54 protein-coding genes and 1 pseudogene (2 of these 55 cut by a window edge) are annotated in these 56480 nt (G+C 74.4%); 36 read left to right on the forward strand and 19 right to left on the reverse strand.

Features of this window, described 5'->3' with window-relative positions:
- The 4 genes from ABZ452_RS13330 to ABZ452_RS13345 all read left to right on the forward strand — a co-directional run.
- On the forward strand, positions 1-174 hold the 3' end of the coding sequence (locus ABZ452_RS13330) for a class I SAM-dependent methyltransferase (RefSeq protein ID WP_357942164.1). The gene continues 468 nt to the left of window position 1, outside the view; the window shows 174 of its 642 coding nt (coding positions 469-642); its start codon lies off the left edge, out of view; it ends in the stop codon at positions 172-174.
- Complete coding sequence (locus ABZ452_RS13335; RefSeq protein WP_357942167.1) at positions 171-1148, forward strand: asparaginase; 978 nt, start codon at positions 171-173, stop codon at positions 1146-1148. The genes ABZ452_RS13330 and ABZ452_RS13335 overlap by 4 nt, the downstream gene beginning before the upstream one ends.
- A gap of 36 nt (positions 1149-1184) precedes the next feature.
- A complete protein-coding gene (locus tag ABZ452_RS13340; protein WP_357942169.1) occupies positions 1185-1427 on the forward strand; it encodes a DUF5522 domain-containing protein in 243 nt (80 codons plus the stop codon).
- Between the two features lie 87 nt (positions 1428-1514).
- Positions 1515-2063 (forward strand): hypothetical protein, encoded by a 549-nt coding sequence (locus tag ABZ452_RS13345; protein WP_357942171.1) that lies wholly within the window; start codon positions 1515-1517, stop codon positions 2061-2063.
- 22 nt (positions 2064-2085) lie between these two features.
- Here ABZ452_RS13345 and ABZ452_RS13350 read toward each other — a convergent pair whose 3' ends face one another.
- Positions 2086-2772, reverse strand: a complete 687-nt coding sequence (locus ABZ452_RS13350; RefSeq protein ID WP_357942173.1) for a metal-dependent transcriptional regulator — start codon at positions 2770-2772, stop codon at positions 2086-2088.
- 98 nt (positions 2773-2870) lie between these two features.
- Here ABZ452_RS13350 and ABZ452_RS13355 point away from each other — a divergent pair, with 98 nt between their 5' ends.
- The 3 genes from ABZ452_RS13355 (at position 2871) to ABZ452_RS13365 (ending at position 7539) form a co-directional block, all read left to right on the forward strand.
- Positions 2871-3713, forward strand: a complete 843-nt coding sequence (locus ABZ452_RS13355; protein ID WP_357942175.1) for a sulfurtransferase — start codon at positions 2871-2873, stop codon at positions 3711-3713.
- 63 nt (positions 3714-3776) lie between these two features.
- Positions 3777-4958 (forward strand): acetoin utilization protein AcuC, encoded by a 1182-nt coding sequence (locus tag ABZ452_RS13360; protein WP_357942177.1) that lies wholly within the window; start codon positions 3777-3779, stop codon positions 4956-4958.
- Between the two features lie 25 nt (positions 4959-4983).
- A complete protein-coding gene (locus ABZ452_RS13365; RefSeq protein ID WP_357942179.1) occupies positions 4984-7539 on the forward strand; it encodes a GNAT family N-acetyltransferase in 2556 nt (851 codons plus the stop codon).
- A 141-nt stretch (positions 7540-7680) separates the two neighbouring features.
- Here the strand turns inward: ABZ452_RS13365 and sigB are convergent, their stop codons facing one another.
- Positions 7681-8667 (reverse strand): RNA polymerase sigma factor SigB, encoded by a 987-nt coding sequence (sigB, locus tag ABZ452_RS13370; RefSeq protein WP_357942181.1) that lies wholly within the window; start codon positions 8665-8667, stop codon positions 7681-7683.
- 226 nt (positions 8668-8893) lie between these two features.
- Between sigB and ABZ452_RS13375 the strand changes: the two genes are divergently transcribed.
- A complete protein-coding gene (locus ABZ452_RS13375) occupies positions 8894-9682 on the forward strand; it encodes a sporulation protein (RefSeq protein ID WP_357942183.1) in 789 nt (262 codons plus the stop codon).
- Positions 9683-9696: 14 nt separating this feature from the next.
- On the opposite strand, the gene dtd is transcribed toward ABZ452_RS13375, so the two are convergent.
- Together dtd and ABZ452_RS13385 are read right to left on the reverse strand one after the other, a co-directional pair.
- Complete coding sequence (gene dtd / locus ABZ452_RS13380; RefSeq protein ID WP_357942185.1) at positions 9697-10119, reverse strand: D-aminoacyl-tRNA deacylase; 423 nt, start codon at positions 10117-10119, stop codon at positions 9697-9699.
- Complete coding sequence (locus tag ABZ452_RS13385; protein WP_357942187.1) at positions 10119-11603, reverse strand: methyltransferase; 1485 nt, start codon at positions 11601-11603, stop codon at positions 10119-10121. The genes dtd and ABZ452_RS13385 overlap by 1 nt, the downstream gene beginning before the upstream one ends.
- Before the next feature lie 217 nt (positions 11604-11820).
- Between ABZ452_RS13385 and ABZ452_RS13390 the strand changes: the two are divergent.
- From ABZ452_RS13390 to ABZ452_RS13400, 3 genes and pseudogenes are all read left to right on the forward strand, one after another.
- Positions 11821-13002 (forward strand): annotated as a pseudogene (locus tag ABZ452_RS13390) (S8 family peptidase); the annotation flags it as partial.
- Between the two features lie 114 nt (positions 13003-13116).
- A complete protein-coding gene (locus ABZ452_RS13395) occupies positions 13117-13701 on the forward strand; it encodes an HhH-GPD-type base excision DNA repair protein (RefSeq protein WP_357942189.1) in 585 nt (194 codons plus the stop codon).
- Positions 13702-13771: 70 nt separating this feature from the next.
- On the forward strand, positions 13772-15004 hold the full coding sequence (locus ABZ452_RS13400) for a low temperature requirement protein A (protein WP_357942191.1): 1233 nt from the start codon (positions 13772-13774) through the stop codon (positions 15002-15004).
- Positions 15005-15007: 3 nt separating this feature from the next.
- Here ABZ452_RS13400 and ABZ452_RS13405 read toward each other — a convergent pair whose 3' ends face one another.
- A complete protein-coding gene (locus tag ABZ452_RS13405; protein WP_357942193.1) occupies positions 15008-15319 on the reverse strand; it encodes a hypothetical protein in 312 nt (103 codons plus the stop codon).
- Positions 15309-15620 carry a hypothetical protein gene (locus tag ABZ452_RS13410; protein WP_212837393.1) on the reverse strand — a complete coding sequence of 104 codons (312 nt, stop codon included), beginning with the start codon at positions 15618-15620 and terminating at the stop codon, positions 15309-15311. The genes ABZ452_RS13405 and ABZ452_RS13410 overlap by 11 nt, the downstream gene beginning before the upstream one ends.
- A gap of 107 nt (positions 15621-15727) precedes the next feature.
- Between ABZ452_RS13410 and ABZ452_RS13415 the strand changes: the two genes are divergently transcribed.
- The gene (locus tag ABZ452_RS13415; protein ID WP_357942195.1) at positions 15728-16084 is read left to right on the forward strand and encodes a DUF3099 domain-containing protein; all 357 of its coding nucleotides are present in this window, start codon (positions 15728-15730) and stop codon (positions 16082-16084) included.
- 36 nt (positions 16085-16120) lie between these two features.
- On the opposite strand, the gene ABZ452_RS13420 is transcribed toward ABZ452_RS13415, so the two are convergent.
- Both ABZ452_RS13420 and ABZ452_RS13425 read right to left on the reverse strand, forming a co-directional pair.
- Positions 16121-17017 (reverse strand): PfkB family carbohydrate kinase, encoded by an 897-nt coding sequence (locus ABZ452_RS13420; protein ID WP_357942197.1) that lies wholly within the window; start codon positions 17015-17017, stop codon positions 16121-16123.
- Entirely contained in the window at positions 17014-17949 is a 936-nt protein-coding gene (locus ABZ452_RS13425) for a pseudouridine-5'-phosphate glycosidase (protein ID WP_357942199.1), read from the reverse strand. Before ABZ452_RS13425 ends, ABZ452_RS13420 begins: the two co-directional genes overlap by 4 nt.
- A gap of 88 nt (positions 17950-18037) precedes the next feature.
- Between ABZ452_RS13425 and ABZ452_RS13430 the strand changes: the two genes are divergently transcribed.
- The 3 genes from ABZ452_RS13430 to ABZ452_RS13440 all read left to right on the forward strand — a co-directional run bounded on the left by ABZ452_RS13430 (position 18038) and on the right by ABZ452_RS13440 (position 20861).
- Entirely contained in the window at positions 18038-18256 is a 219-nt protein-coding gene (locus ABZ452_RS13430; RefSeq protein WP_091579574.1) for a DUF3039 domain-containing protein, read from the forward strand.
- A gap of 40 nt (positions 18257-18296) precedes the next feature.
- Positions 18297-18947 carry a TRIC cation channel family protein gene (locus ABZ452_RS13435; RefSeq protein ID WP_357942201.1) on the forward strand — a complete coding sequence of 217 codons (651 nt, stop codon included), beginning with the start codon at positions 18297-18299 and terminating at the stop codon, positions 18945-18947.
- A gap of 180 nt (positions 18948-19127) precedes the next feature.
- Complete coding sequence (locus tag ABZ452_RS13440) at positions 19128-20861, forward strand: DEAD/DEAH box helicase (RefSeq protein WP_357942204.1); 1734 nt, start codon at positions 19128-19130, stop codon at positions 20859-20861.
- Between the two features lie 201 nt (positions 20862-21062).
- Here ABZ452_RS13440 and ABZ452_RS13445 read toward each other — a convergent pair whose 3' ends face one another.
- A complete protein-coding gene (locus tag ABZ452_RS13445; protein ID WP_013284786.1) occupies positions 21063-21296 on the reverse strand; it encodes a hypothetical protein in 234 nt (77 codons plus the stop codon).
- A 245-nt stretch (positions 21297-21541) separates the two neighbouring features.
- Positions 21542-23152, reverse strand: a complete 1611-nt coding sequence (locus ABZ452_RS13450) for an RNA polymerase sigma factor (RefSeq protein ID WP_357942206.1) — start codon at positions 23150-23152, stop codon at positions 21542-21544.
- A 286-nt stretch (positions 23153-23438) separates the two neighbouring features.
- Between ABZ452_RS13450 and ABZ452_RS13455 the strand changes: the two genes are divergently transcribed.
- A complete protein-coding gene (locus ABZ452_RS13455; RefSeq protein ID WP_357942208.1) occupies positions 23439-24260 on the forward strand; it encodes an inositol monophosphatase family protein in 822 nt (273 codons plus the stop codon).
- Positions 24261-24324: 64 nt separating this feature from the next.
- Here the strand turns inward: ABZ452_RS13455 and ABZ452_RS13460 are convergent, their stop codons facing one another.
- The gene (locus ABZ452_RS13460) at positions 24325-24837 is read right to left on the reverse strand and encodes a LytR C-terminal domain-containing protein (protein WP_357942810.1); all 513 of its coding nucleotides are present in this window, start codon (positions 24835-24837) and stop codon (positions 24325-24327) included.
- A 436-nt stretch (positions 24838-25273) separates the two neighbouring features.
- On the opposite strand from ABZ452_RS13460, the gene ABZ452_RS13465 reads away from it, so the two are divergent.
- Together ABZ452_RS13465 and ABZ452_RS13470 are read left to right on the forward strand one after the other, a co-directional pair.
- On the forward strand, positions 25274-25570 hold the full coding sequence (locus tag ABZ452_RS13465; protein WP_091269374.1) for a DUF4193 domain-containing protein: 297 nt from the start codon (positions 25274-25276) through the stop codon (positions 25568-25570).
- Positions 25571-25702: 132 nt separating this feature from the next.
- Positions 25703-26548, forward strand: a complete 846-nt coding sequence (locus tag ABZ452_RS13470; protein WP_357942210.1) for a hypothetical protein — start codon at positions 25703-25705, stop codon at positions 26546-26548.
- 21 nt (positions 26549-26569) lie between these two features.
- On the opposite strand, the gene ABZ452_RS13475 is transcribed toward ABZ452_RS13470, so the two are convergent.
- On the reverse strand, positions 26570-27061 hold the full coding sequence (locus ABZ452_RS13475) for a DUF3093 domain-containing protein (protein ID WP_357942212.1): 492 nt from the start codon (positions 27059-27061) through the stop codon (positions 26570-26572).
- 86 nt (positions 27062-27147) lie between these two features.
- On the opposite strand from ABZ452_RS13475, the gene dut reads away from it, so the two are divergent.
- The 4 genes from dut to ABZ452_RS13495 all read left to right on the forward strand — a co-directional run bounded on the left by dut (position 27148) and on the right by ABZ452_RS13495 (position 29664).
- Positions 27148-27645: a dUTP diphosphatase gene (gene dut, locus ABZ452_RS13480; RefSeq protein WP_254331564.1), complete on the forward strand. Its 498-nt coding sequence runs from the start codon at positions 27148-27150 to the stop codon at positions 27643-27645.
- 25 nt (positions 27646-27670) lie between these two features.
- Positions 27671-28324, forward strand: coding sequence for a DUF3710 domain-containing protein (locus ABZ452_RS13485; RefSeq protein WP_357942214.1), 654 nt, complete (start codon positions 27671-27673; stop codon positions 28322-28324).
- A 288-nt stretch (positions 28325-28612) separates the two neighbouring features.
- A complete protein-coding gene (locus ABZ452_RS13490; RefSeq protein ID WP_313722389.1) occupies positions 28613-28993 on the forward strand; it encodes an OB-fold nucleic acid binding domain-containing protein in 381 nt (126 codons plus the stop codon).
- Between the two features lie 56 nt (positions 28994-29049).
- A complete protein-coding gene (locus ABZ452_RS13495) occupies positions 29050-29664 on the forward strand; it encodes a DUF3159 domain-containing protein (protein WP_357942812.1) in 615 nt (204 codons plus the stop codon).
- Positions 29665-29683: 19 nt separating this feature from the next.
- Here ABZ452_RS13495 and ABZ452_RS13500 read toward each other — a convergent pair whose 3' ends face one another.
- A complete protein-coding gene (locus tag ABZ452_RS13500; protein WP_357942814.1) occupies positions 29684-30373 on the reverse strand; it encodes a TrkA family potassium uptake protein in 690 nt (229 codons plus the stop codon).
- A gap of 2 nt (positions 30374-30375) precedes the next feature.
- Positions 30376-31041, reverse strand: a complete 666-nt coding sequence (locus tag ABZ452_RS13505) for a TrkA family potassium uptake protein (RefSeq protein WP_357942217.1) — start codon at positions 31039-31041, stop codon at positions 30376-30378.
- Positions 31042-31197: 156 nt separating this feature from the next.
- Here ABZ452_RS13505 and ABZ452_RS13510 point away from each other — a divergent pair, with 156 nt between their 5' ends.
- The 6 genes from ABZ452_RS13510 to ABZ452_RS13535 all read left to right on the forward strand — a co-directional run bounded on the left by ABZ452_RS13510 (position 31198) and on the right by ABZ452_RS13535 (position 38918).
- Complete coding sequence (locus ABZ452_RS13510; RefSeq protein ID WP_357942219.1) at positions 31198-33261, forward strand: APC family permease; 2064 nt, start codon at positions 31198-31200, stop codon at positions 33259-33261.
- Positions 33258-34496, forward strand: coding sequence for a TRAM domain-containing protein (locus tag ABZ452_RS13515; protein WP_357942221.1), 1239 nt, complete (start codon positions 33258-33260; stop codon positions 34494-34496). The genes ABZ452_RS13510 and ABZ452_RS13515 overlap by 4 nt, the downstream gene beginning before the upstream one ends.
- Before the next feature lie 13 nt (positions 34497-34509).
- Positions 34510-35769: an anhydro-N-acetylmuramic acid kinase gene (locus ABZ452_RS13520; protein WP_357942223.1), complete on the forward strand. Its 1260-nt coding sequence runs from the start codon at positions 34510-34512 to the stop codon at positions 35767-35769.
- Between the two features lie 70 nt (positions 35770-35839).
- Entirely contained in the window at positions 35840-37786 is a 1947-nt protein-coding gene (dxs, locus tag ABZ452_RS13525) for a 1-deoxy-D-xylulose-5-phosphate synthase (RefSeq protein WP_357942225.1), read from the forward strand.
- Between the two features lie 109 nt (positions 37787-37895).
- Positions 37896-38495: a GNAT family N-acetyltransferase gene (locus ABZ452_RS13530; protein WP_357942227.1), complete on the forward strand. Its 600-nt coding sequence runs from the start codon at positions 37896-37898 to the stop codon at positions 38493-38495.
- 69 nt (positions 38496-38564) lie between these two features.
- Entirely contained in the window at positions 38565-38918 is a 354-nt protein-coding gene (locus ABZ452_RS13535; protein ID WP_357942229.1) for a hypothetical protein, read from the forward strand.
- A 44-nt stretch (positions 38919-38962) separates the two neighbouring features.
- Here the strand turns inward: ABZ452_RS13535 and ABZ452_RS13540 are convergent, their stop codons facing one another.
- Both ABZ452_RS13540 and ABZ452_RS13545 read right to left on the reverse strand, forming a co-directional pair.
- Positions 38963-39490, reverse strand: coding sequence for a hypothetical protein (locus ABZ452_RS13540; RefSeq protein ID WP_357942231.1), 528 nt, complete (start codon positions 39488-39490; stop codon positions 38963-38965).
- Between the two features lie 165 nt (positions 39491-39655).
- Positions 39656-40840: a hypothetical protein gene (locus ABZ452_RS13545; RefSeq protein WP_357942233.1), complete on the reverse strand. Its 1185-nt coding sequence runs from the start codon at positions 40838-40840 to the stop codon at positions 39656-39658.
- 237 nt (positions 40841-41077) lie between these two features.
- Here ABZ452_RS13545 and ABZ452_RS13550 point away from each other — a divergent pair, with 237 nt between their 5' ends.
- Together ABZ452_RS13550 and ABZ452_RS13555 are read left to right on the forward strand one after the other, a co-directional pair.
- On the forward strand, positions 41078-42886 hold the full coding sequence (locus ABZ452_RS13550) for a hypothetical protein (RefSeq protein WP_357942235.1): 1809 nt from the start codon (positions 41078-41080) through the stop codon (positions 42884-42886).
- Positions 42844-44631: a hypothetical protein gene (locus ABZ452_RS13555; protein ID WP_357942237.1), complete on the forward strand. Its 1788-nt coding sequence runs from the start codon at positions 42844-42846 to the stop codon at positions 44629-44631. Before ABZ452_RS13550 ends, ABZ452_RS13555 begins: the two co-directional genes overlap by 43 nt.
- 6 nt (positions 44632-44637) lie before the next feature.
- On the opposite strand, the gene ABZ452_RS13560 is transcribed toward ABZ452_RS13555, so the two are convergent.
- The gene (locus ABZ452_RS13560) at positions 44638-46428 is read right to left on the reverse strand and encodes a hypothetical protein (protein ID WP_357942816.1); all 1791 of its coding nucleotides are present in this window, start codon (positions 46426-46428) and stop codon (positions 44638-44640) included.
- 141 nt (positions 46429-46569) lie between these two features.
- Between ABZ452_RS13560 and ABZ452_RS13565 the strand changes: the two genes are divergently transcribed.
- Together ABZ452_RS13565 and ABZ452_RS13570 are read left to right on the forward strand one after the other, a co-directional pair.
- Positions 46570-47853: a PQQ-binding-like beta-propeller repeat protein gene (locus ABZ452_RS13565; protein WP_357942239.1), complete on the forward strand. Its 1284-nt coding sequence runs from the start codon at positions 46570-46572 to the stop codon at positions 47851-47853.
- Complete coding sequence (locus ABZ452_RS13570; RefSeq protein ID WP_357942241.1) at positions 47838-49133, forward strand: PQQ-binding-like beta-propeller repeat protein; 1296 nt, start codon at positions 47838-47840, stop codon at positions 49131-49133. Before ABZ452_RS13565 ends, ABZ452_RS13570 begins: the two co-directional genes overlap by 16 nt.
- Before the next feature lie 24 nt (positions 49134-49157).
- Here ABZ452_RS13570 and ABZ452_RS13575 read toward each other — a convergent pair whose 3' ends face one another.
- Positions 49158-50405, reverse strand: coding sequence for a C39 family peptidase (locus ABZ452_RS13575; RefSeq protein WP_357942243.1), 1248 nt, complete (start codon positions 50403-50405; stop codon positions 49158-49160).
- Between the two features lie 159 nt (positions 50406-50564).
- Between ABZ452_RS13575 and ABZ452_RS13580 the strand changes: the two genes are divergently transcribed.
- From ABZ452_RS13580 to ABZ452_RS13595, 4 genes are all read left to right on the forward strand, one after another.
- Positions 50565-51233: a response regulator transcription factor gene (locus tag ABZ452_RS13580; RefSeq protein ID WP_357942245.1), complete on the forward strand. Its 669-nt coding sequence runs from the start codon at positions 50565-50567 to the stop codon at positions 51231-51233.
- Entirely contained in the window at positions 51230-52390 is a 1161-nt protein-coding gene (locus ABZ452_RS13585) for a HAMP domain-containing sensor histidine kinase (RefSeq protein ID WP_357942247.1), read from the forward strand. Before ABZ452_RS13580 ends, ABZ452_RS13585 begins: the two co-directional genes overlap by 4 nt.
- Positions 52391-52648: 258 nt before the next feature.
- Entirely contained in the window at positions 52649-55189 is a 2541-nt protein-coding gene (locus ABZ452_RS13590) for a malectin domain-containing carbohydrate-binding protein (RefSeq protein WP_357942249.1), read from the forward strand.
- 205 nt (positions 55190-55394) lie between these two features.
- Positions 55395-55781, forward strand: coding sequence for a VOC family protein (locus ABZ452_RS13595; RefSeq protein WP_357942251.1), 387 nt, complete (start codon positions 55395-55397; stop codon positions 55779-55781).
- Between the two features lie 64 nt (positions 55782-55845).
- Here the strand turns inward: ABZ452_RS13595 and ABZ452_RS13600 are convergent, their stop codons facing one another.
- Positions 55846-56480: the 3' portion of a hypothetical protein gene (locus ABZ452_RS13600; protein WP_357942253.1), read on the reverse strand. It continues 223 nt past the right edge of the window; the window shows 635 of its 858 coding nt (coding positions 224-858); its start codon lies off the right edge, out of view; the stop codon is at positions 55846-55848.

Below are 56480 nucleotides of genomic sequence, written 5' to 3' on the forward strand. Positions count from 1 at the left end.
GAGCAGGCGTACGGCCACACGGTCTCCTACGACGTGTACTGGCTGCCGGCGGACCGGCTCGCCGAGCAGCTCACGGCCGCCGGGTTCACCGTGCACGCCACGCTGCTCCGCGAGGCGGAGGAACTCGACCGGGGGCCGCAGGCGTTCCTGCTCGCCCGGAGGGCCGACGGGTGACCGTCGCGCTCTTCACCCTCGGCGGCACGATCGCCATGGCCGGCACACGAGCGCAGGGAGTGGTCAGCCGGCTCACCGGCGCCGACCTCACGGCCGCCGTGCCCGGGCTCGCCGACATCCCGCTCGACGTGCGGGACGTCGAGGCGGTGCCCAGCGCCGCGCTGGCGTACGGGCAGATCCTGGACCTGGTGGACGCGGCCGGCGCGGCCGTCGCCGACGGCGCGACCGGCGTGGTGGTGACCCAGGGCACCGACACCCTGGAGGAGACCGCGTTCCTGGCCGACCTGGTCTGGCCGCACCCGGAGCCGCTGGTGTTCACCGGCGCGATGCGCAACCCCACCCTGGCCGGCCCGGACGGCCCGGCCAACCTGCTCGCCGCCGCCCGGGTAGCCGCCGCGCCGGCCGCACGGGACCTCGGGGTGCTGGTGGCGTTCAACGACGAGATCCACGCCGCCCGCTTCGCCCGCAAGACCCACAGCACCAGCACGGCCACCTTCGCCTCGCCGAACGCCGGGCCGCTCGGGCACGTCATCGAGGGCGAGGTACGCCTGCTCACCCGCCCGCCCCGGCACGCCCCGCTGCCGGCGGTGGACCGCGACCGGCTGGCCGCCACCCGGGTGGCGCTGCACACCGTCACCCTCGACGACGACCCGGCGCTGCTCGACGCGCTCGCCCCGGGCCTGGACGGGCTGGTGGTGGCCGGCTTCGGGGTGGGGCATGTGCCGCCGGACCTCGCCCCGGTGCTGGGCGAGCTGGCGGCGCGCATGCCGGTGGTGCTCGCCTCCCGGACCGGGGCCGGTTCGGTGCTGCGGAGCACCTACGGCGCGGTCGGCTCGGAGACCGACCTGCGACGGCGGGGGCTGGTCTGCGGCGGGCTGCTCGACCCGTACAAGGCCAAGGTGCTGCTGCGGCTGCTGCTGGCCGGCGGCGCGGACCGGGCGGCGGTCGCCGAGGCGTTCACCCGGCACGGCTGAGCCGGCGCCCCGGGGCGGGCTCCGTAGACTCGCGCGGTGACCGGAGAGCGACGACCGCTGGCGGACCGGCCGTTGACCGAGCCGCACCCGTCGCGGCTGTCGACCGACCACCCGGACCGGGAGCGGATCCTGGCCGCGCACACCGCCGCCCTGGCCGCCGGGGAGGCCGGCTACCTGGATCCGGCGACCGGACTGTTCGTGCTCAGCGCCGGTTTCCTTGCTCGCCGTGGCACGTGCTGCGGGCGAGGATGCCGGCACTGTCCGTATGTGGACGATTGAGGACTTCCGTCCCCGGCGGGCAGCCCGTACGGTGTCCGACGGACATCCCGGCGGGCGGCCCCCGCCGACGACTGCGGAGGTCTCCACGTGCGCGCCCGGATCTGGCTGGCCGCTTCGGCCGTACTGCTGACGGTCGGTTGCGCGAAGGAGGCCACGCCGGTGGCGGTGCCGGCGGCGGAGCCGAAGGCGGTCGAGGAGTCCGCCGCCTCGTCGGGCGGGGCGTGCCGGCTGCTCGACTTCGCGGTGATCGCCAAGCACACGGGCGGCACGTTCGACGTGGCCGCCGCCATGGACAAGGGCGACACGCACACGTGCGTGGTCCGGGCCGAGCAGGCCGTGCTGCCCGAGCTGACCCTCACGGTGACCGACACGTCGATCGACACGTCGACCTTCACCCTCGACGTGCTGCCCCGGGGCGCCAAGAAGGTCACCAAGCTCGGAAAGGTCGCCTACCGGCACACGCTGCCGAAGACCGCGAAGAACGGCCCGGTGGCGGAGGTGGGCTGGCTCGCGGGCGAGGGGCGGCTGGCCACGCTGCGGTGGACCAGCCCGCGCGGCACCGCCACGGCCGAGGCCGACAAGGTGACCGGCAGGCTGGTCGCCCTCGCCAAGGTGATCGACACCCGGCAGCTCTGACCGCCGGGCGGGACCGGGCGGGTCAGCGGGCCGCGACGAACACCCGTGAGGCCACCTCGCGGGGCAGCCGGACCCGGTCGCCGGAGCGGTCGATGGAGACGCCGTCGCGTTCCTGGGCCACGGTCACGGTCGCGCCCGGGTCGACGCCCGCCGCGTGCAGTTGCCGGAGGACGTCGGCGTCGGTCTGCACGCTCTCGCAGATCCGCCGCACCACGACCGGCCCGGACAGGCCCGGGAAGGCCAGGTTGCGCTCGCCCTCCGCGGTCTCGGCCTCGGGCAGGCCCGGGTCGCCCAGCTCCTCCAGGCCCGGGATCGGGTTGCCGTAGGGGGAGCGGCTCGGCCGGTTGAGCAGGTCGTAGACCCGCTTCTCCACCGCGTCGCTCATCACGTGCTCCCACCGGCAGGCCTCCTCGTGGGCCTCCTCGTAGGGCATCCCGATCACGTTCACGAGCAGCAGCTCGGCGAGCCGGTGCTTGCGCATGACCGAAACGGCCGAGGTGCGGCCCAGCGCCGTGAGCATCAGGTGGCGGTCGCCCTCGACGGTGAGCAGGCCGTCGCGCTCCATCCGGGCCACGGTCTGGCTGACGGTGGGACCGCTCTGCTTCAACCGCTCCGCGATGCGGGCACGCAGCGGCGGCACCCCCTCCTCTTCCAGCTCGAGGATGGTGCGCAGGTACATCTCGGTCGTATCGACCAGGTCATGCTTCACGTCAGCGGCCTCCCGGCGTTCGATGCTACCCCGGACCCCCGACGATCCACGGACGCCGAACCGGGAGGTCGCTGCCCGGATGGTGTTGACTGGACCGCATGTCCGGAACCGAAGACCTCCTCGTCGAGCCCGAGCGGCTCGCCGCCGAGCTCGATCGCGCCGATCCGCCCACCCTCCTGGACGTCCGCTGGCGGCTCGCCGGGCCGCCCGCCCGGGAGGACTACCAGGCCGGTCACCTGCCCGGCGCGGTCTTCGTCGACCTGGACACCGACCTCTGCGGCCGGCCGGGCGCCGCCGGCCGGCACCCGCTGCCCGACCCCGCCGCGCTCCAGGCCGCGCTGCGCGCCGCGGGCGTCCGAGCGGGCCGTTCCGTCGTGGTGTACGACGGCGGCGACGGCATGTCGGCCGCCCGCGCCTGGTGGACCCTGCGCTGGGCCGGCCACCGCGCGGTCCGGGTGCTGCACGGCGGCTTCCCGGCCTGGATCGCGGCCGGTGGACCGGTCTCGACCGAGGCCCCGGCGCCCGCGCCCGGGGACGTCACGGTCACCCCCGGCGAGCTGCCGGTGCTGGACGCGGGGGAGGCCGCCCGGCTGGCCGCCGCCGACGCCGGGGTGCTGCTCGACGTGCGGGCCGCCCCGCGCTACCGGGGCGAGACCGAGCCCGTCGACCCGGTCGCCGGGCACATCCCGGGCGCGGTCAACCTGCCCGCCCCGGAGTACGTCACCGAGGGGCGCTTCCCCGCCGCCGACGCGCTGCGCGAGCGGTTCGCGGCCGCCGGGGTGGCCGAGGGCACGCCGGTCGGCGCGTACTGCGGCTCGGGGGTGACCGCCGCCCAGGCGGTCCTGGCGCTGCACCTGGCCGGTCGCCCGGACGCCGCCCTGTACGTCGGCTCGTGGAGCAACTGGGTGGCCGACCCGGACCGTCCGGTCGCCACCGGGTAGACACCCGGCCGCTGCGCCGTGCGTGCGATGGGCCGGCCCCGGCCCGCGTGCGACGATGGCCCCATGGCCGACGACACGGTGGTGGTGTGGGACGAGGCCCTGCTCGGGTACGACATGGGTGACCATCCCCTCGACCCGGTGCGGGTCGAGCTGACCATGGCGCTCGCCCGCGAGCTGGGGGTGCTGGACCGGCCCGGGGTCCGGCTCGTGAAGCCGGAGCCGGCCGACGACGCGCTGCTGACCCGGGTGCACGACCCGCGCTACCTGGAGGCCGTGCGGGCCGCGCCCCGCGACCCGCTCTTCGCCGGCTTCGGCCTCGGCACCTCGGACAACCCCGTCTTCGACGGCATGCACGAGTCGAGCGCCCTGATCGCCGGGGCGAGCGTGGCCGCCGCCGAGGCGGTCTGGCGGGGCGAGGCCCGGCGGGCGGTCAACGTGGCCGGCGGGCTGCACCACGCCATGCCGGCCCGGGCCTCCGGGTTCTGCGTCTACAACGACCCGGCGGTGGCCATCGCCCGCCTGCTCGACCTGGGCGCGGAGCGCATCGCGTACGTGGACGTGGACGTGCACCACGGCGACGGGGTGCAGGAGATCTTCTACCGGGACCCGCGGGTGCTCACGGTCAGCCTGCACGAGACGCCGCTCGCCCTCTTCCCCGGCACCGGGTTCCCCGACGAGACGGGCGGCCCGGGCGCGGAGGGGTCGGCGGTCAACGTGCCGCTGCCGCCGGGGGTCGGCGACCCGGGCTGGCAGCGGGCGTTCCACGCGATCGTGCCGTCGGTGCTGCGGCGGTTCCGGCCGCAGGTGCTCGTCAGCCAGTGCGGGGCGGACGGGCACCGGCTGGATCCCCTCGCCGACCTGCACCTGTCCGTCGACGGGCAGCGGGCCACCTACCGGGCGCTGCGCGCGCTCGCCGACGAGCTCTGCGACGGCCGCTGGGTGGCCACCGGCGGCGGCGGGTACGCGCTGGTCGAGGTCGTGCCGCGGGCCTGGACGCACCTGCTCGCGGTGGCCACCGGTGAGCCGCTGGACCCGGCCACCCTCACCCCGCCGGGCTGGCGGGAGCTGGCGGCGCGACGGCGGCCCGGGCACGAGATCCCGCTGCGGATGACCGACGACGTCGACCCGTCGTACGAGCCGTGGCAGCCGAGCGGCGAGCCGACCGCCGTGGACCGGGCCATCGCGGCGACCCGCAAGGCGGTCTTCCCGCTGCACGGGCTCGACCCGCACGACCCGCGCGACTGATCCGGCGGTGGGGGAGGACCGACCGGTGACCACCGTCGAGCAACCGGTGGACGTGCTGCTCAGCGACGGCACGACCGTCCAGCTGCGGCAGATCCGCCCGGACGACGCCGCGGCCATCGTGGCCATGCACTCGCGCTTCTCCGAGCGCACCCGCTACCTGCGCTACTTCTCGCCGTACCCGCGCATCCCCGAGCGGGACCTGCAGCGGTTCGTGAACGTCGACCACCGCGACCGGGAGGCGTTCGTGGTGCTGGCCGGCGATCTGATCGTCGCCGTCGGCCGGTACGAGCGGCTCGGTCCCGGCTCGCCGGAGGCCGAGGTGGCGTTCGTGGTGGAGGACGCGTACCAGGGCCGGGGCATCGGCTCGGTGCTGCTGGAGCACCTGGCCGACGCGGCCCGGCGCTACGGCATCGTGCACTTCGTTGCCGAGGTGCTGCCGGCCAACGGGACGATGCTGCGGGTGTTCTCCGACTTCGGTTACCAGGTCCAGCGCCAGTTCGCCGACGGCGTGGTGCACCTGAACTTCCCGATCGCCCCCACCGAGGCGACCGTGGAGGTGCAGCGCGGCCGGGAGCACCGCACGGAGTCCCGCTCGATCGCCCGGCTGCTCGCCCCGCGCGGCATCGCCGTCTACGGCGCCAGCACCACCGGTCAGGGCGTCGGCGCGGCCCTGCTCGGGCACCTGCGCGACGGCGGGTTCACCGGCGCGATCGTCCCCGTGCACCCGACCGCGGCGACCGTGGCGGGGCTGCCCGCGTACCCGTCGGCGGTCGACGCCGGCGAGGACGTCGACCTGGCCGTGGTGGCCGTCGCGCCCGAGGCGATGACCGGGGTGGTCGCCGACGCCGCGCGGGCCGGCGCGCACGGGCTGGTGGTGATCTCCGCCGGGTTCGCCGAGTCCGGCCCGGCGGGGGCGGCCGCCCAGCGCGCCCTGGTCCGCGCCGCCCACCTGGCCGGCATGCGGGTGGTCGGCCCGAACTGCCTGGGCGTCGCCAACACCGACCCCGCGGTACGCCTCAACGCCACCCTCGCCCCGGTGCTGCCCGCCCCCGGCCGGGTCGGCGTGTTCAGCCAGTCCGGCGCGTTCGGGGTGGCCCTGCTTGCCGAGGCGTCCCGGCGGGGGCTCGGCCTGTCCAGCTTCGTCTCCGCCGGCAACCGGGCCGACGTCTCCGGCAACGACCTGCTCCAGTACTGGCAGGACGATCCGGGCACCGACGTCATCACGCTCTACCTGGAGACGTTCGGCAACCCGCGCAAGTTCGCCCGGCTGGCCCGGCGGATCGGCCGGAGCAAGCCGGTCGTGGCGCTCGCCTCGCTGGCCCGCCCGCCGGGGGTCGGCGACGCGCCGGCCCTGGACGCCGCCGCGGTGAGCGCCCTGTTCGCCCAGTCCGGTGTGATCCGGGTGGACACCGTCGCCGAGCTGCTCGACGTCGGCGTGCTCCTGGCCCACCAGCCGCTGCCGGCCGGCCGGCGGGTCGCCGTGGTCGGCAACGCCTCGGCGCTGACCGGGCTGGCCGCCACGGCCTGCGCGGCCCAGGGCCTCACCGTGGCCGACGGCTACCCGCACGACGTGGGCCCCCGGGCCACCGCCGCGCGGTACGCCGCCGCGCTCGCGGCGTCCGCCGCCGATGAGCGGGTGGACGCCGTGGTGGCGGTGTTCGCCCCGCCGCTGCCCGGCCAGCTCACCGACCCGGAGGCCGACTTCACCGCCGCCCTGCCCGACGCGCGGGCCACCGGCAAGCCGGTGGTGGCCACCTTCCTCGCCGGCCGGGTGCCCGCCGGGGTGCCCGCGTACCCGAGCGTGGAGGAGGCCGTCCGGGCCCTGGCCCGGGTCACCACGTACGCCGACTGGCTGCGCCGCCCGCCCGGCACGCTGCCCGAGCTGGACCGGCTGGACCGGGTGGCCGGTCAGGCCGCGCTGCGCCCGGACGGCGCCGATCCGGCGGCGCTGCTGCGGGCTTACGGGATCGACGTGGTGGAGTCGGCGCCGGCGCACTCGGCCGAGGAGGCGGTGGCGGCGGCGGAGCGGCTCGGGTGGCCCGTCGCACTGAAGGCGGCCGCCTCCGGACTGCGGCACCGCCTCGACCTGGGCGCGGTCCGGCTCGACCTGGCCGACGCCGCCGCGCTGCGCCGCGCGTACGCCGAGATGGCCCCGGTCTTCGGCGCGGACGTGCTGGTCCAGCCGATGGTCCCGCCCGGGGTGGCCTGCGTGGTGGAGCTGGTGGAGGACCCGGCGTTCGGGCCGGTGGTCGGCTTCGGCCTGGGCGGCGTGGCCACCGAACTGCTCGGCGACCGGGCGTGGCGGGCGGTGCCGCTGACCGACCGGGACGCCGCCGAGCTGGTCGACGAGCCCCGGGCCGCGCCGCTGCTGCGCGGCCACCGGGGCGCCGCGCCGGTGGACCGGGCCGCCCTGGTCGACCTGCTGCTGCGGGTCGGTCGGCTCGCCGACGAGCAGCCCCGCGTCCGGTCGCTCACCCTCAACCCGGTGCTGGCCCGGCCGGACGGCCTCGCGGTGCTGCACGCCACCGTCCGCACCGGCGCCGAGGCGCCCCGCCCGGACACCGGCCCGCGCCGGCTGTGAGGCTCAGCCCCGGCTGGAGATCTGCTGCACTTCCCAGGCGTTGCCGACCGGGTTCATCGTCCCAGGGTGACCGCCCGGGGGCCGCCGCTTCACGCGCGACAGGCCCCGGCGAACCGCCGGGGCCTGTCGGGTCGGTCCGGATCAGCAGGCGTACGCCTCCAGCCGGTTGGCCCGCTCCGGGTCACGCAGCTTCAGCAGCGTCACCTTCTCGATCTGCCGGATCCGCTCCCGGGACAGCCCGAACTCGCGGCCCACCTCGTCGAGGGTGCGCTGCCGGCCGTCGTCCAGGCCGAACCGCAGCCGGATGACCGCCTGCTCCCGCTGGGAGAGGGTGGCCAGCACGATGCGCACCTCGTTGCGGAGTTCGCCGTCGCCGGCGGCGTCACCCGGGTCGGCGTTGGGGTCCACGGCGGCCACGAAGTCGCCCAGCGCGCTCTCGCCGTCCTCGCCGACCGTCTGGTCCAGACTCACCGGCTCCCGGTCGTACGAGATCAGCTCGATCACCTGGTACTCCGGGACCTCCAGCGCGGTGGCCACCTCGGCGACGGTGGGTTCCCGGCCCAGCGTGACCGCCAGCTCGCGGCGGACCCGGACCATCCGGTTGACCTGCTCGACCATGTGCACCGGGATGCGGATGGTGCGGGCCTGGTCGGCCATGGCGCGGGTGATGGCCTGGCGGATCCACCAGGTGGCGTAGGTGGAGAACTTGTAGCCCTTGGTGTAGTCGAACTTCTCGACCGCGCGGATCAGGCCGAGGTTGCCCTCCTGGATGAGGTCGAGGAAGGCCATGCCGCGACCGGTGTAGCGCTTGGCGATGCTCACCACCAGCCGCAGGTTCGCCTCCAGCAGGTGGTCCTTGGCGGCGCGGCCCTCGGCCGCGATCAGCTCCAGGTCGGCGCGCAGTTCGCCCGAGACGGGGGTGCAGGTGGAGAGCTTCTCCTCGGCGAAGAGGCCGGCCTCGATCCGCTTGCTCAGCTCCACCTCCTGCGCCGCGGTGAGCAGCTTGGTGCGGCCGATGCCGTTCAGGTACGCCCGGACCAGATCCGTGGAGACGCCGCGCTCGTCGGTGGCGTCCAGGTCCGTCAGGGTGACGTCCATGTCCTGGTGCTCGATCATCTGCTGGGCCATCTCGATTTCTCCCCGTGTCCGTCGTGCCGTACCGGTTCCGTGCCGTCCGTTGCCGCAGTGGTGCCGGTGAGGAACAGCTTGGCGGGCGGGGCGTGAAACGGGAGTGAGGCGATCGGGGACCCGACAGCAATCCGGGCGGAACAGCGGCTGTGCCTTGCCGGGCCCGGTTACCGTGCCAGCGGCCGGCCAGCGAGGCGCGGCGACGCACAGGCGATCGGAGGACGTGGTGGTCTTCAAGCGGCTCATGCAGGCGATGGGTGTGGGTGGACCGTCGGTGGAGACGGTCCTGGCCAACCCGAACTGCCGCCCCGGCGGGCAGGTGGAGGGCCGCATCCAGGTGGTCGGCGGGGACCACCCGGTGGATGTGAGCTACGTCGCGCTCGGCCTGGTCACCCGGGTCGAGGTGGAGAGCGGCGACTCGGAGTACGACACCACGCAGGAGTTCGGCCGCGCCCAGGTGACCGGCCCGTTCCGGCTGGACCCGGGGCAGCGGTACGAGGTGCCGTTCCGCTTCCAGGTGCCCTGGGAGACGCCGCTCACCGACCTCTACGGCCAGCACCTGCACGGGATGACCATGGGCCTGCGCACCGAGCTGGAGGTGGCGCGGGCCGTCGACAAGGGCGACCTGGACGCCGTGGTGGTGCACCCGCTGCCCGCTCAGGAGCGGCTGCTGGAGGCGTTGCTGCGGTTGGGTTTCCGGTTCGCCCGGGCCGACGTCGAGCGCGGCCACCTCTACGGCGTACGGCAGAGTCTGCCGTTCTACCAGGAGATCGAGTTCCACCCGGCGCCGCAGTACGCACGCGCGATGAACCAGCTCGAACTGACCTTCGTCACCGACCCGCAGCAGGTGCACGTGGTGCTGGAGCTGGACAAGCGCGGCGGCCTGTTCACCGAGGGCCGCGACGCGTTCGGCCGCTTCACGGTCGACCACGCGACGGCGGACCGCACCGACTGGGCCGCCCAGCTCGACGGCTGGCTGCGCCAGTCGCTGTCCCGCCGCGGCCTCTTCTTCTGATCGCCAGGGGCGAGTTACAGGTCCAGGAGGAGGGTGCGGGGGCCCACGTTGACGCTCTCCACCAGCATGTGGGTGCGGAAGCGGCCGGTCTCGACCTTGGCGCCGCGCTGGCGTAGCTCTCCCACCACCGCCTCCACCAGGGGTTCCGCGAGTTCCGCGGGGGCGGCGGCCGTCCAGCTGGGCCGCCGGCCCTTGCGGGCGTCGCCGTAGAGGGTGAACTGGCTGACCACCAGGATCGGCGCCCCGGTGTCGGCGGCGCTGCGCTCGTCGTCCAGGATGCGCAGCTCGTGGACCTTGCGGGCCATGGCGGCCGCCACCTGCGGGGTGTCGGTGTGGGTCACGCCGAGCAGCACCAGCAGCCCGTCGTTGATCGCACCGACCACCTCGCCGTCGACCGTCACGGCGGCCCGGCCCACCGTCTGCACCACCGCCCGCATCAGTCCGCCACCGGCTCGATCAGGCCGCGCTCGACCAGGTGCGCCACGATGGGCCCGGCCGCCTCGGCCAGCTCGTCCGGCGCGACGTCGTGCGCGGCGGCGAGCAGGGCGAGCTGGTCGCGCAGCGGCAGCCGGCCGTCCGCGCCGCCGACCAGGGCGAGCACCAGCGGGTCGATCTCCTCGGACCAGCGCAGCCCGTGCGGCATGGCGAGGACCTGCCGGTCCACGGCCCAGCCGTCGGCGCCCATGGTGGCCTCCTGGCGCAGCTGGAGCCCGTCGGCGGCCCGGTAGCGGGCGGCCAGCAGGCCGTCGGTGTCCCGGGCGCGCAGCCAGTTCTGGCGGTCGAACCACTCGCCCACCCGGTCGCCCAGCGGCGGCTCCACCCGCTGGCGCAGGTCCTCCACCCGGACGACCGGCTCGTCGTGGCCGGCGCGGCGCAGCGAGACGATGCCGAACCCGACCGCCTCCACCTTGTGCGCGTCGAACCAGTCCAGCCAGGCCGCCATCCGCTGCGGGTCGGCCGTCTCGCCGACGTCGGTGAGCCACAGGTTGACGTACGCCATCGGGTCGGCCACCTCACGCTGGATCACCCAGGCGTCCAGCCCGGTGCCGGCGAACCAGCCGGTCACCCGCTCGGCCCAGTCCTCGCCGGTGACGTGCACCCAGTTGGCCAGGTACTGCATCGTCCCGCCCTCGGTGAGCAGGTGCGGGGCGGCGGCGGCCAGCTCGGCGCCGACGGCGTCGCCGACCCGGCCGGAGTCGCGGTAGACGTGCGTGGTGGTGCCGGGCCCGACCACGAACGGCGGGTTGCTGACCACCAGGTCGAACCGGCGGCCGGCCACCGGGGCGACCAGGTCGCCGCGGAGCAGCTCCCAGTCCTGCCCGTTCAGGGCGGCGGTGGTGGCGGCGAAGCGCAGCGCCCGTTCGGAGACGTCGGTGGCGGTGATCCGGCGGGCGTGGGTGGACAGGTGCAGGGCCTGGACGCCCGAGCCGGTGCCGAGGTCCAGCGCGGTGTCCACGGGCCGGCGCACGGTCGCGCCGATCAGCGTCTGGGTGGCCCCGCCGATGCCCAGCACGTGCTCGGCGTGCAGCGGGCGGCCGGGGCGGGCGCTGGCCGGCACGTCGGCGAGCACGAACCAGTCGTCCCCGTACGGCTCCAGGTCGACCCCGGCGCGCAGGCCGTCGCCGTGCCGCTCGACCACGCCCCCGGCCAGTGCCTCCTCGACGGTCAACGGGGCGAGCGCGGCGGCCACCGCCGGCTCCGGCTCGGTCTGGTCGCAGATGTAGACCCGGATGAGCGTGGCGAGCGGGTCGCGGTCCTCGGTGGCGCGCAGCGCGGCCCGGAAGTCGTTGCGGGCCACCGCGCCGGTGGCCTGCGCGCCCAGCCGGTCGGCGATGCCGTTGGCGGTGAAGCGCGCCCGGGTCAGCGCGGTGCGCAGCGCGTCGACGCCGGCGGGGGAGAGCAGCATGTCGTGACGGTCCACGTCGTCATCCTGCCTCCCCGGGCCGCTCTCCCGGCCGGCACCCGGCAGATCCATACCGCCAGCTCAGGGTATCGGCTGTTATCTCTTTCATGTTCATCAATGTCTGGCTACCATCTGCCCCAACATCCGCCGATGGGCGTCCCGGTGGCCGAGAGCCCGGGCGCGCCCGGTAGGGAGCCAGACGATGTCCGACGTGTCCGTTCCCCGGCGACGCGCGCTGCGCGCGCTCGCCGTCACGGCCGCCGCCGCGGCCCTCGCCGCCGCCGCCTCCACCCCCGCCCTCGCCGCACCCACCGGCGACGTCCGCTACGCCTCCGCCCCCGACGCCATCAGCGGCAGCTACCTCGTGGTGCTGAAGGGCGACGCGGTCGGGGCCGCGAACAGCCTCGCCGCCCGCACCGCCGTGCCGGACCGCGCCGCCGGCCTGGCCAAGCGTTACGGCGGCAGCGTCGGCACGGTGTGGAGCGCCGCCCTCACCGGCTACAGCGCGAAGCTGAGCCCCGCCCAGGCCCGCCGGCTGGCCGCCGACCCGGCCGTCGCGTACGTCGAGCAGGACCGGGTGGTCACCACCCAGGCCACCCAGACCAACCCGCCGTCCTGGGGCCTGGACCGGATCGACCAGCGCAACCTGCCGCTGAACGCCAGCTACACCTACCCGAACACGGCCTCGAACGTCCGGGCGTACATCATCGACACCGGCATCCGGACCACCCACACCGACTTCGGTGGCCGGGCCACCTGGGGCACCAACACGGTCGACAGCAACAACACCGACTGCAACGGCCACGGCACCCACGTCGCCGGCACCGTCGGCGGCACCCGGTACGGCGTGGCCAAGGGCGTCCGCCTCGTCGCGGTCAAGGTGCTCAACTGCTCCGGCAGCGGCAGCACCACCGGCGTGGTGAGCGGCATCAACTGGGTCACCTCGAACGCCGTGAAGCCGGCCGTGGCCAACATGAGCCTCGGCGGCGGCGCCAGCAGCTCGATCGACAACGCGGTGACCAACTCGGTCAACTCCGGCGTCACGTACGCGGTCGCGGCCGGCAACTCCACCGCCAACGCCTGCAACTCCTCGCCGGCCCGCGCCGCGGCCGCGATCACCGTCGGCTCCACCACCAGCAGCGACGCGCGCTCGTCCTTCTCCAACTACGGCTCCTGCGTGGACATCTTCGCCCCCGGGTCGAGCATCGTCTCCGCGTACCGGACCAGCGACACCGCCAGCAGCACGCTGAGCGGCACCTCGATGGCGTCGCCGCACGTGGCCGGCGCCGCCGCGCTCGTGCTCGGCGCCAACCCGTCGTACACCCCGGCGCAGGTGACCAGCTACCTGACCACCAACGCCACCACCGGCAAGGTGACCAACCCCGGCTCGGGCTCGCCGAACCGCCTGCTCTTCGTCGTCAACTGACGACTCTCGCGGCGGCACGGCCCGGTGGACCCCACCCCTGTCCATCGGGCCGTGCCGCGCCCGCCGCGGGGAGTCGGCGTGGCAGGCGGCGGCACGCGGGGCAGGATGGGGGGCATGACGCTCTCGCTGCCCATCGACCCGCAGGCCAACGAGCTGCTGGCGCGCAGCCCGCTGGCCCTGCTCCTCGGCATGGTGCTGGACCAGCAGGTGCCGATGGAGAAGGCGTTCTCCTCCCCGTACGTGCTGGCGCAGCGGCTCGGCCACGAGCCGGACGCCCGGGAGCTGGCCGAGTACTCGCCGGAGGGCCTGGTCGAGCTGTTCGCCACCCCGCCGGCCCTGCACCGGTTCCCCAAGGCCATGGCGGCCCGGGTGCAGGAGGTCTGCCGCGCCCTCGTCGAGCGCTACGACGGCGACCCGGCCCGGCTCTGGTCGGAGGCGGCCGACGGCCGGGACCTGCTGCGCCGGGTCGGCGAGCTGCCCGGCTTCGGCCGGCAGAAGGCGCAGATCTTCGTGGCCCTGCTGGGCAAGCGGTTCGGGATCACCCCGGACGGCTGGCGCGAGGCGGCCGGCGGTTACGGCGACGCCGACGCGTACCGGTCGGTGGCCGACGTGACCGATCCCGAGTCGCTGCGCCGCGTCCGGGAGTTCAAGCAGCGGATGAAGGCGGAGGCGAAGGCCGCCAAGGGCTGACGCGACCCGCCGCGCAACCGGTGCGGCGCCCCGGTCGTTGGGAGCCAGGACGGCGGACGGGGGTGACACGGTGGAGGAACGCGGCGCGGCGCTGCTGCGCCCGCCGGGGAGCGCCGCGCGTGCCACCTTCCTGGAGCTCTTCTTCGACCTGGTCTTCGTCTTCGCGCTGACCCGGGTCTCCCAGCGGCTGATCAACGGCCTGCCGGCCACCGGGTGGGCGCTGGCCGCCACGGTCGGCCGTACCGTGCTGCTCTTCCTGGTGTTGTGGCTGATCTGGACGATCACCGTCTGGGTGACCAGCCGGTACGAGCCCGAGCAGACGGTCATCCAGGCCGTCGTGGTCGGCACCATGTTCGCGAGCCTGGTGATGGGGGTGACGCTGCCGCGGGCCCTGGAGGAGCGCGCGCTGCCGTTCGCCCTCGCGTACCTGGCGGTGATGCTCGGCCGGCCGCTCATCATCGCCGCCGCGCTGCGGGGCCACCCGCGGCGGCTGGTGCCGCTCCGGCTGGCCGCCTGGGCGGCGGCGACCGCGCCGCTCTGGCTGGCCGGGGCGCTCGGCCCGGACGACCTGCGCCTGCCGCTCTGGGCCCTCGCGCTGATCGTCGACTACGCCGCCCTGTTCGCGGGGTGGCCGCTGCCCCGGATCGGGTCCGCGCCGATCGGCGCCTGGCAGATCGCCGGGGAGCACCTGGCCGAGCGCTACCAGCAGATCTTCCTCATCGCGCTCGGGGAGTCCATCCTCGTCATCGGGGTGACCTACAGCGGCGAGAAATTCTCGGGGGAGGGCGCGGGCGCCTTCGCGGTCGCCTTCGTCACCACCGCGCTGCTCTGGCGGATCTACTTCCACCGGGCCGGGCACCTGCTGGCCGAGGCGCTGCGGCTGGCGCCCGTGCCGGGCCGGCTCGGCACGTCGGCCACGATCACCCACCTGGTCATGGTGCTCGGCGTGCTCACCGCGGCGGTCGGCTACGAGGTGGCCATCGCCGATCCGTTCCACCGGTCCGACGCGGCCCTGCTGCTCTTCGTGGTGGGCGGGCCGCTGCTCTTCCTGGCCGGCCGGGCCCGCTTCGAGTACGAGATCTTCGCCCGCGTCTCGCTGCCCCGGATACTCGGCGCGGCCGCGCTGCTCCTGCTCGCGCCCCTGCTGGCGCACGGACCGGCCGTGCGGGCCCTGTCGCTGGTGGCCGCCGTGCTGGCCGTGGTGGCGCTGGCGGACGCGCGGCGCAGCCGGGGTCACCCGCCGGAGATGTCGGCCTCCCCGCTCGGGCGGAAGGGGCCGGAGACCAGCGGCCCGGAGGCGTGACGCTCAGGCGGCGGTGGGTCGGGACAGCGCGGCCAGGGCCCGGCGCACGTCGGCCAGGGAGACCGTGGCCGAGTCATCGAGGTCGGCAAGACCCGCCTCGATCCACTGGCGCATGAGCGTGGTCACCCCGATGCCGCGCGTCTCGGCGGCCGCCCGGACCCGCTCGTACGTCTCCAGCGGGAGGCGCACCGAGCGGCTGACCATCGGCACGTCGGTGTCGGGGGTGGGCAGCTCCGCGGGCTGCGTCTCGTCGATCAGGTCGGCGAGCGCGTCGCTGCCGTCGTGGAACCGCTTGGTCGCCTCGTTACGGTGCATCGTGACCGCCTCCTCGTCGGCGTGACCTCCGCACCGCGTCGTCGTAGCGCTTGGCCTCGACGTCGCTCAGTTCGCGGGCGGAGAGGATGTCCCAGTCGTTGTCGCTGCCGTCGGCCTCGGCCAGCAGCACCGCGAGGCGTCGACCCCGGTGGTCGGTCGCGTAGACCACCATGACGTCGTCGCCGAGGTGCCGGATGACCCGCCGCGTGCTGTGCAGGGCCTCCCAGACTTCCCCGGGCGTGACGTCGTAGACCCGCAGGTTGGCCAACGCCTCGTCGGTGAAGCTGAACCGGTTGCCCACGGGGCGAGCGTACCACGCACGTAACACGCGCCGCCCTTGTCACGATTTTCGCCGATCAACCGTCGAGGGTGACAGGATGAGTCGTAATCCCCTCGAGGAGGTCCGTGGTGAAGCGTCAGGCGTATCAGCCGATCCTGATCACCGACGCCTCGCGCAGCCAGGACGACCAGCTCACCAGCCGGCAGAAGCGCTACGTGCTGATGATGGGAATCCGGGTCGTGTGCCTGGTGATCGGTGCGGTTCTGATGGGCGTGCATGCACCGCTGCTCTGGCTCTGGCTGCCGCTCTGCGGCCTCGGGATGGTGCTCATCCCGTGGTTGGCCGTGCTGCTGGCCAACGACCGCCCGCCCAAGGAGGAGCACCGGCTGGCCGGCAGGTTCCAGCCCCGCCACCGCGACGACACCCCGCCCATGGCGCTGTCCGCCGAGGAACGCCCGCACAAGGTCATCGACGCCGAGCCGTGACCGGCCCGGGCGCTCGCCGCCCGGACCGGTCCGCCGTCAGGGCTGGGGCCGCGCGCCGACGGTGGTAACCGCCAGCGCGCCCAGATCGCCGGCCCGGGCCAGCGCCGCGCGCGGGTCCGCGCCGGCCAGCCAGGCGGTGAGCAGGCCGGCGGCGAAGGCGTCGCCCGCCCCGGTCACGTCCACCACGGCCACCCCGGGCGCCGGGGCCGTCTCGACCAGCCCGGTCCGGTCCACCCAGACCGCGCCGGCCGCACCCCGCTTCACCACCACCCGGTGGGCCACCGAGGTCAGCGCCCGGGCCTGCGCCGCCGGGTCCAGCCCGCCGGCCAGCACCGTCGCCTCGTCCGTGTTGACCAGCAGCAGGTCGACGTCGCGTACCCAGGTCAGGAACGCGGTCCCGACCCGCCGCAGCGGGGCCGCGGAGGCCGCGTCGACGCTGGTGGTGAGCCCGCGCTCGCGGGCGGCGGCCAGCGCGCGCAGGCCCGCGCCGCGCGACCCGACGTCCAGCAGGGTGTACGCGGACAGGTGCAGATGCCCGGCGTCGGGCGCCGCCGCGACGGTGCGGTCGACGTGACCGCTGGTCAGCCGCAGGTTCGCCCCGCGCTGGCTGACCATGGTCCGCTCCCCGTCGTGGGTGAGCACGATGACCGTGCCGGTGGGGTAGCCCTCGTGGCGCTCCACGGCACAGGTCACCCCGACCCGCTCCAGTTCGGCGACCCGCTCGCGGCCCGTCTCGTCGTCGCCGACCGCGGCGACCAGCGTGACGGCCGCCCCCTGGCCGGCGAGCCAGGCCGCGGTGTTGGCCGCCTGGCCGCCGCCGCTGAACCGGATCCCGGCCGCGGTGTCCGAGCCGGTGGCGAGGGGACCGGACAGCACCGCGAGCACGTCGGTGATGACGTCGCCGACGACGAGGATGCGGGGGGCGGGGCTCATGCCGGGGTGGCGGTGGGGCGGGCCGCCGCGGCGACCGCGATCCGGGCCGCCAGGTCGGCGTTGCGCAGGATGATCCGCACGTTCACGGCCAGGCTGGCGCCCTCGGTGGCGGAGTGGAAGTGGGCCAGCAGGAACGGGGTCACCGCCTTGCCGGTCACGCCGTCGCGGGCCAGCATGGCCAGCCCCGTGGCCAGGGTGCGGTCGTGCAGCGCGGGGTCGAGCTGCTCGTCCACCGGCAGCGGGTTCGCCACGATCAGCCCGCCGGAGTGCACGCCCTGCTCCCGGCGGGCGGCCAGCACGTCGGCCGCCTGCTCCGGCGACTCCACCGACCAGTCCAGGTCGTGGCCCGCGTCGGTGAGGTAGAAGCCGGGGAAGCGGCGGGTGCGGTAGCCCACCACGCTCACCCCGAGGGTTTCCAGCCGTTCCAGGGTGGCGCCCACGTCGAGGATCGACTTCACCCCGGCGCAGACCACCGCGATCGGCGTCCGGGCCAGGGTGACCAGGTCGGCGGACTCGTCGAAGGTCTGCGCGGCCTCCCGGTGCACCCCGCCCAGGCCGCCGGTGGCGAAGACGCCGATCCCGGCCGCCGCGGCCACCGCGCTGGTCGCCGCCACGGTGGTGGCGCCGTCCGCGCCGGTGGCCGCCGCCACGGCGAGGTCACGCACCGAGAGCTTGCTCACCCCGTCGACCGTGGCGAGCCGGGTGAGCTGGGCGTCGTCCAGCCCCACGATCAGCTCACCGGCGACCATGCCGATGGTGGCCGGAACGGCTCCCGCGTCCCGGACCGCCTGCTCGATCTGACGCGCGACGTGAAGATTGTCCGGTCGGGGCAGGCCGTGCGAGACGATGGTGCTCTCCAGGGCGACGACCGGACGCCCGTCGCGCAGGGCGTCGGCCACCTCGGTGCCGAGACTGATGTGAAAGTTGGTCACTTCGGCTACGGTACGGGCCGCCTCCGGCGCGGGCCCAGGTGGACCGGGCCGGATCGACCTGCAAAACTGGACCGTTGGAGGTGTAGTCGTGAGTACAGAGGTTCTCGAGCGTCCCGAGCTGAAGGACGCCGACACCGGCCCGGAGATGTTCCACTACGTCCGCAAGGAGAAGATCGCGGAGAGTGCCGTCATGGGCACCTACGTGGTGGCCCTCTGCGGCGAGACCTTCCCGGTCACCAAGGCCGCCAAGCCCGGTTCCCCGGTCTGCCCGAAGTGCAAGGAGATCTACGACTCGTACAGCGAGTGATCCCGGGCGGCCGTTCCGGCCGCCCGCGTAACCTGCGGCGGTGACCACCTCCACCGCCCTGCTCTTCGCCGACCTCACCGGCGTGGCGGTCTTCGCGGCCTCCGGCGCCTCCGCGGCGGTGGCCAAACGGCTCGACCTCTTCGGGGTGGTCTTCGTCGGCGTCGTCGCCGCCCTCGGCGGCGGGATCTTCCGCGACCTGGTCATCGACGAGGTGCCGCCGCTCGCCTTCGCCGACTGGCGGTACGCGGTCACCGCGGCGGTCACCGCCGCCGCCGTCTTCTGGCTGCACCCCCAGTTCGCCCGGCTGCGCACCACCGTGCTGGTGCTCGACGCGGCCGGTCTCGCCCTGTTCACCGTCACCGGCACGCTCAAGGCCATCGACGCCCACGTGCCGGCCGTCGGCGCGTGCATGATCGGCGTGCTCACGGCGATCGGCGGTGGGCTGGGCCGCGACCTGCTCACCGGCGAGATCCCGGTGGTGCTGCGCCGGGAGATCTACGCCGTGGCCGCGCTCGCCGGGTCGATCGCGGTGGCGCTGCTGTCGGCGTACGGCGCGGCGACCGCGGTGCCGCTGACCGCCGCGGCCGTCTTCGTCTTCGCGCTGCGCCTGGTGTCGCTGCGGCGGCGCTGGTCCGCCCCGGTGCCGACGATGCGGCCGCCGCGCACCGGCACCCGGGGACCACAGCGCTGAGCCCGGCCGCAGCGGGGTGGGCGGATGTGACCAGCGTGGCGTCGAGTGGGGCGGAACGCCCCCGCTGGTTATGCTGAGTCGGCCTTCGCGGCACCGGATGCGCGAGGGCCTTTTCATGGGCGGCGGCACCCGTGGCCCTCAGCCGGGGTCCGCCGTCGTGCGGTCGGAGAGGAGCCACGCGTGCCACCGCGGTTGCCGGCGCTCGACACGTTCCCGCCCCTGCGTGCCTGGCAGCGCAAGGCGATGGTGGAGTACCTGCGCCGCCGCACCGACGACTTCACGGCGGTCGCCACGCCCGGCGCCGGCAAGACCACCTTCGCCCTCCGGATCGCCGCCGAGCTGCTGAACGACGGCACCGTCGAGGCGGTCACCGTGGTCGCGCCGACCGAGCACCTGAAGACCCAGTGGGCCGAGTCCGCCGCCCGGGTCGGCATCCAGCTCGACGCCGCCTTCCGCAACGCCGACCTGCACTCCGCGGCCGACTTCCACGGCGCGGTCGTCACGTACGCCCAGGTCGGCATGGCGCCGCAGGTGCACCGGCGGCGCACCATGACCCGGCGCACCCTCGTGATCCTCGACGAGATCCACCACGCCGGTGACTCGCGGACCTGGGGCGACGGCGTCAAGGCGGCCTTCGAGCCCGCGGTACGCCGGCTGATGCTCACCGGCACGCCGTTCCGCTCCGACGACAACCCGATCCCGTTCGTCAGCTACGAGCGGGGCGGGGACGGGCTGCTCCGCTCCCGCGCCGACTCGGTCTACGGCTACTCCGACGCGCTGCGCGAGGGCGTGGTCCGGCCGGTGCTCTTCCTGGCGTACTCGGGGGAGACCCGGTGGCGCACCAACGCCGGCGAGGAGCTGGCCGCCCGGTTGGGCGAGCCGATGACCCAGGACCTCATCGCGCAGGCCTGGCGTACCGCGCTGGACCCGGCGGGCGACTGGATGCCGCAGGTGCTGCGGGCCGCCGACGCCCGGCTCACCGTGCTGCGCAACAACGGCATGCCCGACGCCGGCGGTCTGGTGATCGCCAGCGACCAGCAGGTGGCCCGCTCGTACGCCAAGCTGCTGGAGCAGGTGACCGGTGAGAAGGCCGCCGTGGTGCTCTCCGACGACCAGGGCGCCTCCGCGCGGATCGCGACGTTCGCGGCCTCCGAACAGCGCTGGCTCGTCGCGGTGCGGATGGTGTCCGAGGGCGTCGACATCCCCCGGCTGGCCGTCGGCGTCTACGCGACCAGCGCCAGCACGCCGCTCTACTTCGCGCAGGCCATCGGCCGGTTCGTCCGGGCCCGCCGGCCCGGCGAGACCGCCTCGGTCTTCCTGCCCAGCGTGCCGCACCTGCTCGGCCTGGCCAGCGAGATGGAGGCCGAGCGGGACCACGTGCTGGGCAAGCCGAAGGACTCCGACGGCCTCGACGACGACCTGCTGGAGCGTGCCCAGCGGGACGACCAGGCCAGCGGTGAGCTGGAGAAGCGGTTCGCCGCGCTCTCCGCGACGGCCGAGCTGGACCAGGTGATCTTCGACGGCGCCTCCTTCGGCACCGCCGCGCAGGCGGGCACCCCGGAGGAGGAGGAATACCTCGGCCTGCCCGGGCTCCTCACCGCCGACCAGGTGTCGATGCTGCTCACCAAGCGGCAGGCCGAGCAGCTCGCCGCGCAGCGGCGCCGGGCCACCCAGCGGACCGCTGAGCCGGCCTCTGCGGCCCCGGCGGCGGCCCCGCCCCCGATGAGTGCCGCCCAGCGCCGGGTGGCCCTCCGGCGCCAGCTGAACGCTCTGGTGGCGGCCCGCCACCACCGCACCGGCCTGCCGCACGGGAAGATCCACGCCGAGCTGCGCCGCCTCTGCGGCGGCCCGCCCAGCGCCCAGGCGACCATCGAGCAACTGGAAGAACGCATAGCCACGGTCCAGACCCTCTGAACCACCCGTCCCCGCCCTCCCCGCCCCTCACCCGCTCCGGGTGATCATGAGGTTAGCGGCGATGTGGATCTCTGGAACTGCCGCCAACTTCATGATCAACGGGGTGGGGCGGGTGGGTGGGGTGGGTGGGTACGCAAAAGCCGGCCGGAGGTCCCCAGGGACCTCCGGCCGGCTTTATGTCGCGTTGCGGATTCCTCGTACTCAGTTCGCCATCAGATCGGCGCCACGCCAGCTGAACTCCGGGTCCGACGCGTAGCGCACGGTGATCTTCACGAGATCCTCCGCGTACTTGTTCGCGTGGTGCCCACAGAACACCAGCTCACTCCCACCCGCCAGAGTGATCCGGAGCTTGCCGGCAGCATTGCAGCGGTCGCACCGTTCATCGGCGGCCGGGGGGCTCACCGTCTCGGGCGGCGGCGTGAGGGTCGGGGTCATCGCCTTCCTCCTCTGGTCGTCACCGATGAACACTCTCTTCGGTTGCTCACCTATCGTGCAACACCCTTCTCGGGCCCTGCCTTCCCTGTGTGCCCGTCGGGGACGGAGGTCACACCTGGCGTGGAAGACAGTGTGCCGTGCACCAAGGGTGCCACGTCAACGATCACAAACGGGCAACCGTGAGGTCACCGCTGAGTGTTCTACGGCTGGTGATCAAACCGACACGTCTGGTTGACGCGTGCCGGTCAGTCCAGGTAGTCGCGGAGCACCTGGGAACGCGAGGGGTGCCGCAACTTGGACATGGTCTTGGATTCGATCTGCCGGATGCGCTCCCGGGTCACCCCGTACACCTGGCCGATCTCGTCCAGGGTGCGCGGCTGGCCGTCGGTGAGGCCGAAGCGCAGGCGTACCACGCCCGCCTCGCGCTCGGACAGCGTCTGGAGGACCTGCTGGAGCTGGTCCTGCAGCAGCGAGAACGACACCGCGTCGACCGCGACGACGGCCTCGGAGTCCTCGATGAAGTCACCGAGCTGGCTGTCACCCTCGTCACCGATGGTCTGGTCGAGCGAGATGGGCTCCCGGGCGTACTGCTGGATCTCCAGCACCTTCTCCGGTGTGATGTCCATCTCCTTCGCCAGCTCCTCCGGGGTGGGCTCGCGGCCCAGGTCCTGGAGCAGCTCGCGCTGGATCCGACCGAGCTTGTTGATCACCTCGACCATGTGCACCGGGATGCGGATGGTGCGGGCCTGGTCGGCCATGGCGCGGGTGATGGCCTGGCGGATCCACCAGGTGGCGTAGGTGGAGAACTTGTAGCCCTTGGTGTAGTCGAACTTCTCGACCGCGCGGATCAGGCCGAGGTTGCCCTCCTGGATGAGGTCGAGGAAGGCCATGCCGCGACCGGTGTAGCGCTTGGCCAGCGAGACGACCAGCCGGAGGTTGGCCTCCAGCAGGTGGTTCTTGGCCCGCTCGCCGTCGCGCGAGATCCACATCAGGTCGCGCTGCATGTCGCGGGTGAGCTTCTCCTCGCCCTCGTCGGCGGCGCGCAGCCGCTCGGCGGCGTAGAGGCCGGCCTCGATCCGCTTGGCGAGCTCGACCTCCTGCTCGGCATTGAGCAGCGGCACCTTGCCGATCTGCTTCAGGTACGCCCGCACGGAGTCGGCGGAGGCGGTCAGCTCGGCGTCCCGGCGCGCCTGCTTGAGCGCCTCGGACTCCTCGTCGTCCCACTCGAAGTCGTTGTCCGTGGCGGAGCTGGCCGCGTCGGCCTCGGCGGCCTGGGTCAGCTCGGCCGGCTCCTCGACCACCACGTCCTCGATCTCGGCGGCCAGTTCCTCCGGCGAGATCTCGCCCTCGGCGCCCTCGCCCTTCGCGCCGTCCTTGGCCGGCTTCGCCGCCGCGTTCTTGGCGGCCACGGTGGCCTTGGTGGCGCGGGTGGTCTTGGTGGCCTTCGCCGGGGCGGCGGCCTTGGCGGCCACCTCGGCGGTGGTGCCGGCCGCCTTGCGTGCCGTCGCCTTCCGCGGTGCGGGAGCCGGGGACTCCTCGGCGGCCGGGGCCTGCTTCGGGGCGGGCGCGGCGGCCTTCTTCGTGGTCTTGGCCGTGGTGGCCCGGGAGGCCGGGGTCGCGGACCGGGCGGCGGCCACCCGGCGGCGGGTGCTCGCGGAGCCGTCCACGACCACCGTCACGCCCGCCTCGGAGAGCGCACGGAGGATCTTCTTGGCCTGGGCCGGGGTCACCTCAGCGGACTCGACGGTGCGCGCGAGCTGGGCCGACGTGAGCTGGCCGCCGGCGCTCTGCGCGTGGGCGATCAGGGTGTCGGTGAGCGAGCGAACGTCGGCGCCGGGCTGGCGGGGTTCTGTCACGAATGACCTTCCGGAGGCGAAGAGCGAGCACGGCCGGGTCGTCCGGCACGGCAAGGAACGCGGTGTCGGGCGATGTCGTTGAGGGACCCCCGTGTCCCGGGCCGGGCGGTCGCTGGCGGTCCGTGGCGCGTGGGCAGGGTGAATTGTAACGCCGTCTGCCGCGATCATCCCGCGCCGCACGGCGGACCGGCCGTATGGACCACCGATTAGGCGCAGTTGTGGACTTTGTAAGGATGATACCCGCGCGCGAACCGGCCGGTCCGGATCGTGCCGGAAGGGGACGAACATGATCGCCTCGGCGCCCACGCCGCAGGAACTGCTCACGATCGCCGTCGAGGTGGCGCGCGACGCCGCGGCCACCGCGCACCGGATGCGGGCCGAGGGGGTGTCGGTCGCCGCGACCAAGAGCACCGTCACCGACGTGGTCACGGCCGCCGATCGGGCGGTGGAGCGGCAGGTGCTGGAGGCGCTGCGGACGCTGCGCCCCGGCGACGCGGTGCTGGGCGAGGAGTACGGCGCGGAGGAGACCGGCCCGGCCGCCGAGGACGGGGTGCGCTGGGTCGTCGACCCCATCGACGGCACCGTCAACTATCTCTACGGGCTGCCGTACTGCGCGGTGTCCCTGGCCGCCGAGGTGGCCGGCGAGGTCGTCGCCGGCGTGGTGCGCAACGTGGCCACCGGCGAGGAGTGGACCGCCACCGCGGGCGGCGGCGCGTGGCGGGACGGACAGCGGCTGAGCTGCTCCGCCGAGACCGACCTCGGGCAGGCGCTGATCGCGACCGGGTTCGGCTACGACGCCGGGCGCCGGGCGCACCAGGCCCGGGTGGTCGCCGAGCTGATCCCGCAGGTGCGGGACATCCGCCGGATGGGCGCCGCCGCGCTCGACCTCTGCCTGGCCGCCGAGGGCCGGGTGGACGCCTACTACGAGAAGGGGCTGGCCGCGTGGGACCTCGCCGCGGGCGGGCTGGTCGCGCGGGAGGCCGGGCTGCTGGTGACCGGGCTGTCGGGCCGGCCGGCCGGTCCGGACCTGGTGCTCGCCGCGCCGCCGGCGCTGTACGAGCCGCTGCACACCCGGCTCGCCGCCCTGGACGCCTCCGGCGGCCCGTGACCGGTCCCACGCATACGAAAGGGTGGCCGCCCCGCCGGGGTGACCACCCTTTTCGTGACGGCGGCTACTTCACCGGGCCCGGGCAGGTGCCGGTCGGCGCCTGCGGAGAGCCGAGGTCGCCCAGGGACTGGTTGACCTCGGTGGTGGTGGCCAACTGCTGGAAGCCGTTGCCGAGGATCACGTCGACCGTGTCGTCCTTGCGCTTCAGGTCGGGTTCCAGCTTGGCGTTGTTGAGGAAGTAGGCGCGCAGCAGGTGCGCGGAGCCGACGCCCTTGGGGCCGTACCGCAGCACCGCCACGTCGTCCACGGCCTTGGGGGCGTTGCCCTCCTTCTTGACCTGGAACTTGCGGTTGCGGAAGTCGTCCGCGACGCCGCCGGCCAGCCCGATCTCGTCGGTGCCGTTGTAGACGTTGATCTTCACGTCCTTCTGCTCGCGCAGGCGCAGGTCGGCCACCGGCCAGCCCTCGGGGCAGTCCTCGGCGGTGGCCGCCGTGCCCTGGGTGTCGCGGACCAGCGTGACGATGACGAAGACCAGGGCGATGACCGCCAGCAGTCCGACGACAACGAGTGCCCGCACTCGCGCAAAACTCATTCTGGGCGCTCCCGGACGGTGATGGGTGGCGGCGGCCGCCGGCGGTCGGTCCGCCCCGCCGGCCGTCGAGTACGCCGCTGAGGTTAACGCTTGTCCGGCCGTCGCGTGGAAACAGTCCGACATGCCGGCGCGCCACCGGGGGAACGGGTACTACTACCCCTATCTTCGTGTCGCCTGAGTCACATTGGGAACAACTTCGGGCGCAGGGGCGTACATCTCTGCCACGAGGGCGGTATACATGCCTCGCCCAAAGGGGGGGTAAGGTTCCGCGCTCGCTGGGGGAGTTCCTTCCTGGCGGTCCCGGCCCACGACGGTCGGGTCGGGTGACCGACACATTTTGGTGGCCGGCCAGCGGAACCGAAACAGCGTCGTCCGGCGTTACAACCGGAAGCGACCATATCGATATGGGAGAGTGAAACCGATGGCCACCGACTACGACGCCCCGCGTCGCGACGAGGTCGACCTCGGCGAGGACAGCCTGGAAGAGCTCAAGGCCCGGCGCGTCGACACACAGTCGGGCGCCGTGGACGTCGACGAGGCCGAGGTGGCCGAGAGCTTCGAGCTGCCCGGCGCCGACCTGGCCGACGAGGAGCTCACGGTCAAGGTGCTACCGATGCAGCAGGACGAGTTCCGGTGCGCCCGCTGCTTCCTGGTCCACCACCGCAGCCAGCTGGCGGTCGAGCGCAATGGCGAGCTGATCTGCCGCGAGTGCGTCTGACCCCGACCCGAGACACCGGCGGCGGCCTCCTCGACGGGGCCGCCGCTTATCGAGCCGCCGTGCGGCGGTGGCCGGAAGCTGCTTGACTCGTACCGGCGGGGGTGACGCCGCGCGGAGCAGGAGGGCGGACGGGTGAGCGAGCGCAGCGAGCGGGCCGACGGGCCGGGCGCCGGCGACAGCGGCGCCGACCGGCCGACCGAGGAGACGCCTTCCACCGACCCCGCCCCGCCCGGGGCGGAGGCCGACCAGCTCGGCGCGACCGTCGCCGCGCTCACCGCCGACGATCTCCCACCGGCCCGCCGCCGGCAGCTGCTCACCCGGCTGGTCGGCCAGGCCCGCGCCCGCGGCCTCACCGACCTGTTCAAGCCGAAGGCCGCCGTCCGCTGGATGGCGGACACCGTCGCCGAGGTCGCCCCGCACGTGCCGATCCGCGACCTGGCCACGCTCCGGAGGCACTTCCCCGGTCTGGACGACGAGGCCATCGCCGACCGGCTGATCCGCAACGCCTCCCGGGCCACCGCCGGTGTCGGCGCGGCCGGCGGAGGCGTGGCCGCGGTCGAATGGGCCGTCACACCGACCCTGCTCTCCGCACCGGTGCTGCTGGCCGCCGAGACGGTCGCCGTCGTGGCGATCGAGCTGAAGCTCATCGGCGAGCTGCACGAGGTGCACCGGTTGCCGCTGCCCGCCGGTGGCGCCCAGCGGGCCGTGTCGCTGGTGCAGTCCTGGGCCACCCAGCGGGGGGTCAACCCGATGATGCCGGGGGTCGGGGTCAGCGCCGTGCTGGGCACCGCCGCCCGCCGCGAGTTGCGGGACAGCCTGCTGCGCCGCTTCGGCCGCAACCTCACCACGCTCGGCCCGTTCCTGACCGGCGCCGCCGTGGCCGGCTACCTCAACCGGCGGGCCACCCGCTCCCTCGGCGACCAGCTCCGCAAGGACCTCCGCCACCAGGCCCGCGCGCTGCCCGGCACGCACTCCTGAGCCGGGGGGCCGCCGGGCGGCTCAGGCGGCGTCGCGGGCGGCGATCAGGGCTGCGGCCAGCTCGACCGGGCGGCGGGAGCTGACCACCCAGAACGGGGTGGGGTCGTCGGGGTCGTCCAGCACCACCTGCACCGCGCCGCCGACCCAGGGGCGCTGCACCACGAAGGCGAGCGGGTCGGCGCCGACGCCGAGCACCTCGCGCCGGCCGGCCGCGTCCAGCGGCACCGCGTCCGCGACGTGGCGCACCGGCAGGTGCGCGTCGTCGACCCGCAGCTCCCCGGCCCGCACCGTGACCCGGATCCGGCCCAGCCACCACAGCGTGGCCGCGGCCGCCGGGAGCAGCAGCACGAACGGCAGCCAGGCCCGGACGCCGGTCGCGCCCATCCACAGCTCGGCGGCGAGCAGCCCGGCGAAGACCAGGCCGATCGGCCAGGCCCACCAGGGCAACCGGAGGCGCTCCGAGTAGTCCGGAGCGGCGGCCACCGGGGCGGCCGAGGATGACGACTGACGCACACTCCGAGGGTACGGCGCGCGGGTGGCCGCCGAACCGGCAGGATGGCAGGGTCACCCCCGCAAGGACCGGACGGAAGAGGATGACCGTGACAGACGTCGTACCCGTGCCCGTGCGGCAGCTCGACCCGGAACTGCCGCTGCCGGCGTACGCCCATCCCGGCGACGCGGGCGCGGACCTGGTGGCCGCCGCGGACGTGGAGCTGCCGCCCGGCGGGCGGGCCCTGGTGCCGACGGGCGTGGCCGTCGCCCTCCCGGAGGGGTACGTCGGCCTGGTGCACCCCCGATCGGGGCTGGCGGCCAGGCTCGGCGTGACGGTGCTCAACGCGCCCGGTACGGTCGACGCCGGCTACCGGGGTGAGATCCTGGTCAACCTGATCAATCATGATCGGGAGACGCCGGCGAAGATCAGCCGGGGCGACCGGATCGCGCAGCTCGTGGTCCAGCGGGTCGCCCGGGCCGAGTTCCAGCCGGTGGTCGAGCTGCCCGCGTCCCGGCGCGGGACGGGCGGGCACGGCTCCACCGGCGGACATGCCGGGCTGGTCCCGGCTCCGGCGGGCGGGCGGACGGAAGAGGTGGCAGGGTGAGTGCGAACAGCGGAGGGTGGGCGCAGTGATCTTCTCCCGTAAGCGGGCCGAGGGCGCGCGGCACGCGCGTGACGAGCGGGACACCGGGGTCCTCGACGCCGGCGAGACCGCGCAGCCGCCGGCCCGCGGCCCCTACGACCTGGCCGAGGCGCCCGACGTGCCGCGGCTCGACCTGGGCAGCCTGCACATCCCGGCGGTGCCCGAGGTCGAGGTGCGGGTGCAGGCCGACCCCCAGGGTGTGATCCAGCAGGTGGTGCTGGTGCACGGCGACAACGCCCTCCAGCTCGGCGTCTTCGCGGCGCCCCGCTCCGAGGGCATCTGGGACGAGGTGCGCGAGGAGATCCGGCAGTCGCTGTTCAACGACGGCGCCGCCGCCCAGGAGGTCGAGGGGGAGTACGGCACCGAGCTGCGCGCGCGGGTCCGCACCCCGGACGGCATCACCGACCTGCGCTTCGTCGGCATCGACGGGCCGCGCTGGATGGTGCGCGGGGTCTACCAGGGCGAGGCGGCCACCAATCCCGCCGCCGCCGGCCCTCTCGCGGCCTGCCTGGACGGCCTGGCCGTCGACCGGGGCCAGGAGGCCAAGCCGGTCCGCGAGCCGCTGCCGCTGCGCCTGCCCCGCGAGGTGGCCGAGCAGCAGGCCGAGCAGGAGGGCGCGCCGCAGCAGCGTGAGGCCTGAGCCCTCGCGCCGCGGCAGCGCGAGGCTGAGGCCTGAGCCCTCGCGCCGCGGCAGCGCGGTCTGAGCAACGCGATCCGGGCCCGGTCGAGTCGGCGTGACGCCGGCGACACCGGGCCCGTCGCGCGTCCGGCCACCGCAGCCGGTACGCCCCGACGCCAGTCCCGCCGGTGGCCCGGATCGGCGTACGCTGGCGGGACGGTTCCGCACCTGCGGGGCCGGCGCCGGCGCGGCCGGCCGATCCAGGGAGCCGGCGCGGGCCGGCCGGGGTGGAGAGGTGACGCGGAGGTCATGACGACCGACGAGAGCCGGGTGTCGCTGCGGCGGCTCCTGCAACGGCTCACCGCGAGCGAGGCCGAGATCGAGGCGCAGGAGCTGCGCCGGGAGAGCGCCGAGTCCGGCGGCATGCCGGCCCACCAGTGCATGCGCGGCCAGGTGGTCTCGGTGGCTGGCCGGCTGCGCACCGTGGTCTACACGCCCCGGACCAACCTGCCCACGCTGGAGGCCGACCTCTACGACGGCAGCGACGTGGTCACCCTGGTCTGGCTGGGCCGGCGGCACATCGCCGGCATCGAGCCGGGCCGGCACCTGACCGCCCGCGGCCGCGTGGCCGTACGGGACGACCGCAAGGTGATCTACAACCCGTACTACGAGCTGGAGTCGCCGAAGTGACGACCGGACAGCACACCGAGCCGGAGCTCGGGCCGGAGGACGAGCGGCTGCCCAGCATGGCCGAGCAGATGGCCGACCAGCTCGGCGGCTGGCGGGGCCTGGTCGAGTCGAGCATCCCCGTGGTGGTCTTCGTGATCGCCAACGTGGTGGGCGACCTGCGACCCGCGGTGATCGCCTCGGTGGCGGTGGCCCTGCTGATCGCCGGGCTGCGGCTGGCCCAGCGCCGGCCGGTGCGGCACGCCGTCAACGGCCTGTTCGGCATCGCCGTCGGCGCGGCCATCGCCTGGCGCACCGGCGACGAGCGCGACTTCTACCTGCCCGGCATCCTCTACGGCATCGGCTACGGCCTGGCCCTGCTGCTCTCGGCGGCGATCCGGCAGCCGCTGGTCGGCTGGATCTGGTCGGTGCTGGTGGCCAAGGGCCGCTCCGAGTGGCGGGACGACCCGAAGCTGGTGCGCACCTTCACCCAGCTCACCGTGCTCTGGGGCGTGGTGTGGCTGGCCAAGGTGGGCGTGCAGGCCGGGCTCTACCTGGCCCACCAGGACACCGCGCTGGGCGTGGCCCGGCTCGCCCTGGGCTACCCCCCGTACGCGCTGCTGCTGCTGATCACCGTCTGGGTGGTGCGCCGGGTGACCCGGGAGCCCGCGCCGGAACCGCTGCCGGGGGCCTGAGCCCCTCAGGCGGCGTCGGTCAGGTCCGCTCCCGCTTGCGGTCGACGCTGTCCGGGCCGAGGATCACCGCCCGGACCTCGTCCTCCACTGCCGCCGTGCACACGAAGATCAGCTCGTCGCCGGCCTCGATGGGGTCGTCCGGGCTGGGCACCAGCACCCGCTTACCGCGCAGGATCGCCACCAGCGCCGCGTCCCGGGGGAGCGGCACCGCGTGGAGGGGCTGCCCGACGTAGGGCGCCGTGGGCGGCAGGGTGATCTCGACCAGGTTCGCCTCGCCCTGGCGGAACGTCATGAGCCGGACCAGGTCGCCGACGGTGACCGCCTCCTCGACCAGCGCGGCCATCACCCGCGGTTTGCTCACCGCGACGTCGACGCCCCACTGCTCGGTGAAGAGCCACTCGTTCTCGGCCCGGTTGACCCGGGCCACCACGCGGGGCACCGCGAACTCGGTCTTGGCCAGCAGCGACACCACCAGGTTGACCTTGTCGTCGCCGGTGGCGGCCACCACCACCTCGCAGCCGGCCACGTTGGCCTCCTCAAGGCTGGCCAGCTCGCAGGCGTCGGCGAGCACCCAGTCGGCGGCCGGCACCCGGTCGGGGCGGAGCATCTTGGGCTGCCGCTCGATCAGCATCACCTGGTGGCCGTTGTCGATCAGCTCCTGGGCGATCGACCGGCCCACGTTGCCCGCGCCGGCGATGGCGATGCGCATGGTCACTGACCCCCTTCGGGCGGCGCCGCCGCCACCGAGGTGACCGAGGCGGTGATGTCGTCGGTCACCAGCATGAAGACCTGGTCGCCCTCCTGCACCACGGTGGAGGCCGTGGGCAGCGTGCCGATCCCGAACCGGATCAGGTAGGCCACCCGGGCTCCGGCGGCCTCCTCGAGGTGCCGCAGCGACCGGCCGATCCAGTCCTTGTGCACCGGCACCTCGATGATCGACACCGTGCTGGTCGGGTCCCGGAACATCTCGACGTTGCCCTCGGGGACCAGGTGGCGCAGCATCCGTTCGGCCGTCCACCGCACGGTCGCCACGGTGGGGATCCCGAGGCGCTCGTAGACCTGGGCGCGGCGCTGGTCGTAGATGCGCGCGGCCACCCGGGACACGCCGAAGGTCTCCCGGGCCAGCCGGGCCGAGATGATGTTGGAGTTGTCGCCGCTGGAGACCGCGGCGAACGCGTCGGCGCGCTCGATGCCGGCCTGCCGCAGCACCTCGCCGTCGAAGCCGGCGCCGGTGACCGTGATGCCGGCGAAGTCCGGCCCGAGACGGCGGAACGCGTCCGCGTCCTGGTCGATCACCGCCACCGAGTGCCCCCGGGACTCCAGGCTCTGGGCCAGGGTCGACCCGACCCGGCCGCAGCCCATGATCACGACATGCACGGTGTCCGCTCCTCCCACGGTGCCGCACGCTGGCCCGTCGACTGCGAGCCTGCCACGTCCCCGCGCCCGGCGGGGGACCGACCGTACCGCGCGGTCGAACGCGGGGCGATCAGGCACCCCACCGCCCGAGACGGGGTGGTCGTACTCTTGGCGGTTGTGGCCCGACCCACCTCGCTGCTGAAGCGACTCCTCCTCGGTCGACCGTTCCGGTCCGACCGTCTCCAACACACCCTCCTGCCGAAGCGCATCGCGCTGCCGGTCTTCGCCTCCGACGCGCTCTCCAGCGTCGCCTACGCCCCGGACGAGATCCTGCTGACGCTCTCCATCGCGGGCGCGTCCGCCTTCTTCTTCTCGCCGTGGATCGCGCTCGCGGTCGTCGTGGTGATGCTGACCGTGGTGGCCAGCTACCGGCAGAACGTGCACGCCTACCCCTCGGGCGGCGGCGACTACGAGGTGGCGACGGTCAACCTGGGGCCGCGTGCCGGGCTCGCGGTGGCCAGCGCGCTGCTGGTCGACTACGTGCTCACCGTGGCGGTGTCCGTCTCCTCGGGCGTGGCGAACCTGGGCTCGGTGGTGCCGTTCGTGGCCACCCACAAGGTGCTCATCGCGGTCAGCGCGGTGGTGCTGCTCACCGCCATGAACCTGCGCGGCCTGCGCGAGTCGGGCACCGCGTTCGCCATCCCCACCTACGGCTTCGTGATCGTCATCGGCGGCATGCTGCTGACCGGGCTGGTCCGGATCTTCATCCTCGGCCAGGACCTGCGGGCGCCGAGCGCCGGATTGGAGATCCACGCCGAGCACAGCGTGACCGGCTTCGCCCTGATCTTCCTGTTGCTGCGCACCTTCTCCTCCGGCTGCGCGGCGCTCACCGGCGTCGAGGCGATCTCCAACGGCGTGCCGGCGTTCAAGACGCCGAAGTCGAAGAACGCGGCGACCACCCTGCTGCTGCTCGGCACCATCGCGGTCAGCATGCTGGTCGGCATCATCTGGCTGGCCAAGCTGACCGGCCTCCAGTTCGTCGAGGACCCGGCGCAGATCGTCTCCGGGCCGGACGGCTACGTGCAGAAAACCGTCACCGCGCAGCTCGGCGAGACCGTCTTCGGTAACGGCTCGGTGCTGCTCTACGTGGTGGCCGGGATGACCGCGCTGATCCTGTTCCTGGCCGCCAACACCGCCTTCAATGGCTTTCCGGTGCTCGGCTCGATCCTGGCCCAGGACCGCTACCTGCCCCGCCAGCTGCACACCCGGGGCGACCGGCTGGCCTTCTCCAACGGGATCATCTTCCTGGCCGTCGCCGCCGTGGTGCTGATCATCGGCTTCCAGGCCGAGGTGACCCGGCTCATCCAGCTCTACATCGTCGGGGTGTTCGTCTCGTTCACCCTCTCCCAGCTCGGCATGATCCGGCACTGGAACCGGCACCTGCGCACCGAGCGGGACCCGGAGGCGCGCGCCCGGATGGTCCGCTCCCGCGCCATCAACGCGTTCGGCATGGCGATGACCGGCGTGGTGCTGGTCATCGTGCTGCTCACCAAGTTCCTGCTCGGCGCCTGGATCGCCATCGCCGCCATGGCGATGATCTACCTGGTGATGCTGGCCATCCGCCGGCACTACGACCGGATCGCCGCCGAGCTGGAGCCGACCGAGCAGCGGGCCGTGCTGCCCGCCCGCAACCACGCCATCGTGCTGGTCAGCAAGCTGCACCAGCCGACCCTGCGGGCCATCGCGTACGCGCGGGCGACCCGGCCGGACACGCTCACCGCGGTGACCGTCAACGTGGACGACAAGGACACCCGGGACCTCCAGGCCGACTGGGAGCGGCGCGAGCTGCCGGTGCCGCTCACCGTGATCGACTCCCCGTACCGGGAGATCACCCGGCCGATCCTCAACTTCGTCGCGTCGACCCGCCGGGAGTCGCCCCGCGACGTGGTCACCGTCTTCATCCCCGAGTACGTGGTGGGCCGCTGGTGGGAGAACCTGCTGCACAACCAGAGCGCGCTGCGGCTCAAGGGCCGGCTGCTCTTCGAGCCGGGCGTGATGGTCACCAGCGTGCCCTGGCAGCTCGCCTCGACCGCCAGCAAGAACCTGGACCGGCTGGACGCCACGCTCACCCGTGGCCCGGCGCGCGGCCCCCGCGTGGCCCCGCGCAGCACCCTCCCGCCCAGCGTCCCGCCGGTGGTCTCCGCGCCGCCCGGCGAGAGCGGTGCGGGGGAGCGCCCGTGACCGCGCCGGCCGGCGCCGGGCTGGAGGAGGCGCAGCGGGTCGAGCTGACCGTGGACGCGGTCGCCCCGGGCGGACACTGCGTGGCCCGGGTCGACGGCCAGGTGGTCTTCGTCCGGCACGCGCTGCCCGGCGAGCGGGTGGTGGTCGAGGTGACCGAGCTGCACCGGGGCTTCGCCCGCGCCGACGCCGTCGAGGTCCTGGCCCCGTCGGCGGACCGGGTCGAACAACCCTGCCCGTACGCGAAGCCGGGCCGGTGCGGCGGCTGCGACCTCCAGCACGTCACCCCGGCCGCCCAGCTCGACTGGAAGCTCGCCGTGGTGCGCGAGCAGCTCACCCGGCTGGGCGGGCTCACCGACGACCAGGTCGACGCGCTGGGCGTCCGGGTCGAGGCGCTGCCCGGCGGGCCGCTCGGCTGGCGCTCGCGGGTCCGCTACGCGGTCGACGCGGCCGGCCGGGCCGGGCTGCTCAAGCACCGCTCGCACGAGGTGGTGCCGATCGACCGCTGCCTGATCGCCCACCCGGCCATCCGGGAGTTGCCGGTGCTCACCCCGAGCGGGGCGAGCTGGCCGGACGCCGACGCCGTCGAGACGGTCGCCTCCACCGGCGGCGACGTCAGCGTCGTCGCGTACGCCGACGGGGTCCCCACCCCGGTGAGCGGCCCGGCCGACGTGCGCGAGGTGGCCGCCGGCCGGGACTGGACGCTGCCCGCCTCCGGCTTCTGGCAGGTGCACCCGGCCGCCGCCGACACCCTGGTCGGGGCGGTGCTCGACCTGCTCGACCCGCGCCCCGGCGAGACCGCCTGGGACCTCTACGGCGGCGCCGGGCTGTTCGCCGCGGCGCTCGCCGGCCGGGTCGGCGACGCCCGGGTCACCCTCGTCGAGTCGAGCCGGAGCGGGGTGGACGCGGCCCGGGCCAACCTGGCCGACCTGCCCCGGGTCGAGGTGGTCGCCGCCCGGGTGGAGACCGCGCTGGCCCGCCGCCGGGTCACCGGCCCGGTCGACCTCGTGGTGCTCGACCCGCCGCGCTCCGGCGCGGGCGCCCCGGTGGTGCGGGACATCGTCGCCGCCGGCCCGCGCGCGGTGGCGTACGTGGCCTGCGACCCGGCGGCCTTCGCCCGGGACGTGCGCACCTTCACGGGGGCGGGCTGGCGGCTCGCGGCGCTGCGCGGCTTCGACCTGTTCCCGATGACCCAGCACGTCGAGCTGGTCGGCCTGTTCCTGCCGCCCCAGTCGTGACTAGCCTGGCCCGATGAAGATCGTCGGGCTGATGTCGGGGACCTCGTACGACGGGGTGGACGTGGTGGCGGCCGAGTTCACCCGGGACGGGGACACGCTGCGGCTGCGACCGCTCGGGCACCGCAGCCTGGACTACCCGGACGACCTGCGGGCCGAGATCGGCGCGCTGCTGCCCCCGGCGGCCACCACCATCGAGGCGGTCTGCCGGCTGGACAACCGGCTCGGCGAGGTCTTCGCCGAGGCGGCGGCGGCCGGCGTCGAGCTGGCCGGTGGCACGGCCGACGCGGTGGTCTCGCCCGGGCAGACCGTCTTCCACTGGGTGGAGGCGGGCCGGGTGCGGGGCACCCTCCAGCTCGGCGCGCCGGCCCGGGTGGCCGCCCGGGTGGGCGTACCCGTGTTGCACGACCTGCGGTCGGCGGACGTGGCCGCCGGCGGCCAGGGCGCGCCGCTGGTCCCGGCCTTCGACGCGCTGCTGCTCGACGCGGCCGGCGGGCCGCGGGCGGCGCTGGGCCCGGACGGCGGCGGGCCGCGGGCGGCGCTCGGCCGGGACGGCGGCGCGCCGCGGGCGGCGCTGGGCCCGGACGGCAGCGGGCCGCGGGCGGCGCTCAATCTGGGCGGCATCGCGAACCTCACCGTGGTCGCCCCCGGGGCGCCGGTCCTCGGGTACGACGTGGGCCCGGCCAACGCCCTCCTGGACGCCGCGGCCCGGCGCTTCCTGGACCGTCCCTGTGACACCGACGGTGCGCGGGCGGCGGCCGGCCGGGTGCACGACGGGCTGCTGGCGCTGCTGCTGGCCGAGCCCTACTACGCCGCGCCCCCGCCCAAGTCGACCGGCAAGGAGCTGTTCCACGGCGGCTACCTGGACGACCGCCTCGCCGCCCTGGGCGAGCCGGTGGCCGCCGACGACGTGCTCGCCACGCTCACCGAGCTGACCGCCCGGACCGTCGCCGACGCCTGCGACCGGCACGGCGTGACCGAGGTCATCGCCGCCGGCGGGGGAGTGCGCAATCCCACACTCCGGGGCCGGCTCGCCGCCCTCGGGGAGGGACGCTGGCGGCTGCGCACCACCGACGAGCTGGGGGTGCCGGCCCAGGCCAAGGAGGCGTACGCGTTCGCCCTGCTGGGGTGGCTCTCCTGGCACGGGCTGCCCGGAGCCATCCCCTCGGTCACCGGGGCCTCCCGGGCCGCCGTGCTGGGCTCCTGGACCCCCTCCGGCCCGGCGTGGGCGGCCACCCCGCCGGTTCCGCCGCTCCGGCTGGTCGTCACCCCCTGATCCGGGGCCTGACCTGGGAAGATCCACGGCCGGGCTGCGGGCTGTCGGGTGGCCGATAGACTCTTCGGTCATGAGTGTTGAAGAGGGCACGGCCAACCACGGTCGGCTGCTGGGCACCGTCCGCGGCCCGCAGGACGTGAAGCGGATGACGGCCGAGCAGCTGGACATCCTCGCCGCCGAGATCCGGGACTTCCTGATCGCCAAGGTTTCCCGCACCGGCGGGCACGTCGGCCCCAACCTGGGCGTGGTCGAGCTGACCCTGGCCATGCACCGGGTCTTCGACTCGCCGCGCGACCGCCTCCTGTTCGACACGGGCCACCAGGCGTACGTACACAAGATCGTCACCGGCCGGCAGGACGGCTTCGACAAGCTCCGCCAGCGCGGTGGCCTCTCCGGCTACCCGAGCCAGGCCGAGAGCGAGCACGACCTCATCGAGAACTCGCACGCCTCCACCGCCCTGTCCTACGCCGACGGGCTCGCCAAGGCGTACGCGCTGCGCGGCGAGAAGCGCAGCGTCGTCGCCGTGGTCGGCGACGGCGCCCTCACCGGCGGCATGTGCTGGGAGGCGCTGAACAACATCGCCACCGCCGGCAACCCGCTCGTGATCGTCGTCAACGACAACGGCCGGTCCTACTCGCCGACCATCGGCGGCCTCGCCGACCACCTGTCATCGCTGCGGCTCAACCCGAGCTACGAGAAGGTGCTCGACACCGTCAAGGACGCCCTCGGCTCGACCCCGCTGGTCGGCAGGCCGATGTACGAGGTGCTGCACGCGGTCAAGAAGGGCATCAAGGACGCGGTCGCCCCGCAGGCCATGTTCGAGGACCTGGGCATCAAGTACGTCGGCCCGGTCGACGGCCACGACGTCCCCGCCATCGAGTCGGCGCTGCGCGCCGCCAAGAACTTCGGTGGCCCGGTGATAGTGCACGCGGTCACCCGCAAGGGCTACGGCTACCGCGCCGCCGAGGAGGACGAGGCGGACCGCCTGCACGGCCCGGGCGGCGCGTTCGACATCGAGACCGGCAAGCTGCTCGCCGCGCCGTCGGTGAAGTGGACCCACGTCTTCGCCGACGAGCTGGTCACCATCGCCGACGAGCGCCCCGACGTGGTCGGCATCACCGCCGCCATGGCCGAGCCCACCGGCATCGCCACCCTGGCCCGCAAGTACCCCAACCGGGTGTACGACGTGGGCATCGCCGAGCAGCACGCCGCCACCTCGGCGGCCGGCCTGGCCCTGGGCGGCCTGCACCCGGTGGTCGCCGTCTACGCCACCTTCCTCAACCGTGCCTTCGACCAGGTCCTGCTCGACGTGGCCATGCACAAGCTGCCGGTCACCTTCGTGCTCGACCGCGCCGGCATCACCGGCCCCGACGGGCCCAGCCACTACGGCATCTGGGACATGTCGGTGTTCGGCGTGGTGCCCGGCCTGCGCGTCGCCGCGCCCCGCGACTCGGCCACCCTCCGCGAGGAGCTGCGCGAGGCGATCGCCGTGGACGACGGCCCGACCATCCTGCGCTTCCCGACCGGCACCGTGGCCGCCGACCTGCCGGCCGTGCGCCGGGTCGGCCCCGTCGACGTGCTGGCCGAGTCGGCGCGCACCGACGTGCTGCTGGTCGCGGTCGGCTCCTTCGCCGGCCTCGGCATGGAGGTCGCCACCCGGGTCGCCGAGCAGGGCTACGGCGTGACCGTGGTCGACCCGCGCTGGGTGCGTCCGGTGCCGGCCGAGCTCGTCGAGCTGGCCGCCGGGCACCGGCTCGTCGTCACCGTCGAGGACGGCGTCCGGGTCGGTGGCGTGGGTTCCGCGCTCGCGCAGGCCATGCGGGACGCCGACGTCCAGGTGCCGGTGAAGGACCTCGGCGTGCCGGCGGACTGGCACCCGCACGGGACCCGGGCGCAGATCCTGGCCGACCTGGGGCTGACGGCTCAGGACGTGGCGCGCAACGTCACCGGGTGGATCTCGGGGCTGGACGCGCAGTCCGTCGAGCCGGCCGCCGACGAGGCCACCGCGAAGAACTGACCCCAGCTACGTCGAAACGGGCGGTCCTGCCACGCGCGGGGCCGCCCGTTCGGCGTCGAGGGCTGCAGCGACTCCCGCAGCATCTCTTCAAAGCCAGTAATGTCGATACATGGATCTGCGCACGGGCACACCGATGGACGTGCGAGAAGCGACCCTCGCCGATCTGGACGGAATCATCGACGTGCACACTCAGGCACGTCTGGCCTATTACGGAGCCGGCGGACTGGCCTCCGGGTCCATCGTGAATCCGACGTTGGCGCAGGAGCAGCGAGTCGGATGGACGGCGGCGATCGAATCACCCCGTAAGAGGGTCCTGTGCGCTGTCGTCGAAGGCCGCATCGTGGGTATCGCCGCCATGGGTCCTCCCCTGTCCGACGAGGCGGATGCCGACGGGGTCGGCCAGCTGTACCAGATTCACGTCGTCCCGGGCAGGTGGGGAGAGGGCATCGGCAGCAGGTTGCACGGGCTCTTCGTGCGATACCTGGAGGACGCTTCCCTGTCGACCGGGCTCCTCGAAGTCTGGGAGCGGAACAGCCGCGCGCGAGCGTTCTACACCAGACATGGTTGGAAGCCGGACGGGGAATTTCGGGCGGGCCCGGACAACTCCAGGTACATCTGCATGCGGCTCGAATTGATGCCCCTTCCTGCGCCGGCCGCTACTCCGCACGCGGGGAAGGTTGGGCCAGACGAGGGGTTGGCCGGGGCGTAATTTCGCGCCATGCATTCGCACCGGCGCTTCGAGAACCCTCCAGCCTTACCCCACGAGGTCGTAGTCGAGATGTTGGAGCGGGCCCTGCGCGATCGCTCCCAGGAGGGCGAGGCGGCGAGCGTGCTGGTAGGCATCGCGTTGAACGACGAGGACCAAGCGTTCGTGGAGTACTGCTGCGTGGAGGTCGGGACGCGGGCCATCGCGGGCAGTCCCCTCCTCGGACTGGCCGGCCTGTGCCTGGGACATACCGCCCGGCGCTTCGGGTGTCTCAGTGATGAGGCACTGGCCTTGGCGGAATCCTTGGCGATGCGTGCAGAGGTGGATTCGTCGGACGTCGACGGTCGTGCGCTGGACGGCCTTGACGACATCCGCAGTTTCCTGCGCCGCGCCCGGAGAGATCTTGGACGGAAACGGCCCCTATAGGGGCCACTTCGTACCAAGATCTCCAGCGGTCCCTCGGCGGGACGTCAGGGGGCGGTTGGTTCGCACTCCGCCGTGAACGTGTCGAAGGCGACCGTTACCGTGCCGTCGGCGTTGAGGGTTGTGTGGTTCGTGATCCGGAGGGAGGCGTCGTTGCCCCGTCCGGGACCCACGATCTTGAACACCAGTTGCTGCGTGGACGTGATCGGCAGGCCGCCGGAGCCCTGGTTGTAGACGAAGAGGTTGACCCGGGTGCTCACGTACCGGTCCCCGGTCGTCGCGCCGATGCCGTGCACGTTCGACTGGGTCTCGACGATGTGCACGTGGAACCCGCCGGTCCCGTCGACCGTCACGTGGTAGACCTCGGAGATCGTGCCGTCGAAGTCGACGACCTCGCCGAGGCCGCCGTTGGCGCAGGGCAGGACGACCGAGAGGTCCAGCGGGGCCCGGAGGATCCGGGTGGTGGTGTCCGCGGCGTACGCGGGCGTCGGCCCGGCCACGAGCACGAGCGACGGCGCGAGCAGCGCCACCGCCGAGGCGAGTCGCGCCGTTCCGGTGGACCTGATCCTGTGCATGGCGACCGTCCTTCCGGGACGCCCCGGCCGCGACCGACCGGGATCACCCCGGAATCTGCTCCCGCTGGGTGAGGGTGTCAATACGGTGCGCGTACGGCGGCGGGTCGGTACTTCGGCTCGTCGTCACACGCCGGCAGCGAGCCGCGTCGACGGCGGAGACCGGGCTCAGCGCCCGCCCACCGACCGGTACCAGGTCTTCTCGGTGCCCGCCAGGCTGAACGTCTGCTTCCGCTCCGGCTGCTCCACGACCACCAGGCCCGGCCGGTCCACCAGCCGGGTCGTCCCCGGCGGCGCGGCGAACGAGGCGCCCTGCGTCCGCCAGGTCAGCACCGCGAGCGGCTGCCCCGGCACGGGCAGGTAGTAGGCCTGCAACGTGGTGGACCGGTCGGCAGGGGACACGACCGGCGTGCCGCCGCCCGCCGGCCGGTAGACCACCGCCGTCATCGTCCCGGTGGCGCTCTCCCAGGTGAGCTGCTCCAGCTCACCCGGCTCGCCACCGCCGAGGGTCACCGACCCGAGCGACCGCACGCCGATCTTCGCCATCGGCCACGACTCCGGCGCCGACCGGGGCGCCTGCCGGTCGCCGATCCGCCGCGGCACGCTCCCGAACGGCCCCCGCTCGCCGGCCAGCACGCAGGTGTCCAGCCCGGTCAGCGCCCGCTTCCCGGAGCCGGTCTCGTCCCGCACCAGCGGATAGCGGGGCGCCGCGGTCGCCGTACCCAGGTCGAGGACGCGGTCCGCGGCCCGGCCGCGCGGCAGTGAGCGGGTGGGCCGCAGCGTCGCGGTCACCGCCACGGCCTGGCAGGGCGGCACGGCGACCGGCTCGGTGATGCCGTCGGCCGCGGGCAGCGCCGTGCCGTCGGGGCCGAGCAGCCGTTCCACCCGGGCGGAGGTGAGGTAGCGGCGGCCGGTGGGCTGCTGGACGGGCAGCACGTCCGAGTAGACCAGGTAGCCGGGCTCGGTGTACTCGGTGGCGTGGGCGACCCGCCAGCGCTGCCCGTCGCGGTCGAGTTGCAGCAGCCAGGAGGCGGCCTCGCCGGGCACGTCGGCGGCGACCAGGGCGAGCGGCGACCCGGCGACCTCGCCGGAGTAGAGGATGCCCGAGGACGAGAGGTGGGCGCGGTCGTCGACGGGGGAGCGCCAGTCGCGTACGGCATCGGTGATCCCGGCGGTCGCGGCGGCGTCGCGGGCCAGGCTGCCCCGCGCCGGCCAGACCTTCAGGGTGCCGTCCAGGCTGTCGTAGCCGACCGGCAGCGCCGCGGGCTGCCGCCCGGCGACCGGGCCGCAGCCGGTCACCAGCAGGGCCAGCAGCGCGGTGGCCGTCGTGCCGCGTCGGCGGGCTGAAGCCACCCTGTACGCCCCCTGTATCCCATCGCAGGTCGTGTCCGGAAGCCCACATGGTACGAGACGGCCCGTCGCCCGGCCGCGCAGACCTCACCCTTTCGGCCGATGACCATTGAGGACGGTGCGACGTGCGATTCGTACGCCATTCTCCCGCTCCGGTAGACTCCGCCGACTGTGACGCCTGCCGAACCCCGTGGCGATTCGACGCCGGACGCCGACGCCCCGGGCGGACCGCTCTCCGTCATGGTGGACGAACCCACGGTCACCGAACGTGACCCGGAGCCGGCCGCGCCCGCCGCGCGGCGGCGGTGGCGGTGGACGCCACGCCGGCTGGACCTCGCCGTGTACGGGGTGTTCCTGCTCGCCGCGCTCTGGGTGACCAGCGGGATCTGGGCCGACCCGGCCGGCCGGGTGGCCGCGCTCTACAGCAGCGACCCGGCCCAGGTGCAGTTCTTCCTGGCCCACTCGGTGCGGGTCGTGCTGCACGGCGAGTACCCGTTCTACACCGACCAGTTCAACTATCCGGACGGCGTCAACCTGATGGCGAACACCGCCATCCTGGCCCTCGGCATCCCCATGGTGCCGGTGACGCTCCTGTTCGGACCGGCGGTCTCCTTCGTCACCCTTGTCACGCTGGGTCTCGCCGGCACGGCCGCCGCCTGGTACCGGGTGCTCTCCCGGCACCTGGTCCGCAACCGGCTGGCCGCCGCCGTGGGCGGCTGGTTCTGCGGGTTCTCGCCGGCCATGCTGTCGCACGCCAACTGGCATCCGAACATCATCAGCCAGTTCCTGCTGCCGTTCATCGTGTGGCGGGTGCTGGTGCTGACCCGCTCCACCCGGCCGGTCCGCGACGGCGCGCTGCTCGCCCTGCTGGTCACCGTCCAGGCGTTCGTCAACGAGGAGATCCTGCTCTTCACGGCGCTGGCCTGCGGGGTGTTCCTGCTCGCCGTCGTGGTGCAGCGGCGCGAACGGTGGTCCGCGGCGTGGCGGCCGCTCGCCGCCGGACTGGCCGTCTGCGCGGTGCTCGCCGGGACGCTGCTGGCGTACCCGCTCTGGGTGCAGTTCGCCGGGCCGATGGCGTACCACGGGCTCAGCGACACGGTCCGCGACTACGGCAACGACATCGCCGCGTTCTTCACCCCCGGCTCGCCCACCCTGGGCGGCAACGAGCGGGCCAACGTCAACCTGGCCCCGAACTACTCGGAGGAGAACGCCTTCTTCGGCTGGAGCCTGTCGCTGCTGGCCGTCGGCATCGTGGTGTGGCTGCGCCGGGACGTGGTGGTCCGGGCGCTCGCCGCGACCGGGCTGTTCTTCGCCGTGCTCTCCCTGGGCGAGCGGGTCTCCTGGTGGGACCGGGACCTCGTCACCGGCCCGTGGGAGCTGCTGGTGAAGCTGCCGCTGCTGGACGCCGTGGTGCCGACCCGGTTCGGCCTGATCACCACGGTGGTCATCGGGGTGCTGCTGGCCCTGGCCGTCCAGCGGGCCGCGGCGCTGCGGGTCGTGGAGCGGCGCACCATGCGTACGCTGACCGCCGCCGGTCTGGTGTTCGCGCTGCTGCCCATCGCGCCCATGCCGCTGCAGGTCACCACCCGCCCGGCCGTGCCGAAGTTCATCACGGCCGACCGGTGGCGGCAGTACGTCGGCCCGGACCAGACACTGGTCTCCGTGCCGGTGCCGGCCATGGGCAACACCGACCCGATGCGGTGGGCGGCCAGCACCGACCTGGCCTTCAAGATCCCCGGAGGCTACTTCCTGGCCCCGCGCAACGGGGTCACCGGCGACCCGGGCCGCTTCGGTGGCCGGCCCAGCGGCATCGGCGAGCTGCTCGCCGAGGTCGAGGCCACCGGGCGTACGCCGAAGCTCGACGACCGGCAGCGCCGCCGCTTCCTCGACGAGCTGCGGCACTGGCGGGCCGCCATCGTGGTGCTGCCGCTGAACGAGCAGAACGCCGAACCGCTGCGCCGCACCATGGAGCAGCTGGTCGGGCCCGCCCGGCAGGAGCTGGACGTGTGGTTGTGGGACGTCCGGACACTGACCAGCCAGTCCGCCTGACCGGCCCGGACCGCCCCGACCCCGCGCCCCGGCGCCGGTGGCGGCCGCGCCCGGTCGACGCGCTCGTGGCCGCCGGTTACCTCGGCCTGGCCGTGCTGCTCACCGCCGGCCAGTGGGGCCGGCCCGACCGGCTGTTCCACCAGGCCGGCGACCAGATGCTCTTCGAGTGGATGCTGGCCCACGCCGCACGGGCGGTGACCGGCGGCGAGAACCCGCTGCACAGCACCGCCTTGAACGTGCCGGACGGGGTCAACCTGATGGCCAACACCTCGGTGCTCGGGCTGGGCGTGCCGCTCACCCCGGTCACCGCGCTGTTCGGCTCGCAGGTGGCCTTCCTCGTCGCCGTGGTGCTGTGCCTCGCCGGCACCGCCACCGCCTGGTACGCGCTGCTCGCCCGCCGGCTGGTCCGCTCCCGGGCCGCCGCGGCGGTGGGCGGGCTGTTCTGCGGCTTCGCCCCGGGCCTCGTGTCGCAGGCCGGCGCGCACCTGCACATGGCGGCCCAGTTCCTCGTCCCGGTGATCCTCGGGCTGGTGTTCCGGCCGGCCGCCGACCGGGTCCGCCGGGACGGGATCCTGCTCGGGCTGGCCGTCGCGTACCAGGTCTTCCTCGGCGAGGAGGTGCTGGTCTTCCTGGCCCTCGCGGCCGGGGTGTTCGCCGGGGTGTACGCCCTCGCGGACCGGGCCGGTGCGCGCCGGCTGGCGCCCGTCGTGGCGGGCCGGCTCGGCATCGGCGCGCTGGTCGCCGGGGTGCTGCTGGCGTACCCGCTGTGGGTCCAGTTCCGCGGCCCCGGCCACTACGACGGGATGCCGTTCTACGCGCGGGGCTACCGGCTGGACCTGGCCTCCTACGCCACCGCCGCCCGGCAGACCGTCGCCGGGGACGGCTACCACGCCGGGCTGCTCTCCCCGAACCCCACCGAGCAGAACTCCTTCTTCGGGCCCTTCCTGCCACTGCTGGCCGTGCTGATCGTGGTCCGGCTGTGGCGGCGGCCCCTGGTCCGGGCCCTCGCGGCCTGCGGGCTGCTCTTCGCGCTGCTCTCCCTCGGCACCACCGTCGTGGTGAACCGGCACGACACCGGGCTGCCCGGGCCGTACCGGCTGCTCGCCGGCGTGCCGCTGCTCGACCTCGTGGTGCCGGCCCGGTTCGCGCTGGTGTGCGTACCCGTGCTCGGTGTCTTGCTGGCCCTCGCCCTGGACCGGGTCCGCCGCCGCGCGGCCCGGACCTGGGCGCCCTGGGCGGGCGCGGTCGCCGCCGCGCTGCTGCCACTCACCCCGACCCCGATCCGCACCGTGCCGGCCATGCCGGTGCCGGCCTTCGTGGCCGACGGCGACTGGCGGGCGTACGTGCCGCCGGGGCGGACGCTGGTGCCGGTGCCGCCGGTCACCGGATCCGGGGTCAGCCCGGCCACCTTCTGGTCGGCGCGCACCGGGCTGGCCTTCGACGCGCCGGGCGGCTACTTCATCGGCCCCCGCGCAGCCGGCGACCCGACCGCGCACTGGGGCGCGCCCGACCTGCCCACCTCGCTGCTGCTGCGCCGGGCCGCCGAAACCGGCCAGGTGCCGCCGGTCGGCGACGCGGAACGCCGCCAGGCCGTCGCGGACCTGCGGCACTGGCGGGCGGCGGTGCTGGTGCAGGCCGACTCGACGCCGGGGGACCCGGTCCGCGCCACGGTGGACGCCCTGGTCGGCCCCGGGCGTGACGTCCCCGGCGCCCACCTGTGGGACGTCCGCCCCCTCCTCGGCTGACCTCCGTCAGACGCGGTCGCGGACGTCCCAGAGCCAGACGTCGTCGACGCGTCGCGGCTCGCCGAGCAGCTGCGTCATGAGGTCGCGGAGCACCGCCTCGCGGGGGTTCGCGCCGAGCACCACCACCGACGCCTTCCAGAAGCGCAGGTCGTCGAGGGCCTGGCGGCGGTTCTCGTCGGTGAGCGGCGGGACCTTGTTCGCGTCCATCGTGGCGTAGATGAGGGTGCTGGTCGGCCGGTTCGGGGCGCCGAAGACCCCCTCGCCCACCTCGTTCGGGCCGATGAAATAGCCGCCGGGGATGGGGAACGCCTGCTCGGTGAGCGCGCTCCAGCGCAGCGTGGGCAGGCCGTGCACGTTGCTCGGGATCGGCACCGGCACCAGGGTGCGGCCGTCCGGCACGTAGGGCCGCCAGCCGCCCGCCGTGATGAAGTGCGGCGGCGGGTCGATCTGCTGGGCCGGCAGCGGGCGGGGGAACAGCGGGAGCAGGGCGGCCACGATGGCGGCGTACCCGACGAGGCGCAGCCGGCGCCGGCGCGACCCGGGAGGGGCCGAGCCGGTGCGCTGGGCGGGCACCGGCGGGCGGCCGCGCCCCGACAGGGTGTCCCAGGCCAGCGCGAGCAGCACGCCGACCGCGGCGGCCACCACCAGGCTGAGCCGGGTCGGCATCATCATCTCGACCAGCGGCAGGTTGTCCGGCACGTACGCCCAGGGGCCGTCCACGGTGGTCTCCACGCCGTCGAACCGCACCTTCGGGCCGATCGCGGCGACCGAGAAGACCACCACGAGCACGGCCAGGATCCGGGCCGGCAGCGAGCGGCGCACCAGCAGCACCAGGGCGCCGAGCGCGACGAGCACCAGCGGCCAGCCGAACCAGGTGTTCTGCTCGGTCAGCCCGATGGTCTGCTCCACCGCCTCGTTCCCGGCGACGGTGTCCCGGGCGAAGGTGACGAAGGCCATCAGGTCCTCGCCCCAGTTGTGGAAGACCCCGCCCTGGAGGCCCCGGTAGGACTGCGGCCCGTTGAACTGGAACCAGATCGGGTACGCGGTCAGCAGCAGGGCCAGCCCGCCGCCCACCCCGGCGGCGGCCAGGAACGCGCCGGCCCGCTCGCGCGCCGCGCGCGGGCGCTGCACCACCCACGCCACCACGACGACCAGGCAGGCCAGCGCGGTGAGCAGCAGCATCTCCTCGTTGATGAAGATCTGGTACGCCACGAGCAGGCCCAGCGCGATCCCGTTGCGCCGCCAGCGGCCCGGTTCGCCCAGCCGCAACACGCGGGCCACGATCAGCGGGAGCAGGAAGTTGGAGACGAAGTTCGGCTGCCCGTTGGCGTGGTGCACGATGCCCGGGGCGAAACCGAGGAAGGCGCCGCCGACGAAGGCCGCCCCGCGCGAGCGCACCAGGTGCCGCGACAGCACCCAGTAGGAGGTGGCCGCGGTGGCCGAGAGCGCCGCGCCGAGGTAGAGCGCGTACATCACCTGCGGGCCGAGCAGCAGGGTGAGCGGCGCCAGCGGCAGGGTGACCCCGAGCAGCGAGGTGTTCGCCATCATGTTCACGCCGTCCGGCGCGTTCTGCCGGGCGGTGAAGAGCGGGTTCTCCAGGTGACGCACCGAGTACGCGCCGTGCGCGAAGAGCCATTCGAACCAGCTGTGGTCCGTCGGCAGGTGCGAGGAGACCCGGTGCTCCACGTCCCCCCAGTAGTTGAGGCAGACGAGAACCCCGAGCACCGCATAGGCTCCGATGGCCAGCACGTCGGCGCGGGCCGGCCGGCGTCGGGGCCGACGCGGCGGGTCCGCCACGACGGCCTCGGCCTCGACGGGCGAGGAGTTCAGCGAGGGTTCCACCACCGGCACAGCCACGACGGGCCATCGTACAGGCGGCACGTCGTCACCCCGGTCACGGCCGGGCCGCCGGTGCGGCGGCGCGGAGAGGGGGTGGTCGTGACCGTCATCGATCTGGGTGAGCTGCGCGACGACACCGCGCCCGACCCGGCGGCCCGGCGGCGGCCGCGGGCCGTCGGCCGGCCGTTCCGGAGCGTCGTGGTGCTGCTGGTGGCGTTGGTCACGCTCACCGCCGGGGCCCCGCCGCCGCGGCCCGCCGTGCGCACCCTGCCCGGCGGCCCCGCGGCCGCCGCGTTCGTCTCCGGCGACCGGGTGTACGTGGTGCAGCCGTCCGACCCGCAGCGCGGAGTGGGCCGGCAACTCGTCGCCTACCGGGTCGCCGGGGGTCCTCCCCGGACACTCTGGCGGACCCTGCTGCCGGGGGAGGGAGCCGCCACCACGGTGTGGGAGCAGGACGGCACCGTGCTGCTCGTCGGGCGGACCGCCGGCGACTACCCGTGGGAGACGATCGGCTTCGACGCCCGCACCGGCCGGGTGAGCTGGCTCCAGCCCGGGGTGGGCTTCCCGGCCGGTGGGGCGCTGCTCATGCAGGTGCCCGAGATGACCGGCCGGGAGGCGATCCGCCGGGTGGCGGTGAGCGACGGCCGGACCCTCTGGTCGGTCCCGGGCACGCCGGACAACGTCGAGCTCGGGTTCGGTCCGTCGGGAGTGGACCGGCTGGTCCACCTGCCGGCCGCCGGCGAGACCGCCGTGTACGACGCGGCCAGCGGCACCAGGCTGGCCGCTCGCGACCTGACCCCCGGTGACCGACCCACCCGGCGGCGGACCCTGCTCGCCGCCGGGATGCTGCTGGTGCTGGGGGACGACATCGGCACCGTCACCGGCTACGACCTGGACACCCTCCAACGGCGCTGGACGGCCCAGCTTCCGCTGGTCGGCTACGCCGAGCGGTGCGGCAGCCTGCTCTGCGCCAGCCGGCTGACCGGCGGGATGTGGGCGCTCGACCCCGCCACCGGCGCGGTGCGGTGGACCGACGACCGGTGGACGGGGACGATGGCGGCCTCCGGCGGCCGGCTCCTGGTCGCCGCGGGCGACCCCACGGCCACCGGAACCGCCCTGGCGGTGGTGGAGGAGGCCACCGGGCGGCTGGTGGCCGACCTCGGCCGGTGGGACGTGATCGCGCAGGACGAGTTCGACGGCCGGCTGTTCGGCGTCCGGCGGATAAGGAACAGCCGGCTGCTCCTCGTCGAACTGGACCCGGCCGGCGGCCGCCCCGAGGTGCGCGACGTGCTGGTCGGCGCCGTCGGCGACTGCCGGATGGGTGTGCGGCTGCTCGTCTGCCGCCACACGAATGGCGGGTTCGGGCTGTGGCGGCTGCCGTGAGCCCGGTCATCGAGCTGGGGGAGATGCGGCACGGCGAGGACGCCGACGAGCCCGCCCCGGCGCCGGCCCGGCCGCCGGGACGGGTGGCCCGGGTAGTGGCGGTCGGCTGCCTCGCGCTGCTGACCCTGGCCGGCGCGGCCCCGCCGGCCCGGCCGCCCGCGGGGATCCGGGTCGCCGCCCCCCAGGGCGCCGTCTTCCTGGTCCTGGCGGACCGGCTCGTGGTGGCCGACGGCCCGGGCACCGTCGGCCGGGGCGGCCGCGTGGTCACCGGGCACCGGCTGCCCGGCGGGGAGCCGGTGTGGCGGTTCACCCTGCCGGCCGGGGACCACGTCCTCGGGCTGGGCACGGTGGCCGGCGGGCTGCTGGTGACGAGCAGCCCGGCCGGGGCCGGCGACACCCTCTCCACCCTGCTGGACCCGGTGACCGGCGTGGTGCGCTGGCGGCAGTCCGGCTACCCGGTGTCGACCGCGTCCGGCGGGGTGCTGTTCGAGACGCCGCGCGCGGCCGGGACGGGCACGGTCCTGGCCGTCGACCCGGCCTCCGGCGCGGTGCGCTGGTCGCTGCCGCTGCCCAGCAACGGGGTGGCGTACCGGACGGACGACCGGGGGCCGACCCAGATCGTGCTGGTCACCCCGGACGGGCGGGTGGAGGTGCACGACGCGGACTCCGGCGCGCTGGTCCACGCCGGCCGGGTGCCGCCCGCCGCGGACCGGGTCTCCTACCGGTTCACCCAGGTGGTGGCCGACCTGCTGCTGGTCGACGGCGCGCCGGGCACGGTCACCGCGTACGGGCTGGACCGGCTGGACCGGCGCTGGAACGTGCCGGTGGAGCCCCGCGCCGGGGTGTGGTTCGTCGAGTGCGCCGGAATGGTGTGCATCCGCGACCAGGTCGGCGGCGTACGCGCCCTCGACCCGGCCACCGGCCGGCCGGGCTGGGTCGACGACCGGTGGATCGGGATGGCGCCGGTCGGGGGCCGGCTGCTCGGCGCCCAGGCCGGCGTCGGGCTGGAGCTGGAGCTGTCGGTGCTCGACCCGGCCACCGGCCGCGCGCTCGCCCGGCTCGGCCGCTGGCGGACCGTGGGCGTCGAGAGCGGCCAGCTGCTCGGGCTGCGCCGCCTGACCGGCGACCGGACGCTGGTCGGCACGCTGGACGTGGCGGCCGGCGAGGCGCGGGTCCGGGCGGTGCTGCCCGGCTCCTGGGACGAGTGCGCCGACTCGGGCACCGCGCTGGTCTGCCTGCACCCGTCGGGCGGGCTGGTGATCTGGCGGACGGACCGCTGACTCAGCGGGCGGCCGGCGGCCGGGTCACCAGTTGGCCTGCGCGGGCGCCGGCGGCAGCGGCACCGACTCGGGGCGCACCACGTAGACGACCCCACCGCTGCCACCCTGCCAGGCCGCCTCGAACGCCGCCCGGGGCACGGTCCGGCGCACCCCCTCGTCGTCGGGGGCGTACGGGTCGTTGAGCACCGGGTCGCCGTCGGCCGTGAAGCCGACCAGCACGATGAGGTGCCCGCGGGTGTCGTAGTCCAGCCCGGGCACCTGGCCCCGGGTGAAGGCCGCCGAGACGATCAGCGGGATGCCGGCGGCCACGAACCGTTCCGCCTCGGCCAGCGAGCGCAGCCGGGTCACGAAGGCGTCCACCCCGTGCAGCCCCGCGTACGCGGTGTTGAACGCCCAGTTCCCGGCCCCCGCGTACGCGTGGTCGTAGCAGTGCCGGGCGGCGTGCACCACCACGGGCCGGGGGCCGGGCGGGGCGACCCAGGCGTACCGGTCCGGGGTGGGGCCGGCGCCCCAGAAGTCGAGCACCATCGAGACGCAGGTGGGGCTGCACCAGGAGTCCCCGCCGCCGCCCCAGCGGGTCTCCCCGCCGGCGTGCAGCCGCTGCGCGTAGCGGGGCACGTCGAGCACCCGGCCCCGGGCGTCGCCGGCTTCCGTTCCGGCCCGGGCCGGCGCCGGGACCAGGACGGCGTCCGGTGCGCCACCCGCGCGGGCGGCCGGCGTGCCCGTGCCGGTCTGCGCACCGGCCGAGGCGACCACGCCGACCGTGCGCAGCACCGGGCCGGCCGGGGCGTCGGGCCGCCCGAGCAGGGTGACCCGGACCTGCCAGCCGGTGACCGTCGCGCCCGTCACGCGCAGGGTGTCGGCCGCGACCGAGGCCGCGTCGTCCGCCTGGCCCGGCACGGAGGAACGGTGGATGGCCGTGTCGTCGGCGGCCCACCGGCCCAGCTCGTACCAGCCGGTGGTGGCGGCCTCGCCGGCGCAGCCGCGCAGCTCCACCCGCAGCCAGCAGCCGGGCGGGGCGTCGGCGGTCCAGGAGGGGACCAGCTCGGCGACGGCGAAGCCCACCGGCACCACCGGGGAGGTCCAGATCGCCGCGTCGTACCCGGCGGTGTCGCCGGAGTGCGGGTCGGTGTGGTCGAGGCGGCGGGCCGGCGTGGCCAGCACCAGCCCGTCCGGGCCGGCGGCCACCCCCTCGGCGGCGCCGAGCCGCAGGTCCGCCGGGAAGCGGAAGCGGTGGTACGTCACGTCCCGGCCGGGCTCGGCAGCGGTCATGCGGGCTCCCGTCGGGCTCGGGCCCAGGCCGGTGGCCGGGCGCTTGTCGCTCGCTGCCGGGCAGCATCGCGTACCTGAAGATTTTTTGCAACGACGGTGCGCGCGGGACGCTTGGCGGCCCGCACTAGGTTGTGGGAGGTCACGAGGTGGGAGGCCGGGATGCGGGTACTGGTGGTCGAGGACGAGCGGAACCTCGCCGACGCGATCGCGCGCGGGCTGCGCAAGCGCGGGATGGCCGTCGACGTCGCCTACGACGGCGACGCCGGGCACGAGGCCGCCTTCGTGACCCGCTACGACGTGGTGGTCCTGGACCGGGACCTGCCCGGCGTGCACGGCGACCGGATCTGCGCCGACCTGGCCGCCTCCGGCGCGCTGACCCGGGTGCTCATGCTGACCGCGAGCGTCACGGTCGCCGACCGGGTGGAGGGGTTGCAGCTGGGCGCCGACGACTACCTGCCCAAGCCGTTCGCCTTCGACGAGCTGGTCGCCCGGGTGCAGGCGCTGGGCCGGCGGGCCACCCCGGCCGCCCCGCCGGTGCTGGAGGTGGCGGACCTGGTGCTCGACCCGGCCCGCCGGGTGGTCACCCGCGGCGGGGAGCCGGTCGACCTGACCAACAAGGAGTTCGGCGTGCTGGCCGAGCTGCTCAAGGCGCGCGGCGCCGTGGTCTCCAGCGAGGAGTTGCTGGAGCGGGTCTGGGACGCGAACACCGACCCGTTCACCACCATCGTCCGGGTCACCGTGATGACACTGCGCAAGAAGCTCGGCGATCCGCCGCTGATCGACACGGTGGTCGGGGCGGGTTACCGGATCGGCGAGGCCACCTCATGACCGGCCGGTCCCGGCCGCGGCCCACCCTGCGGCTGCGGCTCACCCTGCTCAACGGGGTGCTGCTGGTCGGGGCCGGTGCGGTCCTCGTGCTGCTGGCCTGGCTGCTGGTCCGGGACGCGCTGCGCCCCACCGACGAGCTGCTGCCCGGCACCACGGTGGTGCTCGCCGACGGCCGCACCCTCGACGCCGGGCACTGGCAGCGGGAACTCGTCGACGCCGCCTCCCGCGAGCTGCTGGTCAAGGCCCTGGTGGCGCTGGTGGCGATCGGCATGGTCGGGATCGCCGGCGCGTACGCGGTGGCCGGCCGGGCGCTGCGCCCGCTGCACCAGGTCACCGCCACCGCGCGCCGGCTCGGCGAGACCACCCTCGACGAACGGATCGGCTGGTCCGGCGCCAACGACGAGGTGGCCGAGCTGGCCGAGACCTTCGACGCCATGCTCGACCGGATCAGCGCCGCGTTCGAGGCGCAGAAACGGTTCGTGGCCAACGCCTCGCACGAGCTGCGGACCCCGCTCGCGGTGATGCGCACCGAGATCGACGTGACGCTCAGCGACGACGAGGCGGACCTCGCCGAGTACCGCCGGATGGCCAGCGTGGTCCGGGACGCCTCGGAGCGCGCCAACGGGCTGGTCGACGCGCTGCTGGTGCTGGCCCGCAGCGAGGCGCAGACGGGCGGCCGGCTGGCCCGGCGCACCGAGTTCGACCTCGCCGTGGGCACCGCCAACGCGCTCTCCGCGATGGCCCGCGAGGTGGAGCGGATCGGCCTGAAGGTGCACACCTCGCTGCGTGCCGCCCCGGTGGTCGGCGACCCGGGCCTGCTCGACCGGCTCGCCGGCAACCTGGTGGAGAACGCCGTCCGCTACAACCACCTGCACGGCCGGCTCTGGGTGCGGACCGGCACCGACGGCCAGCGGTCCTGGCTCGTGGTCGGGAACACCGGCTTCGAGGTCGCCCCCGCCGACGTGCCGGGGCTGTTCGAGCCCTTCCGGCGCGGCGGGCAGGAACGCACCGGCGCCCGCGGTTCCGGCCTCGGACTGTCCATCGTGCGCGCGGTCTGCGACGCCCACGGCGGCACCGTGAAGGCGGTCGCCCAGCCGGGCGGCGGCCTGGAGGTGACCGTCACCATGCCCTCGGCCGACGCCCCCACGGCCACCTAGGAGCCGATCGGCGTCCGCGCGGCCGACCGACGGTACGCGCCGGACCGCCGACCTGACGGCCGCCGCCCGCCGAACCACCATCCGCGGCCACCTGTTCGTGCGGGCGGCCCGGCTGTCCCGTCCGGTCCCGCCGGGTGGTCGGGCGGGAGCGGCGCGGTGGTCGGGCAGAAAGCGTGGCCGGCGCTGGACGGCGCGTGACGGGTGGCCCAGGGTGAGTGCTGCGTCACGCCTGTCCGCACCAGTCTTCCGGAGCTGCCAGTGACCCCACCCTCGGCCCTCACGCGCCGTGTCCTCGTGGCCCTCGCCGCCGTCGCGCTCACCGCCGCCGGGCTGGCCCCGGCCGGTCCCGCCGCCGCCGCGCCCGGCCACACCGCGCTGGTCAAAGCGACGCCCTCGACCGCCTCACCGGACATCATGGACGGCACGGTCGACGCGATCCACGACGCCGGCACGAAGATCATCGTGGCCGGCTCGTTCACCCGGGTGCAGAACCGCGCCTCCGACGTCGACATCACCCGCAACTACCTGCTCGCCTTCGACAAGGCGACCGGCACGGTGGACACCGCCTTCGCGCCGACCGTCGACAACGAGGTGTACGCGGTGGTCGCCGGACCCACCGCCGGGACCGTCTTCGTGGCCGGCAAGTTCAACACGGTCAACGGGGTCACCCGGCGCAAGGTGGCCCTGCTCAACGTCGCCACCGGCGCGGTGGTCACCAGCTTCGCCGGCCCGGCGTTCAACGGGCTCGTCAACGACATCGCCCTGGCCGGCGGGCGGCTGCTGGTGGGCGGCATCTTCACCACGGCCGGGAACCCCAACCCGCGCGGCGGCCTCGCCTCGCTCAACGCGAGCACCGGCGCGGTGGACGGCTACCTCACCACGGCGCTCACCGAGCACCACAACTACGACGGGGTCAGCGGTTCCAACGCCGGCGTCGGCGCCGAGAAGCTGGCCGTCTCACCGGACGGCACGAAGCTCGTGGTGATCGGCAACTTCAAGAAGGCCGACGGGGTGCTGCACGACCAGATCGTCAAGCTGGACCTGGGCGCGACCGAGGCCACCGTGGCCGACTGGAACACCAGCCGGTACACCCCGCGCTGCGCCTGGTGGGCCTTCGACTCGTACATGCGGGACATCGCGTTCGCCCCGGACAGCAGCTACTTCGTGGTGGTGACCACCGGCGCCCCGAACGGCGGCACGCTCTGCGACGCGGCCGCCCGCTGGGAGGCCGACGCCACCGGCACGAACCTCCAGCCCACCTGGGTCGACTACACCGGCGGCGACACCTACCTGTCGGTCGGCATCAGCGAGCAGGCGGTCTACGTCGGCGGCCACTTCCGCTGGTTGAACAACAGCTTCGGCGGGGACTCCGCCCAGGCCGGCGCCGTCGGCCGGGCCAGCATCGCGGCCCTCGACCCGGGTACGGGCCTGCCCCTGTCCTGGAACCCCGGCCGGCACCCGCGCGGCATCGGCGCCTCCGAGATGCTGGTCACCCCGGCCGGCCTCTGGGTCGGCTCGGACACCTCGTGGATCGGCAACTTCCAGTACCGGCGGGAGCGGATCGCGTTCTTCCCGCTGACCGGTGGCGCGGCGCCGCACCCGACCACCACGGCCGCCCTCCCGGGGAACGTGTACCAGGCCGGGGTCCCGGCGCCGACGAACGTGCTGTACCGGGTCAACGCGGGTGGTCCCCTGCTCGCCTCGACGGACACCGGGCCGGACTGGGCGGCCGACGACGGCGGCAGTCCCAGCCCGTACCACAACGCCGGCAGCAGCACGGCCGGCTTCGCGCCGGTCGGCGGCGTCGACGCCACCGTGCCGGCCGGGACCCCGGCGGCGCTCTACAGCGACGAGCGCTGGGACCCCGCCGGCGACACGGAGATGAGCTGGCAGTTCCCGGTGCCCGCGGGCACCGAGGTCCAGGTCCGGCTCTACCTGGCCAACCGGTACGACGGCACGGCCGCCGCCGGGTCCCGGGTCTTCGACGTGGCGGTGGAGGGAACCACCGTCCTGGACGACCTCGACCTGTCCGCCAGCGTCGGGCACAACGTGGGCACCATGCGGGCGTTCACCGTGGTCAGCGACGGCTCGGTCGGTGTCGACTTCCGGCACGTGGTGGAGAACCCCCTGGTCGACGGCATCGAGATCGTCAAGACGGGCACCCCGCCCGCCGGCACCGGCAACGAGGTGCAGACCCGGTCGTACGACGGTGGCACCACGGTCGGGGCGGCCGCCCCGGTGGCCGTGCCGGACGGCACCGCGTGGTCCACCGCGCGGGGCGCGTTCTGGGTCGGTGGCACGCTCTTCTACGGCATGAACGGGTCGCTGTGGCGGCGCACCTTCGACGGGACCACGTTCGGCGCCGCGTCGGCCGTGGACCCGTACCACGACGCCTACTGGGACGCCGTGGAGACGGACTCCGGCCCTGCCGGCCAGACGTACGCCGGGGTGACGAACAACTTCTATCCGGAGATCCCCAACGTCACCGGCATGTTCTACAGCGGTGGCCGGCTCTACTACACCCTCGCGGGGCAGGGCGGCCTGTTCTGGCGCTGGTTCACACCGGACAGCGGCGTGGTCGGCGCGGAGAAGTTCACCGTCGCCGGGGCGGGCGGCTTCGCCGACGCGGGCTCGGTCTTCCTGGCCGGCGGCACCCTCTACAAGGTCAACCGCGGCACCGGTGAGCTGTCGGCCACCGACTGGGCGGGTGGCGCGCCGGCCGCGGCGTTCACCGTGCGCAGCGGCCCGGCCGTGGACGGCGTCGACTGGCGGGCGAAGGCGGTCTTCGTCGGCCCGTGACCCGGTTTCCGTCCGGCCCGGTCCCGCCTCGCGGGGCCGGGCCGGGCTTGTCCCCGCCGCCGGGTGGTGACATGATCAGCGGCGTCAGCCCGAGCACGCGGAAGGGGGTGTGGTCGATGTTCACCGTGAACCGTCCCGCGCCCCGCAGTCGCCGCTGACCTCTCCCACTCCGGCGGGGCGCACTCCGATCCAGGAGGAAAGCACCGTGAGTGCACAGATCCACTGCGTCACCGTCGAGAGCGACGACCCGTACACCCTGGCCAGCTGGTGGGCGCGGGCGCTCGACCGGAAGCTGAACGACGACGACTACCCGGGCGACCCGGAGGCGGTCCTCGCCGCCCCCGACGGCCACGGCCCCGACCTGCTCTTCGTCTCGGTGGGGGAGCGGCACGGCAAGGGCGCGTTCCACCTCGACGTGCACGCGGCCGAGGGGACCCGGGACGACGAGGTGGCGCGGCTGCGCGACCTCGGCGCCACCCTGGTCGACGACCGCCGGCGGCCGGACGGCACCGGCTGGGTGGTGCTCGCCGACCCCGAGGGCAACGAGTTCTGCGTCTGCCGCAGCCCCGCCGAGCGGGCCGCGTCGGCCTGACCGGTGACACGAAACCGGGCCCCCGCCGTGATGGCGGGGGCCCGGTCCGTCTGATCCGCGAGGGTCAGTCCTGCTTCTCGATCTCGCCGCGCATGGTCACGAACTCCGGCTGGATCTCGGCGGCGGACTTGAAGTAGACCACCACCATGCCCAGGCTGCCCTTGTCGGCCCAGACGCAGACGGCCACCGGGACGTCTTCGATCTTGCCGTCGCCACACTTGGCGTCGCCGCCCAGCGGGCCGGCGTCCACCGTCTTGAACTCCTTGGCGCCCAGCTCGGCGGTGATCCCCTTGGTGGCGTCCGCCATCTCCTTCTTGGGGTCGGCGATGACGCCGGACGCGCCGGCGATCATGACCAGGTCCTTCTTCGCCGGGTTGCCGTAGAACGCGCCGACCGTGCTGGTGGCGTTCGGGACGTCCTTGGCGATCTCGGACTTCATCTGGCTGGCGACGGACTGGAGCTGCGGCTCGCTCACCTTCGACCGGCCGGCCAGCGTGGTGGGCTCGACCAGGCGGGTCTTGGTGGCCGTGACGACGTCGCCGACCTCGTCCTTGAGGCCGAACCAGAGGGCGACGCCACCGCCCACGCAGAGCACCAGCACGACGGCCAGCACGATGAGCAGGATCTTGCCGGCGCTCGACTTCTTCTTCGGCGGCAGCGGGGCCGGGGCGCCGTAGCCGGGCTGGCCGGTCTCCGGGT

The sequence above is a fragment of the Micromonospora sp. NPDC005707 genome, from assembly GCF_040631005.1.
Taxonomy (GTDB): domain Bacteria; phylum Actinomycetota; class Actinomycetes; order Mycobacteriales; family Micromonosporaceae; genus Micromonospora.

Excerpts from the sequence above, each read along its gene's own strand:
- ABZ452_RS13550 (WP_357942235.1), top strand. The coding sequence starts at position 41,078 with ATGGTGGACGAACCCACGGTCACCGAACGTGACCCGGAGCCGGCCGCG.
- ABZ452_RS13445 (WP_013284786.1), bottom strand. The coding sequence starts at position 21,296 with ATGACCCCGACCCTCACGCCGCCGCCCGAGACGGTGAGCCCCCCGGCC.
- ABZ452_RS13495 (WP_357942812.1), top strand. The coding sequence starts at position 29,050 with ATGGCCGAGCAGATGGCCGACCAGCTCGGCGGCTGGCGGGGCCTGGTC.
- dtd (WP_357942185.1), bottom strand. The coding sequence starts at position 10,119 with ATGCGGGCGGTGGTGCAGACGGTGGGCCGGGCCGCCGTGACGGTCGAC.
- ABZ452_RS13420 (WP_357942197.1), bottom strand. The coding sequence starts at position 17,017 with ATGAGCCCCGCCCCCCGCATCCTCGTCGTCGGCGACGTCATCACCGAC.
- dxs (WP_357942225.1), top strand. The coding sequence starts at position 35,840 with ATGAGTGTTGAAGAGGGCACGGCCAACCACGGTCGGCTGCTGGGCACC.
- sigB (WP_357942181.1), bottom strand. The coding sequence starts at position 8,667 with ATGGCCCAGCAGATGATCGAGCACCAGGACATGGACGTCACCCTGACG.
- ABZ452_RS13535 (WP_357942229.1), top strand. The coding sequence starts at position 38,565 with ATGTTGGAGCGGGCCCTGCGCGATCGCTCCCAGGAGGGCGAGGCGGCG.
- ABZ452_RS13540 (WP_357942231.1), bottom strand. The coding sequence starts at position 39,490 with ATGCACAGGATCAGGTCCACCGGAACGGCGCGACTCGCCTCGGCGGTG.
- ABZ452_RS13465 (WP_091269374.1), top strand. The coding sequence starts at position 25,274 with ATGGCCACCGACTACGACGCCCCGCGTCGCGACGAGGTCGACCTCGGC.
- ABZ452_RS13490 (WP_313722389.1), top strand. The coding sequence starts at position 28,613 with ATGACGACCGACGAGAGCCGGGTGTCGCTGCGGCGGCTCCTGCAACGG.
- ABZ452_RS13500 (WP_357942814.1), bottom strand. The coding sequence starts at position 30,373 with ATGCGCATCGCCATCGCCGGCGCGGGCAACGTGGGCCGGTCGATCGCC.
- ABZ452_RS13455 (WP_357942208.1), top strand. The coding sequence starts at position 23,439 with ATGATCGCCTCGGCGCCCACGCCGCAGGAACTGCTCACGATCGCCGTC.
- ABZ452_RS13585 (WP_357942247.1), top strand. The coding sequence starts at position 51,230 with ATGACCGGCCGGTCCCGGCCGCGGCCCACCCTGCGGCTGCGGCTCACC.
- ABZ452_RS13395 (WP_357942189.1), top strand. The coding sequence starts at position 13,117 with ATGGGGGGCATGACGCTCTCGCTGCCCATCGACCCGCAGGCCAACGAG.
- ABZ452_RS13520 (WP_357942223.1), top strand. The coding sequence starts at position 34,510 with ATGAAGATCGTCGGGCTGATGTCGGGGACCTCGTACGACGGGGTGGAC.
- ABZ452_RS13405 (WP_357942193.1), bottom strand. The coding sequence starts at position 15,319 with ATGCACCGTAACGAGGCGACCAAGCGGTTCCACGACGGCAGCGACGCG.
- ABZ452_RS13580 (WP_357942245.1), top strand. The coding sequence starts at position 50,565 with ATGCGGGTACTGGTGGTCGAGGACGAGCGGAACCTCGCCGACGCGATC.
- ABZ452_RS13355 (WP_357942175.1), top strand. The coding sequence starts at position 2,871 with ATGTCCGGAACCGAAGACCTCCTCGTCGAGCCCGAGCGGCTCGCCGCC.
- ABZ452_RS13360 (WP_357942177.1), top strand. The coding sequence starts at position 3,777 with ATGGCCGACGACACGGTGGTGGTGTGGGACGAGGCCCTGCTCGGGTAC.
- ABZ452_RS13530 (WP_357942227.1), top strand. The coding sequence starts at position 37,896 with ATGGATCTGCGCACGGGCACACCGATGGACGTGCGAGAAGCGACCCTC.
- ABZ452_RS13575 (WP_357942243.1), bottom strand. The coding sequence starts at position 50,405 with ATGACCGCTGCCGAGCCCGGCCGGGACGTGACGTACCACCGCTTCCGC.